We start from the raw sequence: 56,262 nt of genomic DNA, 5'->3' as shown, positions 1-56,262 counted from the left end.
TTGATATTAAAGGGAAAGGCGGACATGCCGCTTATCCTCACCTTGCCAATGACATGGTCGTTGCCGCCAGTCATTTGGTGACCCAGCTTCAGTCGATTGTGGCACGAAACATTGATCCTCTTGATTCAGCCGTCGTGACGGTTGGTAAAATTACCGGCGGGACAAAGCAAAATATCATTGCGGAAACCGCCCGTTTGGAGGGGACCATCCGTACTCTTTCCTCCGACTCCATGAAAAAGGTCAAAGGAAGGATCGAATCCCTTGTGAGGGGTCTCGAAATGTCTTTTGATTGCCAGGCCGAGATTGATTATGGCGCCAATTATTATCAGGTGTACAATCATGAAGAACTGACGAGAGAATTCATTGCCTTCCTCGAGCGAGAAAAAACAGCTGAATTTTACCATTGCAAAGAAGCCATGACAGGAGAAGACTTTGGCTATTTTCTAAAAGAAATTCCAGGGTTTATGTTTTGGCTAGGAGCAGACAGCGAGTTCGGTCTTCACCATTCCAGGATAGAGCCGAAAGAAGAAGCGATTCCTGTCGCTCTCCGTACGCTTGTTTCTTATATCGAATGGAAAGCAAAATGAAATTAGAAAACATATTAAATAAGGGGCTGCTCGTAATGAGCAGTCCTTTTTTCGTTGTCAGAGGAATAAGTCGCCTTCTCCTAGGAAAAATTAAAAATGCTAAGGAGGTGGAAACGATGGCAAGAATTGGTGTGGAGGAATCCTTAACTAATGTTTCCGATGCTTTAAAAGCTAAAGGTTTTGATGTGGTTATGCTTCGTCAGGAAAATGACGCAAACGGCTGTGATTGCTGTGTGATCTCTGGTCAGGATGAAAATGTGATGGGCATGCAAAATGCAGTTGTGCAGGGCTCTGTCATTAACGCAGACGGTATGAGTGCTGATGATGTTTGTCAGGCAGTACAAAGCAAGCTTCAGCAATAAAAAAACAGAGGGGAACAGCGATTAAGCTGTTCCTTCCTCATTTGTCTTTGTTTATCTGCTAGGTGTAGAGGGTAATCTTTATTATCTTTACTCTTATTTTTCAGCAGGAGGTGACGTTCCTTGGTCACATAAGTGATCTGGGATAACCACATGGCATTATTCAATATCTTCATTATTATCATCCTAATATTAATAACCGCATTCTTCGTGGCTACTGAATTTGCCATTGTAAAAGTCCGATCAACCCGAATAGATTTTCTGGCAGAACAGGGAAACGGAAATGCAAAAGCTGTTAAAAAAATTCTGGCCAATATCGATGGTTATCTTTCTTCTACACAACTGGGAATTACGATAACATCACTGGCACTGGGTGGAATGGGAGAACCGACAGTGGAAACGCTGCTTCATCCCGTTTTTCAGCATGTAGATCTGCCAGCGCAATTAATCAACACCATTTCTTTTATCATTGCATTTACAGTTATTACGTATTTTGAGGTTGTACTTGGCGAATTGGCTCCAAAGTCATTTGCAATCAGAAAGTCTGAGGCTATTGCCATGGCGGTTGCAAGACCCTTAATTGCCTTCAGCGTGATTATGTTTCCGTTTATCTTCCTTTTAAACCGTTCCGCTGCGATCCTTACCAGAATAATGGGACTGAAGCGCGGGGAAGAACACGAAATGGCCCACAATGAAGAGGAATTGCGCCACCTGCTATCCGAAAGCTTTGAGGGCGGGGAAATCAACCAATCCGAATACCGTTATGTAAACCGGATATTTGAGTTTGATGACAGACTGGCGAAGGAAATTATGGTTCCCCGTACCGAGATTGTCTGTTTATATAAAGAAAATACCTTTTGGGAAAACCTTGATATCATGAGAGGGGAAAAGTTTACGCGATATCCGGTTGCCGATGAGGATAAAGACCATATTATTGGTTTGGTGAACATAAAGGAATTCTTTAATGAACATGTAACCAATGAAGAAGAGGAGCTGGAACGATACATACGGCCCATCATCTCTGTCCATGAATCGTTTCCCATACAGAAGCTGCTCGTAAAAATGCAAAAAGACCGGGTGCATATGGCAGTATTAATGGATGAGTATGGAGGAACCTCGGGCATTGTTACCGTTGAGGACATTATTGAAGAAATCGTAGGTGAAATTCGGGATGAGTTTGATGAAGATGAAGAGCCGAGAATCAAAAAAGTAAATGATCAAGTGACCATTCTTGAAGGAAAGGTACTTATTTCCGAAGTGAATGAAATGTTCCATCTGGATCTTGATGATTCGGATCTTGATACAATCGGAGGCTGGTTTTTAAGCCAGGGAATTGATGTGGACCTTGATAAAGAAGTAGAACACGAAGGGTATACATTCAAAGTGATTGAAATGGACGGACATCAAATCAAAAAGTTAAAAGTGATAAAAAGAGAAAAAGAAGAGGCAACAACATGATATAACATGTTGTTGCCTTTTTTTATTACTCTTCTTTTTTTACCCACTCATCGTTATCATTTTTTTCGTACTTGTTTTTTACCGCACTCCATGCAACCTTGAAAGCCGTTTCTTCTTCTTTGTATTCTTCAGAGGCAGAATTGAAGGCTTCTTTGAAGATTTCCTGTGCGTGGTGCGGAAGGTTGTCTTTTACTGAATCTGGCAGTTCTTTAAGAGAATCATAAGGCAAGATACAAACCTCCTTTATATGGGATTCTATATCATGAATACCCTTTGATCCCTTTTAATAATCATTCGGTACCAGGCTCGCCGGCTTTATCTTCTTCCGGAGAAGGCAACTGAATACCTGCTTCATTAAACTTCTGATGAAGGCGGTCTTTGATTTTTTGCTCCATGCTCCATTGCTTGAGGTTTTCGGTTCTTGCAAGAATGCGCAATACAGTTAGGCCAGTTTCTTCCTCGATCACTGGAAGAACATTCGGCCCTTCAAGGATGGCGGGCTCCTCCTGCTGGAGTACAAGACTTTCTTCTTTAATAATTCTCAATGCTTTTTCAACCTGGGGTGTGGTGGGGATTTTAAAATCAACGAGAGCCCTCATATTGCCTCTGGAATGGTTGCTTACACTTGTGATTAACCGGTTCGGTATATAATGAAGCGTACCGTCAAAGCCTCTTACTTTGGTTGTTCTCAATTCTACATCCTCTACGATCCCGTTAAATACGCCGGTTGTGATGTAGTCACCAACATCAATTTGTTTTTCCAGGAGAATAAAGAACCCTGTAACAATATCACTGACAAGTCCCTGTGCTCCGAAGCCGATAGCAAGTCCAACGATCCCCGCGCCTGCAAGCAGCCCTCGGATATCAATGTTGAACAGACCAAAAACGGCGACAAAAGCCATAAAGATTAAGGCATATGTATAAATGCTGATAACCAGTGTCTCCAAAGTTCTTGCCCTGAAATTGGACATGCTTTTTCGATGCATCATTCGTTCAAAGGCTGTTCGGATGATTTTCTTTCCAATATTGCGGATGACTATATAAATAATATAGATTGCAATGAGTTTTAGCACTAAAATTCCGGCGCTGATCAAAATAGCTCCCCAGTCCACCTCAGTAAATTTTCTGTAATCTGGCATTAATACTTGCTCCTCCTTCTGTTGTTAACATGTTTAGTATGCATAACAGTATAACCGAGTAAACGGCGCAATCCAATTATTTCACTTCTTTTGATTAACTTGTTATGATATGGGGGAAAGTAAAAATGGTTGTCATTTATAAGGCCCTTATTTAAATTAATTATTATTTAACATTGACTAAAAAGTAAGGGTGCATTATAATAATAGTGAAGCAATAACTTAATTAGTTGGAGGGATTTTAACATGGCAGAACGCATGGTAGCAAAACAAGCTCCGCGCTTTGAAATGGACGCTGTAATGCCAAACAAAGAATTTGGCAAAGTAAGTCTTGAAGAAAACATGAAGAATGATAAATGGACAGTACTATTCTTCTATCCAATGGACTTCACATTCGTATGTCCTACTGAAATCACTTCTTTGAGCGATCGTTTTGACGAGTTCGAAGATTTGGATGCAGAAGTAATTGGTGTTTCAACAGACACTATTCATACGCACAAAGCGTGGATCAATACTCCACGTGATTCAAATGGTCTTGGTGATGTTAACTATGCACTTGCTGCAGACACAAATCATGTTGTAGCACGTGACTATGGCGTATTGATTGAAGAAGAAGGCGTTGCCCTTCGTGGACTGTTCATTATTTCTCCTGAAGGCGAATTAATGTATGCAGTAGTTAACCACAACAATATCGGCCGTGATGTGGACGAGACATTGCGTGTACTTCAAGCACTTCAAACTGGCGGACTTTGCCCGGCAAACTGGAAACCAGGACAAGAAACACTTAACGTGTAAGACCTGTTTCATAAGGAAATGGCCAAGATTTATCTTGGCCATTTTTTTTTGTTTATTCTCAATGCATTGAGAATGGTAGTTTTGTGAAGAGGGGACAATGTGATATGCTAAATAAAAAATAGTACATGTGATATGCTGGAGGAATTAATGTGGCAAAACGACAGGTGAAACGGCAATATGCGGTAATAGGGCTAGGCCGGTTTGGTGGAGGGGTTGTCCGGGCATTGGTTGAGCAGGGGATGGAAGTGCTCGGGATCGATATGGATGAAGACCGGGTAAATGAGTATTCTTCAATCGCTACTCATGCCGTGGTGGCGGACTCAACGGATGAAGGGGTACTCAAGAGTTTGGGAGTTCGAAACTTTGAGCATGTCATTGTAGCGATCGGGGAGAATCTTCAATCCAGTATCTTGACCACGCTCATTCTTAAAGACATGGGTATTGATAAAATTACGGTGAAGGCCCAGAATGATTATCATGAACGGGTATTATTAAAAATTGGTGCGGACCGCATTATTCATCCTGAACGTGATATGGGTATACGAATTGCCCATCAGGTGGTTTCAAAAAGTGTTCTTGACTATCTGGAATTATCGGATGAGTACAGTATCGTCGAAATGGTGGCCGGAAGCAAAATAGAAGGAAAATCCCTGTTAGAAATGGATATTCGGGCAAAGTACGGCTGCAATGTGGTCGCTATCAAAAGAGACCATGAAGTCATTGTTTCACCGCATGCCAACCAGCCTGTTCAGGAAGGCGATGTTTTGATTGTCATTGGTGCAGAAAAGGATATCAACCGGCTCGAAGATAATTTGATGGCATGATCAATCGATCAAAAAAAGCATGAGAGGAATTTTCCTCTCATGCTTTTATTCATTAGATTTCCATAATAATCGGTAGGATCATCGGACGCCTTCTCGTTTTTTCGTAAAGAAATGGTGAAAGGACATCGGTGATTTCATTTTTAATTTCAGACCATTGTCTTGTTCGTTTTTCTTCCATAAGACCATTCAGGTGCTGTTTCAAAAGGTTTTGTGCATCATTGATCAAATCGCCGGATTCTCTCATGTAGACGAACCCTCTGGAAATAATATCAGGACCAGCTTCAATTTTAAATTCTTTCATATTGAGGCTGACAACAACAACAACTAAACCTTCTTCGGAAAGAATCTTACGGTCTCTGAGAACAATGTTTCCGATATCTCCAATACCGCTTCCGTCTACATAAACAGATCCAGAAGGGATCTTTCCTGCGACGGATGCTTCATTGCTGGATAAGGCCAAAACCTCACCATTATCCATCGTAAAGCAATTCTCAGGCAGAACGTCACAAGACGTGGCATGATTAATGTGCGTCTTTAACATTCTGTATTCTCCGTGAATCGGAAGGAAATACTTCGGCTTCATTAATCGGAGCATCAGCTTCTGTTCCTGTTGGCCCCCATGACCGGAGGTATGGATATCATTGAGGGATCCATGAATCACCTCAGCGCCTGCACGGAACAGCTGGTTGATCGTCTTGTTTACGCTTAATGCATTTCCTGGGATTGGAGATGAAGAAAATACGACCGTATCCCCAGGGATAATTTGAATTTGACGGTGGGTCCCGTTAGCAATTCTGGAAAGTGCGGCCATCGGCTCTCCCTGGCTTCCTGTACACAGAATCGTGACTTGGTTATCTGGCAGCCTGTTAATTTGAGAAGACTCGATAAAGGTGCCTTTTGGAGCCTTTATAAATCCAAGTTCCTGCCCGATGGTAATGGCGGAATCCATGCTCCGGCCAAAGACAGCGATCTTTCTGTTATTTTGTACAGAAGCTTCCACTACCTGCTGCAGGCGGTAGATGTTAGAAGCAAACGTAGCGAAAATCACCCGGCCGTTCACTTTTCGGAAAATATCATTGATGCTGTCACCCACGCGGCGTTCGGACATTGTAAAGCCCGGAACTTCAGCATTGGTGCTGTCGGAAAGAAGGCACAAAACACCCTCTTTTCCGATCTCGGCCATTTTTGTTAAATCTGCCGGTTCGCCGACCGGGGTAAAATCAAACTTGAAGTCGCCGGTATGTACAATATTCCCGGGAGGTGTCTTCACAACAATTCCGAACGATTCCGGTATGCTGTGAGTGGTTCGGAAAAACGAAACGGATGTTTTTCTGAATTTAATTACCTGGTCCTCGGTAATTTCATATAATTTTGCCCGTCTTAGCAAACCATGTTCTTCAAGTTTATTTTTAATTAGTGCAATGGCAAGCTTTCCGCCATAAATCGGAATATTAACCTGACGAAGCAGGTAGGGAATTCCTCCGATGTGGTCTTCATGGCCGTGGGTAATAAATAGCCCTTTGATCTTGTCTTCATTTTTCACCAGGTACGTATAATCCGGGATCACATAGTCAATGCCAAGCAGCTCGTCCTCCGGAAATTTAATTCCTGCGTCGATGAGGATGATTTCGTCTTGAAATTGAATACCGTACGTATTCTTTCCTATCTCACCCATGCCGCCGAGGGCAAAGACTGCAGTTTGATGGTTTTTAACAAATTTCATAAATTATCTTTTCTCCACTTCAAAAGAGTCTGATTGTTGCTCATATTCTAGGAATTTCCCTTTAATCTCCTGAACAAACTCAATATTAAAATTTGAACTCGCAAGACTTTTTCGTACTTCCTCAATGGAGGTTGACTCCATAAATAGAGATTTAGTGTTCTCCCGAATAGGTACCTCATTTTTGTTTTCTTGATAATAAACTTTAAAAATCATTTTTTCGTCTCCTTACCGTGCTAGTATTAACAATATCTTCGTTCTATTATAAATGAAATAAGCATGTTTTTCATGTTTTTTTCATTATCGGCACGATGACAGGCGGAAATACAGGGAATTTTATCGATGATCGAAAGCAAAATGCGCGTTTTTTTTGGATTAAGGTAAGGATATTCATCAATGAGTTTTTTTAATCTGTTGATGATTCGTCGTTTCCTTTTCATGTGGTCATAACCGTCCTTTTTTTATAATTGGTTATAGTATGCCACCTGTTTTTTTCAGATTGCGAGGAAAATAGTGGAATAGACAAAAAAATCCCTGTCACATGGACAGGGATTTTCTTTATGCTCGGTTGAGGATTACAGTGGAAGGGGGTGTAAAAGGATTCTCTTTATTAATGCGGTCATAGAACATAATGCCGTCAAGATGGTCAATCTCATGTTGAAACACAATGGCGGGCATGCCTTTTAATTTTAAATCGACTTGTTCGCCTTTTATTGTAGTTCCCCTGACGGTAACTTTCGCGTAGCGCGGAACGTACCCGGGAACATCTCGGTCAACTGAAAGGCAGCCTTCGCCACCTTCGAGATAGGTGACTTTAACGGAGTGGCTGACAATTTTTGGATTGAAAAGAGCATAACTGTATGATTCACCTTGATCATCCTGGGTATGGACTGCGATGATCCGTTTGGGAATTCCGATCTGTGGGCATGCGAGACCTACTCCAGGCCGAAGGTTGTATTTTTGTGCCAGCTCGGGATTTTGACTGTTTTTTAAGAACTCAAGCATTTCTTTCGCAATTTGAATATCCTCTTGCTGAGGAGGAAGTTCAACGTTTGTTGCCCTCTCGCGAAGAATGGGGTTGCCTTCTCGGACAATATCTTTCATGGTTAGCATAGGTTTTCCTCCCGTTATGGTGATTTCTCTTATTCATATGACAATCGCTTTTTCTGTATTCTACCATATTTATGAGTCCGAAACGCTAGAAAAACGAGGTGAGATCGCTCATTTCCTGAAAAAAACCTGTTTTGAAACAGATGAATACAGGTAGTGATACAGCGCTTTGTGATAAAGGTGCAACAGCAATAGTCCAGGGAAAAATAATTCAATAACTTATTGATATTAAACAATTGACGGTCAATATACGAAGGTGTAAACTAATGATGTGTTTAAGATGATTGTATTACTCTATATTCAAAAAATAGTAATACAGTTTATGAAAGCCCTTATATAAAGGAAGGGTGTACAAGCTTAATGTTTACCCTGGGTTAAATAGGGAAACAGCAATAATGATTTGTGCATCGGGACCCTTCAAGGCTTTTTTATAAACCATGTCATGTATACGGTAAATTTTGGGCAATCTAATAGATGCGCCTATTACATACATGGCGGATAACATTGGTGTAAGGAAGGAAGAGGTGAAGGTTAATGAGTTTGATTGAACAGGTTGAAAAACAATTTGAAACCTTTCAAATCTTAACAGAAGACGGGAAAGTAGTTAATGAATCTGCTATGCCTGAACTTTCAGATGAAGAATTACAGGAATTAATGACACGTATGGTATATACGCGCATTTGGGACCAAAGAGCAATCTCCCTAAACCGTCAGGGACGGTTAGGATTTTATGCGCCGGTTGCAGGTCAAGAGGCTTCCATGCTTGGATCTCAATATGCGCTGGATAAAGAAGACTGGATTCTTCCAGGATATCGTGATATCCCGCAAATCGTGTTCCACGGACTGCCGTTATATCAAGCTTTTCTATATTCCCGTGGACATTTCGGAGGCGGTCAAATTCCGGAAGGCGTAAATGTTCTTATGCCGCAAATCATCATCGGTGCACAAATTGTTCAAGCAGCTGGTGTCGGTGTCGGACTTAAGAAAAAAGGCAAAAAGAATGTTGCTATTACTTACACAGGTGATGGCGGAGCTTCCCAGGGTGACTTCTATGAAGGTTTGAACTTTGCCGGAGCATATAATGCACAGACGATTTTTGTTGTGCAAAATAACCGTTTCGCGATCTCTGTTCCAGTAGAAAAGCAGTCCGCAGCAAAAACAATTGCTCAAAAAGCGGTTGCAGCAGGTATCGAAGGAATCCAAGTGGATGGAATGGACGTACTCGCTGTTTATTCTGCAGTCAAGCAGGCACGTGAACGCGCATTGAACGGAGACGGTCCAACATTAATCGAAACTCTTACTTACCGTTATGGTCCGCATACTATGGCTGGAGACGATCCTACACGGTACCGTACAGAAGACCTTGACAGTGAATGGACGAAGAAAGATCCTCTTGTTCGTTTCCGCACCTTCCTTGAAGGAAAAGGACTTTGGTCTGAAGAGCAAGAGAATAAAGTAATTGATCAGGCGAAGGATGATATTAAAGCTGCGATCAAAAAAGCCGATGCAGCTCCAAAACAGAAAGTAACTGATCTAATCGGCTTTATGTTCGAAGAGCTTCCTCACAATCTTAAAGAGCAACTTGAAGAATACAAAGCAAAGGAGTCGAAATAATATGGCTCAAATGACCATGATTCAAGCAATCACAGATGCAATGCGCACTGAATTGAAAAACAACGAAAATGTTGTTGTATTCGGTGAGGATGTTGGTCAAAACGGCGGAGTTTTCCGTGCGACAGAAGGCCTTCAATCCGAGTTTGGCGAAGATCGTGTATTCGATACTCCGCTTGCAGAGTCCGGAATCGGCGGTCTGGCGATCGGACTTGGACTAACTGGTTTCCGCCCAGTTATGGAAATTCAGTTTTTCGGTTTTGTTTTTGAGGTAATGGATTCCGTGGTGGCTCAGGCTGCACGTATGCGTTACCGTTCTGGAGGAGTGTACCACTCTCCAATCACGATCCGTTCACCATTTGGCGGCGGCGTAAAAACTCCTGAGCTTCATGCGGACAACCTAGAAGGTCTTGTGGCTCAGGCTCCTGGTATTAAGGTCGTTATTCCTTCTACACCATACGATGCTAAAGGGTTGTTAATTTCTGCAATCCGTGACAATGATCCGGTTGTATACCTTGAGCACATGAAATTGTACCGTTCCTTCCGTGGCGAAGTTCCGGAAGAAGAATATACAATTGAAATCGGAAAAGCTGATGTAAAACGTGAAGGAAAAGATGTTTCCATCATCACTTACGGTGCAATGGTTCACTCTTCTCTAAAGGCAGCAGAAGAGCTTGAAAAAGAAGGAATCTCCGCTGAAGTGGTTGACCTTCGTACAGTTAGCCCTCTTGACATTGATACAATCATTGCTTCAGTTGAGAAAACAGGACGTGCCATTGTTGTTCAAGAAGCACAGAAACAAGCAGGTGTAGGTGCGACTGTTGTTGCTGAAATCAATGACCGTGCCATCCTAAGCCTTGAAGCTCCTGTACTTCGTGTCGCTGCTCCTGATACGGTATTCCCGTTTGCAGCAGCAGAGGACGTTTGGCTTCCTGATTATAAGGATATCGTTGAAAAGGCGAAGACAGTTTATAACTTCTAATGCTAAACAACAGGTCTGAAAAAGAAATCTTTCTGATTTCTTTTTCCGCTTTTTATCCCAATAAAGCATGATTAATTTTTTACTATAGGAGGCGTTGTTAGTGGCATTTGAATTTAAGCTTCCCGATATCGGTGAAGGTATCCACGAAGGCGAAATTGTTAAATGGTTTGTAAAAGCAGGAGATGAAGTCAAGGAAGACGATATTCTTCTTGAAGTACAAAATGATAAAGCAGTAGTTGAAATTCCTTCTCCAGTAGATGGAAAAATTCTTGAAGTAAAAGTAGACGAAGGAACAGTATCTGTTGTTGGTGACGTGCTTGTAACCATCGAATCCGACAGTGCGCCTGAATCTGAAGAAACAGAAGAAGCACCAGAACAGCCTAAAGCAGACGAAGAGCAAAAACCTGCTGCTGCTGAGCCTGAGCAAAAAACTGAAGCGGCAAAAACAGAACCTTCTGCTGATGAGCTTGTGGATGAAAACAAGCGTGTAATCGCTATGCCTTCTGTTCGTAAATATGCACGTGAAAAAGGCGTAGATATCCGCAAAGTTTCCGGTTCTGGAGACAATGGCCGTGTTATGAAAGAAGACATCGAGAAATTCCTGAGCGGTGATACAACTAGTCAAGATCAGGAAGCTGTAACGGCTCCTGCTGAAGCGCCTGCTGCGAAAGAAGCACCAAAAGCAATTCCTGCGGGCCAAAACGAAACACGTGAAAAAATTAAAGGTGTACGTAAAATCATTGCCAAAGCGATGGTGAACTCCAAGCACACAGCTCCTCATGTGACATTAATGGATGAAATCGATGTAACTGAGCTTGTGGCACACCGTAAGAAGTTTAAGCAGGTTGCAGCTGATAAAGGAATCAAGCTTACTTACCTTCCATATGTTGTAAAAGCATTGGTTTCTGCTGCTCGGGAATTCCCGGCAATTAATGCATCCATTGATGATGCCAATGAAGAAATCGTTTGGAAGAACTATTACAACATTGGAATCGCTGCTGATACAGACAACGGTCTAATGGTTCCTGTCGTAAAAGATGCTGACCGTAAATCCATCTTTAAAATTTCTGCGGAAATCAACGAGCTTGCTGTTAAAGCGCGTGACGGAAAACTTTCTGCTGATGAGATGAAAGGCGGATCTGTAACGATCTCCAACATTGGTTCAGCAGGCGGACAATGGTTTACTCCGGTAATCAATCATCCGGAAGTTGCCATCCTTGGAATTGGCCGCATTGCAGAAAAAGCAGTGGTGAAAAACGGGGAAATTGTCGTAGCACCTGTTCTTGCGTTATCATTAAGCTTTGACCACCGTTTGATCGATGGTGTAACGGCTCAAAATGCAATGAATCATATTAAGCGTTTATTGAACGATCCACAACTACTAGTAATGGAGGCGTAGAGAAATGGTTGTAGGTGATTTTCCGATTGAATTAGACACACTCGTAATTGGTTCCGGCCCTGGGGGATATGTGGCTGGAATCCGTGCTGCACAGCTTGGCCAAAAGGTTGCTGTTGCAGAAAAAGGTGAAATGGGCGGCGTATGCTTGAACGTTGGATGTATTCCTTCAAAAGCTTTGATCAATGCTGGACACCGTGTAGAACATGCTAAGCATTCCGATGATATGGGAATTTCAGCAGAGAACGTAACTGTTGATTTTGGCAAGGTTCAAGAATGGAAATCCGGTATTGTGAAAAAGTTGACTTCTGGAGTTCAAGGTTTGCTTAAAGGGAATAAAGCGGAAATCATTCGCGGGGAAGCTTACTTCGTTAACGAAAACACAGTACGCATCATGGATGAAAAATCATCTCAAACATATACTTTCAAAAATTGCATCATTGCAACAGGTTCCCGTCCGATTGAAATTCCTGGATTTAAATGGAGTGACCGTGTTATTTCCTCAACAGGAGCACTTGCTCTTCAGGAAGTTCCTAAAAAGATGGTAGTAATCGGCGGTGGATACATTGGTATGGAGCTTGGAACTGCATTTGCAAACTTTGGCACTGAAATAACAGTGCTTGAAGGAAGCAAACAAATCCTTCCTGGCTTCGAAAAGCAAATGAGCCAAGTGGTTTCCAAACGTCTGAAGAAAAAAGGCAATGTAGAAGTGTTTACACAAGCTCTTGCCAAAGGCGTTGAAGAAACTAAAGATGGAGTTACAGTAACGGCTGAAATCAAAGGTGAAACAAAAACCTTTGAAGCAGATTATGTATTGGTTACTGTGGGACGCCGTCCAAACACTGAAGAACTCGGTCTTGAACAAGTGGGAATTGAAATGACTGAGCGTGGATTGATCAAGATTGATAAGCAATGCCAAACAAATGTTAAAGGCATTTATGCAATCGGTGATATCGTTGAAGGACCTGCTCTTGCTCATAAGGCTTCTTATGAAGGAAAGATTGCGGCTGAGGCGATCAGCGGCCATCCTTCTGAAATCGACTATCTTGCCATTCCAGCTGTAGTATTTACAGATCCTGAATTGGCTACTGTCGGTTATGATGAAAAGAGCGCAAAAGAAGCTGGATTTGAAGTGAAAGCTTCCAAGTTCCCATTTGCTGCAAATGGACGTGCTCTTTCCATGAACGAAACTGACGGTTTCATGAAACTGATCACTCGTGCTGAAGATGGTTTACTTCTTGGTGCTCAAATCGCAGGTGGTAACGCCTCTGATATGATCGCTGAACTTGGACTTGCGATTGAAGCTGGAATGACAGCTGAAGACATTGCAATGACCATCCATGCTCACCCAACATTCGGTGAGATTTCCATGGAGGCAGCGGAAGTTGCTCTTGGTTCTCCAATTCACATCGTTAAATAATAGTTATTATCGAAAAAACCTTCCTGCTGGGAAGGTTTTTTTGTTGCATTATTTACATGAAAAAAGCGGTTCTGGGGAACCAGGAGCCGCTATTTATCCTATTTTATGGGTTGACTGCCACCATGAAGCATAAAGTAGGAAAGGGGGATGCCTATGAGAACCTTTAGCTTATTGACGCTGCTTCATGTACTTTTATGGGCAGGTTATTTTACAGTCATTGAACTTTCTCAAAACGACAGGTCTTTTTTTGAAGTGATGTTGTTTTTCATGTTTTTGTACTTTTCCTATTTGGTATCTGTAAGGGTGTGTCAGTCAACATTTTCTGCTTTAAAAAGTACGTTATGTTCATCCGTTTTATTTCTTTTAACAAAGTTGACAATGCTGTCTTTACCTTTTTTACTCTGATTTTCATATGCTGGCGAGTTCTTCACGCAATGTTTTTACCATTGAGAACATCATTGCAATAAGGATAAAGGCAAAGGGGAAGGCAGTGATAATTGCAGCGGTCTGAAGTCCCTGTAGTTCTCCTGACCAGAGAAGAACAGCAGCTGTGGCTGCCTGAACGATTCCCCACACTAATTTGATTTTATTTGGCGGATAAAGGCTGCCGTTGAACGTCTGCTTGCCAAGAACAAATGTTGCTGAGTCCGCAGATGTAATAAAGAATGTGGCAATTAACAGAATTGCAACCACCGATAATGTTTCACACCTTTACTAAAGAAATTTTTTTTTTTAGTTTCAGGTCCATTCGTAGTATTGCCTTCATCCCCCAAGTTAATAGGATATCGAACATAAAAAAAGAAGTCTAACCAAAAGGTAGGACTCCGCCCATTAAAATTACACCTATGATGTTAACCCGTTTTATTTTCTTTTATAGTAGTACATAATCCTTCCATTAAATAAATGAAGCTCGGCATCCAGATGCTTAGCCAGGAACTTGCAGAATTCATTTGCTTTTCCTTTATCACCATGGGTAAATCCTTCAGGAAGGGTAACTTGAATATAGGGGATGGATCCTGCTTCATTATCTACCCCAACCATAATGTATTTAAACCGCATTTTATCATTGCTGTTTAAATAAAACCATTGGCCTTTTGCATGGCTCTTCTCTTCAATGGTGTAGGGAAAAGCTGATTCCCCGTATTGCCAACCCAGCTGGGAACCGGTTTTGCTGGTGATGTCCTTGTAATAATGGAAGAGATCCTTTACTTCATCGATTGAAATGGTTTGTTGCTTTGAAGCCGGCACTAACTTAATATAAGCATTTTCCTGCAAGGTGAATCCCCGCTTTCTTTAAAATCATCCATTATATAATACACCAACAAGTTTATCATTATTTAAAATATTTTGACAATAAATGTTTATGAGTGGAGTCAGAGGGGAAAAAGATATAAATTGTAAGATGTTATAAAACACATTTCAGCGAATATAGTTGTGATATATTGCAAGCATAGCAGCCCGTTTTACGAATGAATTTAAAGGAGGGGTTACTGTGGAAATTTTTGAAAAGCTATACGATGAACAAGAAAATGTGGGGGTCAGGTTCGTTGGTTTTACAACGGAGGATGTTCGTTATGATTTTGGAATTGTTCACACGAATATGTTTTTCGGAAAGCCGCTGGTTATCTGTATGCAGACAGGGCGATCTGCGCTTTTAGATGCCAATGACTTGCAAAATTATGAGTACTTGCAACGGGTATTCCAAATTCATTCTTTAAAAGAAGTGAAAGATTTGTCCTTATTTTTTGAAGAGTCGGTTCCCCACATACCTGCTTCTGAACAATATGATTAATTATCCTAATTAAATAAATGTGACACACTAATTAATGGTTGACAAAATCAATGTGACATAATATTATGGAGATAAGAATAAAAGCGCTTACATGAAAAGGAGATGTTTTAAGATGGGAGAAATCATTTGCCAAACATGTGACAACACTATTGAACATTTTGAAGATGAAAAAGTAACGAAGTTATATTCCAATAAATGCCCGAACTGCTCAAGCACAAACGAAAAAAAATAGGGAAGATAGAGGACCCGGCATACTAAAAGCCGGGTCCTTTGATATTGAAAAACGCCTGGAAGTTTATCCAGGCGTCTGTTCTTAACGGATTGCGATATGCTCTTTAATGACTTTGATCATTTTCAAATCCGGATCTTCAGGTCCTTGAACTGGAAGACCAGCTTCAATCGTTTCTTTAACATAATTCAGGTTCTCTTGAGTAATAATTTCTCCTGGAATGAAAATCGGAATACCAGGAGGATACACCATCAGAAACTCCGCAATGATTCTTCCGGCGGATTCTTCAAATGGAATACTTTCCGTATCGGCATAAAACGCATCGCGCGGTGACAAAGCAAGAACCGGAATATCCGGAACGTGTACCGGGAGTGGCTGAACCGGCTTGCCGCCAGGATTTTTTCCGAAGTGCTCAGCCATTTTTTTTAATGCATGAACAAGGACCATAATATTTTTTTCGTGGTCTGCGGTAGTAATCAAACAGAGGATATTATACAGATCGGAAAGCTCTACTTCGATGTTATTTTCCTCGCGGAGCCATACTTCTGCATCGTAACCTGTGATGCCAAGATCTTTTACTGAAATCAGCAGTTTTGTAGGATCAAGATCATAGGTTGCTTCTTTTCCCAGTATTTCCTCACCCACGCAGTACAGCAGGGGAATCTGGTTGATCTTCTCTCTTGCCTCATTGGCTAATTTAATGGTTTTTTCAATGATGCTGTATCCTTCAGTAGCAAGACGCTTGCGGGCTGTATCGAGTGATGCCAGCAGAATATAAGAAGTGGATGTGGTGGTTAGCATACTTAAAATGGTTTGCACGCGTTTTGCTGAAACAAGCCCTTCTTTTATATTCAGTATTGAACTACCGGTCAAGGATCCGCCCAATTTATGAACAGAGGTCGCGGCCATGTCTGCTCCAGCCTGCATGGCTGACAGAGGCATTTTATCATGGAAATGAATGAGTACGCCATGAGCTTCATCCACGAGAACTGGAACATGATAGCTATGGGCAATGTCCACAATCTCGCTTAGGTTGGCTGAAATGCCATAATACGTTGGATTAATGACAAGAACCGCTTTGGCATCCTGGTTTTGCTCGAGCGCCTTTTTCACGCTCTGAGGTGTAATGCCATGAGAGATCCCCAAATCCCGGTCAATTTCCGGATGAATGAAAACAGGGGTGGCTCCGGAAAAGACGATCGCCGTCATGATGGATTTATGCACATTGCGCGGGACAATAATTTTATCTCCCGGCGAAACAACGGACATAATCATGGTCATAATGGCGCCGCTTGTCCCCTGGACAGAAAAAAACGTGTGATCTGCTCCGAATGCCTGGGCGGCAAGATCCTGCGCCTTTTTAATCATCCCTTTGGGCTGATGAAGGTCATCAAGTGGTGCAATATTAATCAAATCAATCGATAATGCGTTTTCGCCGATAAAATCCCTGAACTCAGGATCCATTCCCTGGCCTTTCTTATGACCGGGAATATGGAATTGGTAAGGGTTACGTTTGGCATGTTCTTTCAAGCCGGTAAATAAAGGGGTTTCATGTTGTGACAATTCAGACACCTCATCTATAATGAACTTAATTCGTTTCTTTGTATATTTGTACATAGTAAAACAAAAGACAGTATATCAGATTCTAACAGTTTTGTATGCAAAGAAAACCAAAAAAGAAGGATAGGGGAGAAAAGAGGATGAATACGAGAATTACGAAAATGCTGGGCACACGATATCCAATTGTACAAGGAGGCTTGGCCTATCTTGCTTATTCAAGACTAGCTTCTGCGGTATCGAATGCCGGCGGCCTCGGTCAAATCACCGCCATGTCGCTTGAAACTCCGATTCATTTAAAAGAAGAAATCAGAAAAACAAAAGAAATGACGCCGTTTCCGTTCGGGGTGAATTTTGCCATCGGACAGCACGGCCGCCCCTACGAGCATATGGTGGAAGCGGCGGTTGAAGAAAGTGTCCCGGTTATCAGTATGACAGGTGGAAACCCTGCGGGAATTTTTCGGATGCTTGAAGGAATACCCGTCAAAAAACTCGTTCTGGTGGCGTCGGCCAGGCAGGCTATAAAAGCAGAACAGCTTGGTGCGGATGCAGTAATGGCAGTTGGCCAAGAAGGAGGAGGGCATATTGGCAGAGACGATATAGGAACGATGGTCCTCATACCGCAAATTGTCGATGCTGTGTCCATTCCGGTTATTGCATCAGGAGGAATCGGGGATGGCAGAGGATTGATGGCAGCGTTGGCTCTTGGAGCGGAAGGCATTGAAATGGGTACAAGGTTTATTGCCACAAAGGAATGTGAGCACGCCCATCCATCTTATAAAGAGGCACTTGTTAAAGGCCTAGAAACGGATACGGCCGTTATAAAACGAACACTCGGGGCTCCTGGAAGGGCTGTCGCCAACAGTTGGACCAATCTCATTCTCTCACGGGAGGAAGAGGGTGCGGCGTATGAAGACTTGAAAGGCCTGATTAGTGGAGAGCGGAATAAAAGTTATATCTATGAAGGAAAAGCAGATGAAGGATTTGGGTGGGCCGGCCAGGTGATGGGAAGAATTCATGATGTTCCTTCGGTCGGGGAACTGATGGACCGCATTATTGATGAGGCAATCGAAATACGCAGTAAATGGGCTAAGGTGGGATTGGAAAAATAAAAAACAATCTACCCAAACCTTTTTTTTAGCCAACAATATAATGGTGGTAAGAAGAGGAGAAACCTTCTCCCCTTCTTGCCTAATCAAACTTATTCGGAATATATCTTCTTTTTCAGCTCATACAGGGGCATAAGGGTTTGAAAAACAGAATCCGCTTTATGTATAAACGTATCTCCATCCATCTGTATGGCTTCCTCTTTTGGAATATGTATTCCACACAGAAGTTCAGCTTTTTTTACATTTGCCAAGGAATTGATAAAATCAGAAAGTTTGCCGTTTTTCACATCGAGGTGTGGAAGGGCATCTGGCTTCATGTGATCTTGCGACCAGACAAAGTTATCAGGGATATTCTTATTGATTGAATCCAGCTCTTCTTTTAATAACGCTGCAAATTCTTTTTTTACGGGAGATTCGTAAATGACAGCAAACCAGATGAAAATATGGGTTTCAAAAAGCCCGATCTGAAAATGAGGAAGCTTTTTATAGCCGCGGTTGCTGCTTGAGAATGCCACCCATGTATCATTGGGAGGATTGACGGTTCTGCGGGCATGTTTGGCCACATGATAAAACATTTCTTCTCCAGTGGATGATGAAAGTTCCGCAGCAAAATGTTTTCCCAACTCCTCCAATTTCGGTCTGACCTGTTCGATCAGTTTCTCCATTCTCGCCTCTAGGCCATCAATGGCAAATACAGAAAAATCTTTCTCGTTAAATCCATCAAATTGCATTGTCTTTCCTCCTGCTAAAAAACGTAATTGTCGTTCAGGTTAGTAGTTTACCACAGTTCGCAATATATGCTACTTTTATAATATTTTATGAAAAAAAGAGAATAAGGTTGCATTAAGCCAAAGTCAATCATATGATAGAAGACAATATCCAAAATCAGAATATTTAGTATTCTTACAAAAGAGAGAAAGGATGTGTAAAGTGTATGAAACAAGTCATTCAAACCCTAAAACGAACGGATGCAGAACGCAGAATCCCTGTATTAAAACTTGAAATCGACTATGAATTGTCCACCCTTTTCGATGCGCTGCAAAATAAAAACACAAAACAAATCAATGAGTCGAAGCGCAAGCTGGAGAAATTACGTCAAGAGCTAGTGAGACTAGAGGCATGATCACAACTGACACAGGGTAAAAAAAACGAACCTGATCTTATGCAGGGTCGTTTTTTTTGGTGTAAGGGGGGAACCTTCTTTTTTCAATAAGCGTTGTATGGTTATGTTGGGGGTAAATAGTGGTAACATATAGTAAAGGAAACACGAGACAAGGAGTGGATATAAAAATGGAAAGCGCAAAGCTCACGGAACTTTATGAGACGGCAAAAAGCTGGGTGTTTGAAGCTGGTGAAGTCATTAAACGTTCGTTTTCAGACGAATTGAACATTACATACAAATCACATGCTGCGGATCTTGTGACGGATATGGATAAGGGAATTGAACAGTTTTTTATTGATAAAATCAAAAATAAATACCCGGATCATGAAATTTTGGGTGAAGAGGGATATGGAGACAAGGTTAAAAACCTTGATGGCACAGTATGGATCATTGATCCGATTGATGGTACAACGAATTTTGTTCACCAGCAATTGAACTTTGCCATTTCGGTCGGCGTGTTTCATGACGGAGAAGAAAAGCTGGCTTTCATTTATGATGTGGTTCGCAATGAGCTGTTTCACTGCAAGGCTGGGGAAGGTCTGTATCTCAATGAAGAAAAATTGCCGAGGCTGGAAGATACCACACTCGATAAGTCGGTAATTGGCCTGAATGCAACATGGATTACACCGAACCCGAAAATTGACCATCAGCTTCTTTTGCCTCTGGTGAGAAAGTCACGAGGAACACGATCGTATGGCACAGCAGCCATCGAGCTTGCATATGTGGCATGCGGACGCCTGGATGCGTATGTGACATTGAGACTGTCGCCTTGGGATTTTGCTGCTGGCTATATTTTAATTAAAGAAGCTGGCGGGATTATCTCGGACGTGAATGGGAGTGCAGTCAATGTACTTGATAAAACAAGCATTTTCGCAGCAAAGCCTTCATTGCATCAGGAAATCCTTGGACTCATTTCACCAGGAACAAGCGCCAATGGACAGTAGACTGTTTGTAACAGAAGATCTTCCTTTTTTAAAGAAAATGATTCTCTCCTCTCCGCGCTGGCTGGAGGAGGAAGGGCTGACAGGTAACGAAAGTGAAGCTGAGCTTGAAACCTATATGAAAACGTACGATAAGACGGGTGGAGAATGGCTGATCTGGAGTATACACGGACAAAAAATAGGAGCAACGTATCTTGTATACGCTGCTCCTTCTAATGGAAAGCCATGGCTTGGTACCATACTTGTTGACCCGGAACAGAGAAATCAGGGTCAAGCCAGGGAAATTGTGGCTGATTGCTGCAGAAAAGTGGAAACCCTCAGTTCTGTTCTTTTTTCTGCCGCACCTGTCTTAAACCAGGATTGGATCCTATTTTTAAACAGGAACGGTTTTGAGCAAATAGGTCTGGAAAAAGATGAAAAAGGAAAAGAATATATAAAGTTCGCTAAAGCTGTTTCCCTGGCTTAAGCATTATTGTTTCTTTCTCTGAACTTCTTTTTCAAAGAAAAGCCAAAGCCCATTAGGAAGAAGACAGCGACAATGGCAATAATGGCGATGAGCCAGCTGTGTTGTCCTATGGCAACACCGATAAGCGCAATACTGAACGTCGTTAATACGGCGATCACTAAAAAAATGATATTTTCAGCTTTCATGATAAACCCTCCAATCTTCCGCATTATAAGTATAGTGTAACTAATTTTTCAAAAAAGAAAAAGATTGTTGTACTTTGTGGTATAATAGTAAAGTTGAAAACCAATAACCAAATTGAGAAAAAATATCCAGACTGGTACTGGGAATTTTATAAATAAAAAGATAGGATTTTTAAGGAGAGATTACTTTGGATTTAAGAACAGACATTAAGAACATCGCGATTATCGCGCACGTTGACCATGGGAAAACAACACTCGTGGACCAAATGCTTCATCAGTCAGGAACATTCCGTTCGAATGAACATGTAAATGAACGGGCTATGGACTCCAATGATATTGAGAAAGAACGCGGGATTACCATCCTGGCTAAAAATACAGCCATCAATTATGAAGGTACACGAATCAATATCATGGATACACCAGGACACGCCGATTTCGGTGGAGAAGTTGAACGTATTATGAAAATGGTGGATGGTGTGCTTTTAGTGGTTGATGCCTATGAAGGATGCATGCCGCAAACCCGCTTTGTTTTGAAAAAAGCGCTTGAGCAAAAACTTACTCCTATTGTTGTCGTGAATAAAATTGACCGTGAATTTGCACGTCCTGAAGAAGTGGTTGATGAAGTGATCGACTTGTTTATCGAGCTGGGTGCTGACGAAGACCAGCTGGAATTCCCGGTTGTGTATGCTTCAGCCATTAACGGTACCGCAAGCAATGACCCTGGTCAGCAGGATGAAAACATGAAAGCTCTCTTTGATTCCATCATTGAGAACATCCCTTCTCCAGTGGATAACAGTGCTGAACCGCTACAATTCCAAGTTGCACTGCTGGATTATAATGATTACCTTGGTCGTATTGGAATCGGCCGCGTATTTAGAGGAACCATGCATGTCGGCCAGTCGGTATCACTTATGAAGCTGGATGGATCGCTGAAAAAATTCCGTGTAACCAAAATATTTGGTTTCCTAGGGCTAAAGCGTGTTGAAATTCAGGAAGCCAAAGCGGGCGACCTTGTTGCTGTTTCGGGAATGGAAGAAATCAATGTCGGAGAAACCGTTTGTCCCGAAGGCCAGGAGGAGGCACTTCCGGTTCTTCGTATTGATGAGCCTACATTGAAAATGACGTTCTTGGTGAACAACTCCCCATTTGCTGGACGTGAAGGGAAATATGTAACAGCTCGAAAAATTGAAGAACGTCTTCGTTCCCAGTTGGAAACTGATGTATCTTTACGTGTGGATAACACAGATTCCCCGGATGCATGGATTGTCTCCGGACGTGGTGAATTGCACCTTTCTATCCTGATTGAAAATATGAGACGTGAAGGCTATGAACTTCAAGTTTCAAAGCCGGAAGTTATCGTACGAATGATTGATGGTGTTCAGTCTGAACCGGTAGAACGTGTACAAATTGATGTGCCTGAAGAATACACCGGAGCGGTTATGGAATCCCTGGGTGCACGAAAAGGCGAAATGTTAAATATGATCAATAACGGATCCGGTCAAGTAAGACTTGAATTTATGGTTCCAGCTCGTGGATTGATTGGTTATTCAACAGAGTTCCTTTCTCAAACCCGTGGATACGGAATCCTGAACCATACATTCGACAGCTACCAGCCGATTCACCAGGGACAGGTTGGAGGACGCCGACAGGGTGTTCTTGTATCAATGGAACATGGTAAAGCAAGCCAGTACGGCATTCTTAATGTGGAGGACCGCGGAACGATCTTCGTGGAACCGGGAACTGAGGTTTATGAAGGAATGATCGTCGGGGAACACACTCGTGAAAATGATATTACGGTTAACATTACAAAAGTGAAACAAATGACCAACATGCGTTCTGCCAACAAAGACCAAACCGTCAGTATGAAAAAACCGCGTGTTATGTCCCTTGAAGAATCACTGGAATACCTGAACGAAGATGAATACTGTGAGGTAACACCGGAGAGCATCCGTCTTCGTAAAAAAATCCTTGATAAAAATGAACGTGAACGAATGGCCAAGAAGAATAAACTAGCCAGTCAAAACTAATGATGTGCCGGGTGGGGTGTAAGTGATGAATGATAAAAAAGTCATGTCTGCGACGGGTGAAGATTCTTCACCCATCGCTCTTCTCTTAGGAATCAATGAACATCCAGTAGCAGGATTCTTTTTGTTATATTTGGTGATCACACTCTTGACGATTCTCGTCTATAAGCTTGGGTTTGCAAAAAAGCTTCCTCCATTAAAGTCAGCAATCATATATGTTCTGTTGGTTCTTGGATGTTTTCCGCTTACGTTTTTTGGAATCGGACTTCCGGTTGCCGAAGGGCTGTTATGTGCAGCAGCGGTGCTTATCATCTATAAAATCCGTCTGCATCAAAGCAAACGAAACAAAGCTGAAAACCTTTAAGGAGAAAAATAATGACCTTACAGGACGCGCTTTACAACTGGCTGAGTATTAAAAAAGTGTCAGAAGAACGACCTGAAGATCAAGCTGCAAAAGATACCCTTCAGTTTTTTGATGAGATTTTGCGTGAAGATCACCATGTGTCAAACCCTTCAGTTAATCTGCAGGAAGAGAATTATGAGGTGGGATACATGATTGAAACCACCCACTTCAAAACGTCATTCCCCCGTGACTACATTGATGCTTTATGGGAATCCATTGAGGCAGAACCCAAATATAATTAAATGAAAAAACGCCCTGATCATGGAAAACGATCCATGTCAGGGCGTTTTTACTTTGAGCTCTTTTTTCAAACCTGGCCTGTTGCTTGTAGGGAAAGGGGCGAACCTCCTGAAACGGAAATCAATCACTTCCAGGAGCAAGCAGCACACAGCCCGAAAGAAAGCCGGCCCACAGGCCGGCAGCAACTGATTTACCATTCATTTTCTTTGGCAGGTGTCCGGTACAAAAGAAAATTTCCGGTCGAGATTCTTTTATTGGTTTTATCAGTAATCCGTTCCTCACACTTTTCACACATAAAGGTATGGATCGGCCGATTTCTCAGCCGCTTTGCCAGTGAGGATTGATCTTCAATGGATTGAATCGTATCACACAATACACATTTTACGCGCATAATTAAATCACCTCTATTTTTTGGTGCTGTTATTATTATAGCAAATAATGGGCGCTAAGCACCAATAATTCTCTGAATGGTCCGAAAACAAGGGTTACCAAATGCTATCGTTTCTTTTTCCTGTAATTTCCCTTGATTTCTTCTAACTTTATCACTGTGTTCATACATTAGACTATAGTCCGTCCGGGCGGATCCAACCGGCCCCGGGTCATGCAATATGCATTACATTTCCTTTTATTTATTAACACTGCCCATTCTTAACAAATAATGTAAGGAGGCTGTGTAGGATTGGATAAAATATGTGTCCTTGATACTAACGTTCTTTTACAGGATCCCTATTCTATATTTTCATTTGGCAATCAGGAAGTGGTAATCCCGGCAATTGTACTTGAGGAAGTGGATTCGAAAAAAAGATACATGGATGAAATCGGAAGAAATGCACGTGAAGTATCAAGGCTGATCGACAAGCTAAGAATTAAGGGGAAGCTTCATGAAAATGTTCCGCTCGAGAATGGTGGTACTTTGCGCGTGGAACTAAATCATAAATCGTTCCAGAGGCTTCAGGAAACCTTCTCGGAACATACAAATGATAACAGAATTCTTGCTGTTACGCTGAATCTGGCAGTCGAAGAAAAAGGAAAGGAAAATGGGAAAGAGGTTATTCTGGTCAGTAAAGACGTTCTTGTAAGAGTAAAAGCTGACGCCCTCGGCATACAGGCAGAAGATTTTTTAAGTGATCGCGTGGTGGACAGGGATGAACAAACCTACCTGGGGTACAAAGAAATTTATGTAGCGAGCGAAGTGCTCGATAAATTCTATGAAAAGCATGAACTGGCTACGATCGAAATTGCCAATCATTCCTTCTATCCTCACCAGTTTCTGATTATGAAAGATCTGTACAGAAGCTCAGTTTCAGCACTGGCAAGAGTGGAGGATAACGGAAAGAAAATCAAGCCCCTTCTGTTTGACGGGGATTCGGTCTGGGGGATCAAGCCACGGAATGTCCAGCAAAAGATGGCGATCGAATTGCTGATGAGAAATGATGTGCACCTGGTGACGCTGATCGGTAAGGCGGGAACGGGAAAAACCCTTCTAACTCTGGCTGCGGGCTTGCTTCAAACTGAAGACCTGAAGAATTATATTAAACTTTTTATTGCAAGGCCCATCGTTCCGGTGGGGAAAGATATTGGATATCTGCCTGGGGAAAAGGATGAGAAGCTGAAGCCGTGGATGCAGCCCATCTACGATAATTTGGAGTATTTGTTTAATGCAAAAAAACAGGGTGAGCTTGAAAAAATATTGGCAGGAATCGGCTCCATTCATGTCGAGGCGTTAACCTATATACGGGGGAGAAGCCTTCCGGATCAATTTATCATCATCGATGAAGCGCAAAACCTGACCAAGCATGAGGTCAAGACCATTCTGACAAGGGTGGGAGAAGGAAGCAAAGTCATCCTATTGGGAGATCCAAAGCAAATCGATCATCCGTATTTGGATGAGTTTACGAACGGACTCACGTATGTGGTTGAAAAATTCAAAGACCAAAGCATCAGCGGTCATGTGAGGCTCGAGAAGGGTGAACGATCAAGCCTGGCGCAGCTGGCAGCGGATTTGCTTTAATCGGGATATTAAATAAACCTGATGCAGGTGCATCAGGTTTATTTAATAATGGTTTATTTAATAATGAATTTTCGAATGTTTTTTATTGGGTTATCCTTGTTTCTTCCGTCTCCATAATAAAAATGGACCGGACCGTCTTCTCTAAGCGGTTTTCCATTTAAAGAGAATCCCAATATAGCCTTCATTCCATCTTCCAACGACAGTTCCACATCGCCGTCTTCTGACTGCACTTCAAGGACAGACGCATTTGCATCAGGTACGGCATTTTTAATAAAATGGGACAGGGCAATAGCAAACGTACCGGTTGAAATCGTTTCTTTTAACGATTTATTGGGTTTGCTTTTCTTTTCCGGAGGAGCAGAGCCTTCTATCAATTCTCTGTCCCAATGGGAGGATACTGCTTTTAAATATTTTTCCTCTTCGGTTTCTAGATCTTCGTCGCGGTCAAAATAAGTGGTCAAATCAAATTTTCTCTCATCAAAAATAAAAACACCCGGATCGATGGCAAGTTTGTATTTTACGTTTCCCGTCATTTCCAGAACAAAATCCATAGTACCAAGCTCCTATATGTTGTATAGTTATGTTATATCTTCATTTATTCTAACATGAATAAGCATAATACGGTAATTTGTTGATTTTTTGCCTGTGTCGCGCTATATTAAAGAGTAGAAAGCCAGAGTAGAACGGAGGGATTATATTGTCACCTGAGATGGCAACAGGACATCGTGAAAAGGCATTTGAACTGTTACAGGCAGATGCAGCGAAGATTCTGAAATTAATCGAAGTGCAGATGGAAAACCTGACAATGCCGCAATGTCCCCTCTATGAGGAAGTGCTGGATACCCAGATGTTCGGACTCTCCCGGGAGATTGATTTTGCAGTAAGGCTGAACCTGGTGGATGAAGAAGATGGAAAAGGTTTGCTAGAATCACTTGAACGCCAGCTAACCGCTTTGCATGAAGCATCCATGCGGAAATAATAAATGACTCAAACCGTCGGCGACTGGTTTGAGTTTTTTTATTTTGTTGTCGTAATCTGTGTTAAACTATTTTTAACTTCATCATACAGTGGAAAAGCGGAGAGCAGGTACGAAAACTGTTAGGGAAAAGACTACATAAAGGATGTAAGAGCATGTTAAAGAAAATGTTTCGCCACTATGACTATTCGCTCGTCATTGCTATTTTAGTGTTGTGTGCAATCGGGCTTGTCATGGTGTACAGTGCAAGTATTATTGTGTCGATTAACCGCTTTGGCTATGAAAGCAACTTCTTTTTTATTCGGCAGCTTGTCTTTCTCATTGCTGGTCTGTTTTGCTTCTTGATCACAATGATCATTCCCTACCATCTATATAAGAAATTGATCATTCCTATTGTTTTTGGGTCAATCGCGCTATTGGCAGCTGTTCTTTTTATCGGACGTACAACCAACAATGCGCAGAGTTGGATTTATATCGGGAGTATCGGATTCCAGCCTTCGGAATTTGTGAAACTTGGACTGACGATCTATCTGGCAGCCATTTTTTCAAAGAAAAAGGACAAGCTCGAAAATTTTGCAGCCAGTGCTCCGCCTATCAGTATATTCGGTATTATTTTTATACTGATTATGAAGCAGCCTGACTTGGGGACCGGTATGATTATTGCCGCTACTACAGGAGTCATTATACTAAGCTCTGGAATGAAGCCCGTTCACAAGCTGCTGCTGATTGTGTCGGCGGTGGTAGTTATTGCTCTCGGATCACAGGTTTTGACAGATGAACAAAAATCCAGATTTACTGCAGCCTATGCCCCTTTTACAGATCCAGAAGGACAAGGATTTCAGCTTGTAAACTCGTATCTTGCCATCGGCCATGGCGGAATAACTGGTACTGGATTAGGGCAAAGCATACAGAAGTATGGGTTTTTGCCTGAACCGCAAACTGACTTTATTATTGCTGTCATTGCCGAAGAACTTGGCTTTTGGGGTGTGGCGATTGTAGTTGGGTTAATTGCTTTTGTTGTGATCAAAGGGTTTATTACTGGTTTACGCAGCAGGGATACTTATGGCAGCTTGCTGGCGTTTGGCATCTCGGGAATGGTAGGCATTCAGGCGACTGTAAACCTGGGGGCTGCAATCGGCCTTCTTCCGGTTACTGGTGTACCGCTGCCGTTTATTTCATATGGTGGTTCATCTCTAGTTTTGCTGTTAATTTCCATGGGGATTCTCGTCAATATATCCTGTCATGTGAATTATAAAAGAAAGCATCAAAACCCGGAACAAGCATCCGTAAAGGAAAATTTGCGAGCGGTCTGATTCCGGTAAAAAGAGGGAGAGATACCGATGTCACAAAAGCAGATCAGAAAAATACTCGTGGCCAACCGCGGTGAAATTGCCATTCGTATTTTCCGTGCCTGCACGGAATTGGGGATTCGGACTGTAGCGGTATATTCAAAGGAAGATTCTGGGTCATATCATCGCTACAAAGCAGATGAAGCCTACTTGGTCGGAGAAGGAAAAAAGCCAATTGATGCTTATCTTGATATAGAAGGCATTATCGGCATTGCCAAAAAGAACGGGATTGATGCGATCCATCCCGGGTACGGCTTCTTATCTGAGAATATTCATTTTGCAAAACGCTGCGCCGAGGAAAACATTGTTTTCATTGGGCCCAAAGAAGAGCATCTGATCATGTTTGGTGACAAGGTGAAAGCAAGAGAAGTGGCGGTCAGTGCCGGGCTGCCGGTTATACCGGGCAGCGATGGCCCGGTAGGCAGCCTGGAAGAAGTAAAAGCTTTTGCCCAAGCCCATGGATATCCTGTTATTATTAAAGCCTCGCTCGGAGGCGGCGGAAGAGGCATGAGAATTGTCCGAAGCGAAAATTCACTCGCCGAGGGCTATGAACGTGCGAAATCTGAAGCAAAAGCGGCATTTGGCGAGGATCAGGTATATGTTGAAAGGTTTATTGAAAAGCCAAAACATATCGAGGTTCAAATACTGGCGGATTCATCAGGCAATATCGTTCACCTCTTTGAAAGGGACTGTTCCGTACAGAGAAGACATCAAAAGGTGGTTGAAGTTGCGCCGAGTGTAGGTCTTGTTACCGGCTTGCGCGACGAGATCTGCCGGGCGGCTGTTCAGCTCATGTCGCATATCAGCTATTTGAATGCAGGAACGGTGGAGTTTTTGGTAACCGGCAGCGGTGAATTTTATTTTATTGAAGTGAATCCAAGAGTGCAGGTAGAACATACGGTTACCGAAATGATTACAGGTGTCGACATTGTTCAATCACAAATCTTGATTGCCCAAGGAAATGAACTGCATGGTGACGTGATTGGTGTTCCAAGGCAGGAAGAGATCGCCTGTCATGGCTATGCCATCCAGTGCAGGGTGACAACTGAAGATCCGTCCAATCAATTTATGCCCGATACAGGGAGAATCAATGTGTATCGGTCAGGGGGCGGATTTGGGGTCAGGCTTGATGCAGGAAACGGATTCCAGGGGGCTGTGATTACCCCACACTATGACTCATTGCTGGTTAAACTCTCAACATGGGCGCTTACCTTTGAACAGGCTGCAGCCAAAATGCTGAGGAATTTAAAGGAGTTCCGGATCAGGGGGATTAAAACCAACATTGAATTTCTTGAAAATGTGGTAAAACACGAGTCCTTCCTTTCAGGGGATTATGACACTTCTTTTATTGACACGTCGAGCGAGCTGTTTATTTTTCCAAAGAAAAAGGACCGCGGAACGAAGATGCTCAGTTACATAGGTTCTACGACCATTAATGGTTTTCCGGGCATTGAGAAAGTGAAAGTGAAAGCTTTTCAAAAGCCCAGTGTGCTATCTGTTTCCATATCAGACTCGTTCCCTGATGGGACAAAGCAAATCCTTGAACACAAAGGTGCCGAAGGGCTGGCTCAATGGATTCAGGAACAAAAGAACGTTCTACTTACCGATACGACATTTCGGGACAGCCATCAATCTCTCTTGGCTACAAGAGTAAGAACGCACGACCTTCTTCAAGCGGCAGAGCCGACGGCAAAACTGTGGCCCGCTATGTTTTCCATGGAGATGTGGGGGGGAGCAACGTTTGATGTTGCCTACCGTTTTTTAAATGAAGATCCATGGGAAAGGCTATTGAAGCTTCGTGAAAGAGTTCCCAATATTTTGTTTCAGATGCTTCTCAGGGCATCCAATGCAGTTGGTTATAAAAACTATCCCGATAATGTGATCGAAGAATTTGTTGAAAAATCAAGTGAAGCCGGTATTGATGTTTTCAGGATATTTGACAGCCTGAACTGGATCAAAGGCATGACAGTTGCCATCGATTCGGTGAGAAAAAGCGGAAAGGTTGCAGAGGCAGCCGTATGCTATACCGGAGATATTCTCGATCCCGGCCGTACCAAATATAATGCACAATATTATATTGATATGGCGAAGGAGCTGGAGGCATCTGGCGCCCATATTCTCGGGATAAAAGATATGGCAGGGCTGCTTAAGCCACAGGCTGCCTATGAACTTGTTTCACGATTAAAGGATAATGTGGGGATTCCTATTCACCTCCATACCCATGATACGAGCGGAAATGGTATTTTTACGTATTCCAAGGCTATAGATGCAGGCGTTGACATTGTGGATGTTGCGGTCAGTTCCATGGCAGGAGGCACTTCCCAGCCTTCAGCTAATTCATTATATTATGCGTTGTCCGGCCATGAACGCCAGCCGGAAGTTAACATCAATAACTTGCAGCGTTTGAGTTCCTATTGGGAGGATGTCCGCCATTACTATCAAGGGTTTGAAAGCGGCATGAACGCTCCGGATCCGGAAGTATATGAACATGAAATGCCGGGCGGACAATTCAGCAATTTGAAGCAGCAAGCCAAAGCAGTTGGACTGGAAGAGAAATGGGACCTTGTCAAGCAAATGTACCGTCGTGTAAACGATATGTTTGGTGATGTGGTTAAAGTGACACCTTCATCTAAAATTGTGGGTGACATGGCCTTGTTTATGGTTCAAAATCAATTGAGCGAGGATGATGTATATGAACAAGGAGAGAAGCTTGACTTTCCGGATTCTGTTGTGGAGTTCTTCCAAGGGTACATCGGACAGCCGTACCAAGGCTTTCCTAAAGAGCTTCAGCAGCTGATCTTAAAAGGAAGGGAGCACATCACCAAGCGCCCTGGAGAATTACTTGAAGCGGCCGACTTTTTGGATATTAAGGAAACCCTGTTCCATAAGCTTAACCGGCAGGTCACGAGCTTCGACGCAATATCCTATGCGCTTTATCCAAAGGTGTTTTTGGATCGGGAAAAAATGTTCGACCAATTCGGTGACCTTTCCGTCCTTGACACTCCGACCTTCTTCTATGGAATGAGTCTGGGTGAAGAACTTAATGTGGAGATTGAACAGGGTAAAACACTGATCGTCCGTCTTGTTTCTATTGGAGAGCCACAGCTTGACGGTACACGAGTTGTTTATTTTGAACTAAACGGCCAGCCCCGGGAAGTGGTAATTAAAGATGAAAGCATAAAGTCTTCAGTTGCAGCCAAGCAAAAAGTCGATCAGGCGAATCCGGCCCATATTGGTGCAGGAATGCCTGGGACTGTCGTAAAGGTACTGGTTGAAAAAGGGGAAAGGGTTAAAAAGGGAGATCACTTAATGATCACTGAAGCCATGAAGATGGAAACCACGGTACAAGCTCCATTTGACGGTGTTGTAAAAGAGATTTATGCAAGCAACAGTGAACCAATAAGTCCGGGAGATTTATTGATCGAGCTGGAAAAGTAGTTCAGACTCCCTAAAAGAAGCTGATGAAGAGAATGTTATCCTTCTTCTCATCAGCTTCTTTTTTGTTGGAGTGAGAGATCGACAAGAAAATTCACAAATTTGTTAAAATTTAAACATATGCCAATGGCTCCCAAATCATAGATATGGCAGGGAGCCTAAGGTGTCTGGGATGAAGTATACAAACCTTCTAAATTGTTTTATAATGATTTTGAAACCTGTCTATCATATCACATCATTATGTGATAAATTTCGACATTATGTGAAAAAAGATAGGCATTTTACATATTGATTTCCGTTTCATTACTATTTAGAATAAAATATGGCATTTTAAATGGATAATTTTGAAATGGATGGAAACTTACCTGTAAAGGAGGTGTATGCGGTGAGCAAAACGGAAACAACTCTTGGTGCAGCTGATAAAGTGGTGAAGCCGAACTCTTTAACCGAAGCAAATCCGGCAGGTACGTGGAGAGACTATCTAACTCTTGCGAAAATGGGAATTGTAATCTCCAACCTCATTACCGTCTTTGCAGGATCCTTCCTTGCAATCAAGTACAACCATCTCCTGTTTATGGATAAGCTTGCAGTTCTATCATTGGCTGTATTGGGTTCTGCACTTGTCATTGCCGGGGGCTGCTCTCTCAACAATTACATAGACCGTGATATCGACGGCCTGATGGAACGAACAAAGGAAAGACCGACAGTAACCGGGAAAATAGAAGCAAACCAGGCGTTGTGGATGGGAATTATATTATCTGCCCTGGGCGTTATCTTTCTTGCAATGACAACGCTAACAGCTGCTGTTTTTGGACTGATTGGACTTTTTGTATACGTGGCTGTATATACGATGTGGCTGAAGAGAACCCATTCTATCAACACGGTGATTGGAGGAATTTCCGGTGCAATGCCTCCGCTGATCGGGTGGGCGGCAGTGGACCCGGGTCTTGCTCATACGGCCTGGATCCTGTTCTTGATCATGTTCTTATGGCAGCCTCCTCATTTTCTTGCCCTCGCCATGAAGCGTTGCGAGGAATACAGAAATGCAGGCATTCCGATGCTTCCTGTAGTGTCGGGATTTAAAATGACAAAACGCCAGATGATCTGGTATGTATCCGCTTTAATTCCAGTCTCTCTCTATCTTTATCCATTTGGCAAAGTGTACACCATCTTAGCTGCCATCATGGGTTTATGCTGGCTGGCCCTTGGTTTATCCGGACTCAGGTCAACGAATGACATCAAATGGGCAAGACAGATGTTTGTCTACTCGCTCAACTATTTGACGATTCTCTTCGTGGCTATGATTCTCGTAAACATATGATACTGGATTTTAATGAGGAAGCCCTTGTTGGAAAAATCCAGATCTTGAAGACCTTTTACATAAAAGGGCTTACATTTTTCTAGCTATTTGCTGCTTAATGTAAATGAGACATTCGACGTTTATGCTAAGCAGGTAATAGATAATAACAGCTGAACTACAACGAGAAAGTGGGGTTTTATGAAGTGATGAGAAAATTGCTGCGTAAAGGGCGGCTGGTTCCTTTGTTTGCAATGTTGGCGCTTCTCTTGATGGGTTGCGGTGATCCAACGCTTTCTGCGCTTATGCCGCAGGGTGAAGTTGCCGACAAGCAATATTCATTAATGGTTCTCAGCTTGGCAATCATGATCTTTGTTTTGTTGGTCGTATTTGTAATTTATGTATTTGTCATTATTAAGTTCAGAAAACGCAAAGGTGATGACACGATCCCTGAGCAAGTGGAAGGGAATCATTTGCTTGAAATTCTATGGACAGCAATTCCAATTTTGCTGTTGATCATACTTGCAGTGCCAACCGTTATGCAAACCTTTGATCTATCAGCGAAGGATAAGCCGAAAAAGGGCGAATTGGCGCTAAAAGTAACGGGCCATCAGTATTGGTGGGAGTTTGAGTATCCGAAAGAGGAAATTATCACTTCCCAGGAACTTGTGCTTCCGGTTAATACAAAAGTCCATGTGGAATTATCTTCTGCTGATGTTATCCATTCATTCTGGATTCCTTCACTTGCCGGGAAAACGGACACCAATCCTGGTGACGGCAGCAAAAACTACATGTGGATCGAAACAGGAAGCAAGGAACAAGTTTACAAGGGTAAATGTGCCGAGCTTTGCGGAGCTTCACATGCTTTGATGGACTTTAAAGTAAAGGTCGTGTCCAAGGATAAGTATCAGGCCTGGGTAAGCTCTTTCAAAAAAGCAAGCGGAAAAGCAACAGGCAATGCTGCTGAAGGACAAAAGATCTTTGAAAAGAACTGCCTGTCCTGCCATGCTGTTGGAAAAGAAGGCGGAAACACCGGTCCTAACCTGACAGGGTTTGGTGACAAGCAGCGAGTAGCGGGTGTTCTCGAGCACGACAAAGATAATGTTAAAAAGTGGATTGAAGATCCTCAAAAAGTAAAACCAGGCAACAACATGCCGAACGTGCCCCTTAACGATGAAGAAGTTGATGCAGTTGCTGACTATCTTCTTAGTCTAAAACTTCAATAGACATTAGGAGCTGTTTGTAAAAAGGGAGGTAAAAAGGTGTCTACTCATGCAAGTCACAAAAAGAGAAGCGGGCTGATGGACTGGCTCACTACTGTCGATCACAAGAAAATAGGTATACTTTACCTAATTGCCGGGGGATTCTTCTTCATCATCGGTGGACTTGAAGCCATGTTCATGCGAATTCAGCTGTTTAAACCGGAGAATGATTTTGTAGCAGCTGAAACTTTTAACCAATTGCTTACCATGCATGGAACCACAATGATTTTCTTTGCGGCCATGCCACTTATATTTGCCTTTATGAACGCTGTTGTTCCGTTACAAATCGGAGCAAGGGACGTAGCGTTCCCGTTTGTTAATGCGCTCGGTTTCTGGCTGTTCTTTTTTGGGGGAGTTCTCCTCAACCTGAGCTGGCTGTTAGGCGGCGCGCCTGATGCCGGATGGACAGCGTATGCGCCTCTTTCTACCACGTCCGAAGGGTCCGGTGTGGATTTCTACGTGCTTGGTTTGCAGATTTCCGGAGCGGGTACGTTAGTAGGGGGGATTAACTTCCTCGTTACCATTATCAACATGCGCGCACCAGGGATGACCTTCATGCGTATGCCGTTGTTCACCTGGACAGCATTTGTAACTTCTGGTTTGATTTTGTTCGCGTTTCCTCCACTAACCATTGGATTGTTCATGCTTATGTTTGAAAGGGTTTTTGATGCCAACTTCTTTAACCCTGACAATGGCGGTAACATTCTGATCTGGGAGCATATTTTCTGGATTTTCGGCCACCCCGAGGTTTATATCCTGATTCTTCCGTCCTTTGGAGCGATCAGTGAAGTGGTGGCAACCTTTTCAAGAAAGCGCCTTTTTGGATACAGCGCAATGGTATTTGCGACGGTGCTCATCGGTTTCCTAGGTTTCATGGTATGGGTTCACCATATGTTTACTGTAGGTCTTGGACCGGTAGCCAACTCCATTTTCGCCGTAGCAACGATGGCGATTGCTGTACCGACGGGTGTTAAAATCTTCAACTGGCTCTTCACCATGTGGGGAGGAAAAATCGTTTTCTCGACTGCTATGTTATGGGCGGTTGGATTTATTCCTACCTTTGTTATGGGTGGAGTAACAGGAGTTATGCTTGCGATTCCTTCTGCAGACTACCAGTTCCATGACAGCTACTTTGTTGTTGCCCACTTTCACTATGTTATTGTCGGTGGGGTAATTCTGGGTCTGTTTGCCGGATTGTATTACTGGTATCCAAGAATGTTCAACCGTGTTCTTAATGAAACCTTGGGAAAAATTCACTTCTGGACGTTTTTTATCGGCTTTCACCTAACTTTCTTCCCTCAGCATTTCTTGGGATTAATGGGTATGCCGCGCCGGGTATTTACATATCTTTCCGGACAGGATCTTGACCAGTTAAACTTTATCAGTACGATTGGTGCATTCCTGATGGCAATTGGAACCATTGTTTTGTTTGTCAATGTTATCATCTCAACTTCTAAAAAGTATGCACCATCTTCTGATCCATGGCATGGCCGCACATTGGAGTGGGCGATCCCGTATCCAACACCTGAATACAACTTTGCCCAAACTCCTCTTGTGCGTGGTCTGGATGCATTCTGGATTGAAAAAGCAGCAGGTAATAAAGGTATGACACCGGCAGAACCAGTGGGAGACATTCATATGCCGAACCCATCAATTCTTCCGCTAATCATGTCCATCGGATTATTTGTAGCTGCATTCGGTTTAATTTATGACACAATGACAGTCGTAGTAATTGGGATGGCAATAACCTTTATCAGCATGTTCTTTCGTTCTGTTATTGATGATCATGGCTTCCATATTCATAAAGAAGAAGTGGAAGAAGATCTTAAGGGGGTTAAGCTATAATGGATGCTGGACAACGTTTAACGGATGCTAATTTTCCGGAACATCCCGAAAAAGCCACCCTTGAAGGAAAAAACAAGTTTCTGGGATTCTGGCTGTTCCTCGGTGGTGAAACCGTATTATTTGCCACATTGTTTGGTACGTACCTGGGTCTGCGCCATATGAATATGGATGGGCCATCCACGGAGGAGCTGTTCAAGCTCCCTACCGTGTTCCTGGCAACCATGCTTCTTTTAACGAGTTCATTAACCAGTGTGTATGCTGTGCTTGCCTTAAAGCAAAATCGCGTGCGCACGCTGCAAAAATGGTTTATTATCACGCTCATCCTGGGACTTGGTTTCCTTGGACTTGAAGTATATGAATTTATGGAATATGTGCATGAAGGGCATACTTTTACGAGCAGTGCTTTTGGTTCTGCCTTTTACACGCTGGTCGGGTTCCATGGAGGACACGTGGCGTTCGGATGTCTCTGGATCATCACATTGCTTATCCGGAACTGGAACCGTGGAATTACCCTTGTTAATGCACCAAAGTATTATTTGTTCGCCTTATACTGGCACTTTGTTGATGTCGTGTGGGTGTTCATCTTTACGGTAGTGTATCTTATGGGGAAGGTGGGTTAACCTATGGCTGATCATAACAACACTGAAACCAATATTCACCGCAATGAAGCACTGCAGCGGAAGCTTGCATTCAAGGAAGAAAGAAAACATCACAACGTTTCATTCATTATGATGATTCTTTTGACACTGGTTGCTTTTTACGCCATCTGGAGTGATAAGGTAGCGGATTCGTTCGCTGTACTGTTTATTCTGGTGCTCGCTGTTGTTCAAGTTTTCTTCCAATTGTATATCTGGATGCATTTGAGCCATAAAGGCCACGATTTTCCTCTTTGGGGAATGATCAGCGGTATATTATTCGCTGCCATTACCGTGGTTGGCATTGCAGGATTGATCTGGACGTCTTAAAACGAAAAATGGCTGCTGAATCGGCAGCCATTTTTCATAACTATCGAATATCCCTGCTTTCCGTGGGAAAGGAGTTGCTATAATGAACCATCATATGATGGCACCTGAAAAACTGAGCGATTTCAGTTTTTACAGTCTATTCCGGCCGGATATTTTTTTGATTATCCTCGTCATTGGCATTTTGTATTACCGGTTTTACGGGGTCCAAAGCAGCGAGATAAAAGCCACCCTGCTTCAAAAAATATTTTTCACTGTAGGACTTGTTTTTCTTTATATTTCCAAAGGAAGTCCGCTGAATGTGATTGGCCACCATTATTTATTTAGTGTGCACATGCTGGAAATGGCCATCAGCTATCTTGTTGTACCCCCATTCCTTATCCTGGGAATGCCTCATGATTTTTATTTGAAATGGATGAAGAGGGACAAAGGTCTGATCAGACTTATACATTTCCTGACCCAACCGCTTATTGCCATTCTGGTTTTTATCGCGTTGTTTTCTATTTATCATATGCCGGTGATCTTTGATGCCATCATGGCAAACGGCCTATTAATGTTTTTCAGCCACTCACTATTGTTCATCACCGCATTTACGATGTGGTGGCCGGTACTTTGTCCGGTCGAAGAACTAACCACTCTGTCCGAACTGAAAAAAGTGGGGTATGTGTTTGCCAGCGGCGTTCTGTTGACACCTGCCTGTGCTCTCATTATGTTTTCAAGCCATGTGCTGTATGACACTTACGCACATGCGCCTCTGCTTTTTTCATTCCTGCCGCCGCTTGAAGACCAAAATTCTGGCGGAATCTTAATGAAGGTATTGCAGGAAGCGGTATACGGTACCGTGCTTGGCCATATTTTTTACAAATGGGTGAAAAAAGAGCGGGCCAAAGACAAGGAAGACTTGGTTAAGATCAAGTTGACTGCTGCAGCCAAGAATTCCTGAAGGGTAACCGGGCAACCGGTTATCTTTTTTTGGAAAAATAGATGATTAAACGTCTTGATGTCGAAGTAGTTGGTAATGAGAACAGGAGGGGAAGCATTGATCAGGAATCTTCAACGCGACGAATTACTGGAATCGATTGAGCTTTCACAATATGCATTCAGGTATTCCTTAACCCCTGAGGAGGTTGAAAAACGTCTGTCAAATACTGACCCGATGACGATTTATGGTGCTTTTGATCAAGAACAGAGATTGCTGGCAAAATATCATCTGCTGCCATTTGACGCCTATTTTTCTGGTAAAGCAGTAAAAATGGGTGGGTTGGCAGGGGTGGCCACCTGGCCGGAAAATAGAAGAACGGGACTGGTCAGAAAGCTGCTGATGCATGCTTTACAGACAATGAACCAATCTGGAATCTACCTTTCCATGCTTCATCCGTTCTCGGTCTCTTTCTACCGGGGCTTTGGGTGGGAACTCACCTGTGATTACAAAACGTACAACATACATAAAAAGCAGTTCCCTCCTTTTGAAAGAGTAGAAGGCAAGGTAGTGCGGCATGGTTCTGAGGATTGGGTGACGCTAAAACCCATCTATGAGAAATTTGCAGCTCGATATAATGGCACGCTGAAACGCACCGAAGTCTGGTGGAAGAACAACATATTAAACAAAAAACAGATAGCGGTTTATAAAAACAGCAGAAGTCAGGCGCTCGGCTATATTGTTTATTCAATTAAAGAAGATGAAATGGAAATTAAAGAATTTGTCTTCCTGGACAAAGAAGGGTTTACCGGGTTGTGGAACTTTATAGGTAACCATGATTCGATGATTGAGAATGTGAACATTGTGGTTCCTCCTGACGATGAAATGGGGTATTTCTTGGGGGACCCGAAGATTCATCAAGAACAGCGCAGCTATTTTATGGGGCGAATTGTGAACGTTCTCGAAGCATTGAAGGATTATCCTTTTACGTGCAAGAGCAATGTAACCTTGTTTCTTCATGTAAACGACCCGGTTGCCGAGTGGAATGCAGGATCGTATTCCATTTCTTTTCAGAAAGGAGAAAAATCGATTAACTTTTTCCCGGCGAAAACAGGAAATTCTTCCTGCACGGTGACACCTCAAAGAGGCATATCCCTAAACATACAGGAGCTGAGCGCTATTCTGTTCAATTATAAAACACCGGATCAGTTGCACCGCTTTGGGAGAATTTCAGGAAAAGACGAAGACATCAAGCTGCTGCAATCCATTCTGCCGGCAGGGACCCCTTTTATATACGACTTTTTTTAAGGAGATTATTCCAATGACAATAAGAGACAGTGCAGTCCATGCTGCAAAGAAATTTATTGAGCAATATTTTCCTGTTGCTGAGGTTGTATTTTTAGCCGGAAGCATTGTGAGAGGTGAAGCAACTGAAAGCTCGGACTTGGACATTATCGTGTTTGACGGATCCCTGGACCATTCTTATCGAAAGTCATTTGTCGAATTCGGCTGGCCTATTGAAGTGTTTGTCCACGGCTTTCATACGTATAAAGACTTCTTTAAGGAAAACAGGGACCGTGCACGCCCCTCGCTTCCTCAAATGTGTGCAGAAGGTATCATCCTTAAGGATAACGGTCGGGCGGCATCCATTAAAAATGAAGCACTTGCCCTCTTGAAGAGAGGTCCGCTGCCTTGGAAATCAAAGGAAGTGGATTCGGCACGGTATGAAATCACCAACTTGCTGGATGATCTAGAAGGTTCAATCAACCCGGCAGAAGATTTATTTACAGTATCCCGGCTCGCTGCCAAAATTCATGAGTTTGTTCTCCGCGTCAACGGCTGCTGGATTGGGGAAGGGAAATGGATTGTCAGGGCGCTCAAGGAATTTAATGAAGAGTTTGCGGAGTGCTTTGTCTCTATCTTTGACGAATATTACAAGACCCGCCAAAAGCACCGGGTGATCGGATTTGCCGACAATGTTCTGAAGCCGTATGGCGGCCGGCTGTTTGAAGGCTACTCGATCGGAAAAAGCAGACCAAAAGAGTAACCCCTCCCAGCCGGGAAGGGTTACTCTTTTTCTGTTTGCATCCTTCGGTTGTACTTTGCTGCAAGAAAGCTTACTCTTCAGTAACCGAGTTGCTGACAAGAAAGCTTACTTAATCTCTTCAGCAACCGAGTTGCTGGCAAGAAAGCTTACTTAATCTCTTCAGCAACCGAGTTGCTGGCAAGAAAGCTTACTTAATCTCTTCAGCAACCAGGTTAATGGTTTTTTTACAGTGGTCTACGATGTTCTTTGGGAACTCCTCGTCATATTCCACACCGTGCGGGTAATAGTGTTTTCCAAGGTAGGGGTCGCCAAGTTCAATTTTTGCATAGGGACGTTCAATCTCACCTTCGGCCACGATGCAAGGGAAGCGCAAGTAGTAAACGTCTCCATTTGTCATGTCTTCAAATTTATAATCGTATGTAATTCTTTCATAATCCCATTGTCCAGCCCGGACGATTCCGTGGTTGTTCATGATATGCTCCAGGATTGAAAATTGGACAACTTGCCCTTTTAGGCCGCTTTCTTCAAATACCATTACACTACCTCCCAATGTTCATGTAAACCTTCACTTTTCTATGATAGTATGAAAATCTTGAAGATGCAATCGTTGTCAAAATATTTCCCCTTTATCCATCCTTGTATAATTTTTCATCAGCAGATCACACTAAATGTGAAAAATTGAATGGGAGGATATCCTTTTGAAAACTTTAAGAGATATAATGACCACTAATGTGGATACTTGTTCGCCACAAGACAACATTTATGAAACTGCGGTTAAAATGAAGCAGGACGATGTAGGAGTAATTCCAGTATGTGAAGGGAAAAAGCTTCTTGGCGTCATTACCGACCGCGATATTGTTATTCGCGCAGTAGCTGAAAAGAAACAGGGATCAACGAAGGTCAGCGATGTAATGAGCAGCCGCCTCATAACCGGATCTCCCGATATGAGCGTGGAAGAAGCGTCCGAGTTGATGTCACGTGATCAAATTCGCCGTCTTCCGATCGTTGAAAACAGCGATTTGGTCGGAATTGTATCTCTGGGGGACATCGCGGTGCATAAACAAACCGATTCCAAAGCCGGTGTTGCTCTGAGTGAAATTTCCGAGCAGAGAGACCAGCTTCAATAACCCATGAACTTGAAAAAACACCCTGGAAAATGGGTGTTTTTTCGCTTTAATGGACAAAATCCCTTAAAGTACAGTACAGTTAGGAAAGGTATGTATTTTGAAGGGAGTACAGCTTTTGAAGAAAACAGCAATTCTGACGCTTTTGGGTTTGCTTGCAATTTTTTTCTTTTTGGATACCCGTGAACAGCATCCCAATCATTCACCTGAGGAAACCAAACAGAAGATCCCAAAGGAAAGTATCCAAACATTACGAGTTGAAAAATCCACTGTCGCCAACTTTATGGGCAAGAGCAAGGATTACTTAAACGACCGTCTTGGCCCGGCCGACAGAGTAGAACCTTCAGGCTATGGCTATGACTGGTATGTTTACTCCAACACAGATGGCTATCTGCAGGCCGGTGTTAAAAACAATAAAGTGGTCACGGTTTTTGCCGCAGGTAAAGGAGTTCCGGTAAAACCTTTCAAAATCGGCCAGTCTGTCACTTCCATCCTTAAAAAGTTACAAGTTAAAAGTGAGATAACCGTAAAGCAGGGTGATGATTTTTATCGTTTTGAACTGTCGGAAGAAGAAATGAACACCCGCCCGCTCATTCCGTTAAATGATATTTTTGCCCAGCTTTATTTTGATAAATTTTCTCAGAAGTTGTTCAGTATCCGATATATGGATAAAGAAACGCTACTGGCACAAAGACCGTACTCTGTTGTTTACAGAGGCAGCTTGAAGCCACAGCCTGAGTTTAAGGGAAGCATGAAGCGCAAAATCGAAAAAGGGCAGGAAAAGCAAATTCTTGATCTTACCAATGTGATCAGGAAAGACCATGGGCTTACCCCTTTGAAATGGGATGCCAAAACAGCTAAAGTCGCCTATCTTCACAGCAGGGAAATGGCGAGGCTTGATTATTTTTCCCATACATCCCCAAAGGCAGGAGACTTGTCTGACAGGCTGAAAGATGGTGGTGTAAGTTACAACGAGGCCGGGGAAAACATCGCAGCCCAGTATACGGATGGACTTGCAGCAGTAGGTGGCTGGCTCAACAGCCAGGGGCATCGTGAAGCAATGTTAAATGAGAACTATACAGAACTCGGTGTAGGTGTTTATGACAGCTATTACACGCAAAATTTTATAAAACCATAAAGTAAGGAAAAGCCATTTGGCTTTTCCTTACTTTTTTATGATGAAGAATGTGCCAGTTGATAAGGATATGAGCTGTTCTTGATCGCCGTATACCTTCGCTTCTGTAACGATCACATTTTTGCCATGGTGAAGCACCTGGGCAATACAGCGCAGGAATTTTCCTGTTCCGGGGGATGTGTAATTGATTTTCATTTCCGAGGTGACGGCTGCTGAATTTTCGGGCAGTGAAAGGTTGGCAGCTGTTCCCATCGCCGTGTCCATTAACGTAGCGGTTAAGCCGCCATGAACAATTCCCATTGTATTATCTAAAAAAGGAGTAACAGGTATAGTGATTTCCACTGTGCTTTCGTTCAGCTTTCTAAGCTGCATATCCATCAGGCTGGAAATATACGTTGAATATGTATTTTCTCTTTTCCTTTTCAGGCCTTTCATAATCCCGGTAAGCACCATTTTTTCTTCCTCTGATGCTTCATTCCAATAGGCTTCCATTTCGTTCTTCAAATCCATTTTCTAAACCTCTCTCTCTGCCTTGCAGCGAAATGTTGCTCTTTTATATTGACATAAATGGAATCGCTTCACAATGAGGGACTCTGCAAAAAAATAGGCGCACCTTTTTATAGGCGGAACTGTATCATGTAATAGGTGAATTGGAATCGTTGAAGGACAGCCGGGGGTGAGAAGATGAAAAAAGACGTTGAGGCATTTCGAATATTTGTTCAGAAGCATCCTAAGCTGATTAGAGAAGTCCGTTCAAATACGCGTTCGTGGAGGGATGTGTACGAAGATTGGGTCGTCCTTGGAGAACACCATGACATCTGGAACGAATATAAACCTAAACAAAAAAGCCAGGAAGAGTATAGTCATTTTAGAGGACTGAAGGAACGAAAGCAGAAGCAGGAGCCTGACGCTTCAGAAACAAAAAAAGAAATCACCGTCGGGGACCTTTTTAGCATGTTCCGGGATATCAATGTAAGTGAGATCGGCCAGCATTTAGCGCAGTTCAGCGGTGCAATCGAAGGGATTCACCAGTTATTAAAACAATTTCAAGGTTCCAAAACGTATGATAGTCCGTCATCCACATCCAAAGACAATTATTTTTCATCGTATAAAGACTAATGGGGAGTGTGACCAATGAGGAGAGAGATCATTGATTATCTGCACAGCCGGCCGGACTTGAAGTTTTTTATGAGGGAGCAGCCCAAATGGTACAGGGATCTTTCAAGGAATCCCATGCTTTTGGAAGACATGGTAAAGGAAGCGGATGTTTTCTTTGGAAGGACCTTTGGCCAGCGCGTCGATAAGTTTCACAATCAGGTAAAAACTGTCGGACTTTTGATGGATTTTTTAAGCATGATGGGAAAAGGAGAAGACCTATAAAGGAATAGGCTTCTCCTCAAACATAAAAGCATGCTTACTGTCAGGCTTCTGCCTTTACCAGGTATTCATATATTTTTTTCTCGGGAGAAACTTCAAGGTGGTTAAATGCATGGTTCCCAAAAAGGACATTGAATTCGAGGATATAGTACTTGCCATTGGCGGCTACAATATCGAATCCCGCATGATTGACATTTAGCGCTTTGGCTGTCTGCCGGACAAGCTCCAGTGCCTCTTCCGGAATCTGGTCAAAAGAAATAGTCCCCCCCTGGCTGACATTGTTGTGAAAGCCGTTGCTTCCGATACGCCAATAGCTGCCAATGATTTCATCTCCTACGACACACACACGAAGATCACGGTCGATCGGCAAATATTCCTGAACATACAGTACATCGTTCGCTTCTGCATAATTGTAGAAGTCCTCTTCATTGTTAACAAGAAAAACGCCTTTGCCCATGGAGTTTCTGATTTCTTTGGCAACAAATGGGAAAGAGAAGGTTTCCAGGACTTTTTGTCTGCTATCTTTTGAATTGCCAAGTATCTCAGTATAAGGTACATTCTCTGGACACACTGTCCACAGAGCCCTCGTCATTTCCATTTTGCTGTAGCCCAGCTGGATGCTTTCAATGCTTGGGAAAATTCTTTTTTTCATTCCATAGACCAGGGAGTTGACTTGCCAGTTTTCAGGAAATAAAAGAACATCCGCTTGTTTTATCTTTTCTAGTTCTTTGAACATATGATCGGGTTTTACATATTGGACGTTGGGAATGCCAATCGTCCGGAATGGGTTAAACGTTACAAGTTTCATTCTTGTCCTCACTCTCAATATCATACAAACGAGAGTATTATACGTTTTTTTTGAGATCAGAGTCAATCCTGAATGTCATTTTTCTTTTAACTCGTTTCATATTCAGTTATAATGATAGAAATATTTATAGTTGAGTAAACCCATCAAGGAGTGAGAGGATGCTGGGAACAGTATTAGACGTAAGTCTTTTGGATGAATCTTATTTTCTCGGGAAAATGATAGCCGAATCAGAGGCCGCTATTCAATACCGGGGAACTAAATATAAACTGGAACAAGATACAGAAGCACAAAACCTGATCAAAGAATTCAACAAGGTGAAAGAATTGTATGAAGAAGTTCAGCGGTTTGGAAAATATCATCCAGACTATAAAACGGTTTCCACGAATGTGAGAGTGTTAAAACGGGAGCTTGACTTTAATGAGACCATCTCCAGTTTTAAAAAAGCTGAAAAGGAGCTGGAAAATCTGTTAAACGAATGCAGCTCGCTCATTGCGGGCAGTGTATCTGAACAAATTAAAGTTCCCACCGGGAATCCCTTTTTTGATTCACGAAGCTGTTCTGGCGGATGCGGAAGCGGAGGCGCATGCAGCTGCGGATAAGAGCTCAAACAGAGCTCTTATTTCATGTGGCGGATTGGTAGCGTATACAATCTTCGCAGAGGTTGCCGCAGCAAAACATTTTTTCCTGAGGAACAAGAAAGCGAAAACGGTAAACATATAGTAAAGCCTCTTTTCGTACGTAAATGATTTCCGCATTGAGCCGCATTCCTTTCATGGCACGGATGGCTTCCTGTTTGATCGTTTGTTCAATCATCTCTTTTGATACAGTGCCACTGGTCAGGATATAAAGGAATGGGAGGCCAGCAACCAGCTTTTTTTCAATGGAAACGATAAAATCTGCCTGGCGAAATGCGGTAAGAAAACGTGTCCATATGTCATCCAGGTTCATTTTTGCTTTCTCCTTTCCAATCTGGGATTAAATTGCAGGACGCTCTTAATCATGCTAGACTGAATGAAAAGATGGTGTTAAAGGAGTACATTATGATAGGTAATCGAATGGGTCTTGCGGTCTATTTGCATTCTCTGAAATTTTCCAAGCAGCTGAGGCGCTATGGAAATGTCCATTACATTTCAAAACGAATGAAATATGCCGTCATTTATTGTGATGCTGCAAAAATTGAAGAAGTAGCCAACAAACTGGAATCCCTCCATTTCGTTAAAGAAGTAAAGAGATCCCATAAGCATGAAATTAAAACAGAATATGAAAGCAAAATCCCGGATAAAGCCAAGGAATACGATTATAAAATGGGATTATAAAAAGTGATGACCCACGTGTTTTGGAAGGGGTCATCTTTTTTTACATGGGAGATTCTTAAATTAACGGGGGAATCAAGTAATTCAATCGCAAGATGCCCGTAAGGTAATGGTAATAAAGCTCCTTTTCCTGAAATTCGCCGGAAGACTTAACATCAAAGGTGATAATGTCCTTTTCTACGGCTCTGGCCAGATCTTCAAAAAGCTCATAGCGTTTGGATGGAACAGGAACGCCTTCACGGCAGAGGTAAAGCGGCTGGAAGTTACCTTCTGGGGCAGGATGAAGAACAACGAGTAGGGATGCTTGAGATCGTCCGTTTATATCAGTTTTAAGGCAGAGTAATTGGCTGATTCTATTTTGGTTGGAACGTGCAATTTCCAACAGTTCGTAAATATCGGAATATCCTTCACCAAGTTCAATAAATCGCTGGATCATAAGTAAATAAAGCCTCCTTCATGTTAAAACTGTATCACAGAAGGTACAGGCTGAAAAGGGTATGAAAAACGGGACATATAAAGATAAAAAAAACCCCGCAGACGATCTGCGGGGTGCCTTTAGGATTAGTAAACAATCACTATCGTTAAGGCGATGGGAGAGGAGAAACCGGAGGAAGAACTTATGGGGAAGTAAGTCTTCTCCGCGGTTGGCAACAACATCTTAGGGATGTTGTTATCTTTAGTATGACCGGGCAGGCATTTTCTATACGGGTTGCAGTGTTTATTCTGAAAAATTTGTGATAGGATAATGAAGAACTACAGACAAGTAATTATGAACGGTAAGGTGTGGGAAAATGAGAGTCATTTCAGGTGAATGCAAAGGGCGGCCTTTGAAGGCAGTACCGGGGCAAGGAACGCGGCCTACAACTGATAAAATCAAAGAATCCCTTTTTAATATTATTGGCCCTTATTTTGAGGGCGGTCTCGGACTGGATTTGTATGGTGGAAGCGGCGGTCTCGGAATTGAAGCGCTAAGCAGGGGAATGGACAAGATTATATTTGTCGACCGTGATGCCAAAGCAACAGAAGTTATGAAAAGTAATTTGAAAGCATGCGGTTATGAAGAACAAAGCGAGGTTTATAAAATAGAGTCACATCGTGCATTGAAGGCCCTGAAAAAAAGGGAGTTCGCCTTTGATCTGGTCTTGCTCGATCCGCCCTATGCGAGACAGCGTATCGCTGAGGATATCAAAAAACTCGATGAATACGGTTTATTGAATCGTGATGTGCAGGTGGTGGCTGAGCATGATCCTTCTGTCCGCTTGCCACAAGCGATCGGAAATTTAAAGAAAGTCAGAGAAGAAAACTACGGCAGTACGACGATATCGTTATACCGGCTGCAAGGTCAGTGAATATAGAGAAGTTATGCCTAAAAAGAGAGCATGAGGTGGTTGCATTGAATAAAAAAGCGGTGTGTTCGGGAAGTTTTGATCCTGTTACCCTCGGACATTTGGACATTATCAAACGGGGAGCCAACGTATTTGATGAAGTAATCGTCGTGGTTGCTAACAATCAGGGCAAAAAACCGTTGTTTTCTGTGGAAGAGAGAATTTCTCTGCTGCAAGAAGTAACGAGAGACCTTCCTAACGTGAGGGTGGATTCGTTCAGCGGACTTTTGATTGATTATGTCAAAAGTATAGGGGCCAATGTTATTTTGCGGGGACTCCGGGCGGTTTCGGATTTTGAATATGAAATGCAGATTGCTTCGATCAACAAAAAACTAAATGAAGAAATTGAAACTTTTTTTATGATGACAAACAATCAATATTCCTTTTTAAGCTCCAGTATCGTAAAAGAAGCGGCAAAATATCATGCCTCTGTAGCCGACCTTGTTCCACCTGCTGTCCAAGATGCATTGAAAGAAAAGTTTGGCACCCCCCGTTAATGAAAACGGGGGTGTTTTTTCTCTTTTGAGTGTTTGAGGCCCCACAGGAATATGGAGAGGATAAGAGCAGTAAGTGTGAGCAAGGAACCTATTTGCAAGAAATAATGGTAATAATGAGACCAGGGATACTGCTTTAGATGTCCATCCGCCCAGACTGCGATGGCGGATTTTGAATGTGGGGAGAGAAACACCGGAAACAGAATGGCGGAAAGAGCCGCAGCAAAAACACCATGGAGCAGTCTGGCCAGAAAGAAAGGCCGAAATGAGATATCGGTCTCCGATAGTATACTTGCCACCTGAGCCTGAACTGAAAATCCGCTGAATGCCAGGATAAAACTGACGACGATACATTGCTGCATCAATAAGGACGGACTTTGACTCGCCAGCTTGCTTCCCATTGTAATTTCAAATAATCCTGAGATGAATGGATAACTGAGAGAGCCCGAAATAGAAAAGACAGAAAGACCTTTCTCAAGGATATTGGAAAAAAGCGGGGTGATCGACAGGAGGCTCAGTACCCGGTTGATCACTGAAAATAATATAACAAATCCACCGATCATCAAGAGGGTAGAAATGGATGACTGAACCGCATCTCCCAAAAGCTTGCCGATTGGACGGCCGTCAGAAAGCCTGGCTTCGTGCATTTTTTGTAAGGCGCGAAGTGGCTGAACCCTGTGCAATGGGGTGGAAGTATTCTTTTCTTTTAAACGTCGCCTGCCATGAAATCTCATGGCAAGCCCGACAAGTATATTTCCCACATAGTGGCTCAAAGCAAGAACAATTCCAAGGGAAGGATTATTGAAAAAACCAACTGCAACCGCGCCAAAAATAAAGAGGGGATTTGAACAGTTCGTAAACGAGACGAGACGCTCTGCTTCAATGGTTGTAATTTGCTTTTCCTGCCATAATCTTGCGGTCAGTTTGGCACCTGCCGGGAAGCCGGATGAAAGTCCCATCGCCCATACAAACCCTCCGGATCCCGGCACTCTGAATAAAGGACGCATAAGAGGTTCGAACAGCACACCAAAAAAATGAACCACTCCAAATCCGATCAGGATTTCAGATAGAATAAAAAAGGGTAAAAGAGAAGGGAAAACTACATCCCACCACAATTTTAGTCCGTCAAGTGAGGCGCCGAAAGCCTCTTTGGGAAATATCATGACTGCACCTGCAAGGATAATCGCCGCGACCGAAAGAGCGATCGATTTAAAAAAATTCCATTTCACTTTGATCCCCCCGATCATAAAGAACAATCTCTGACCATACATCCCCTTGTCCATCCATATATTTATACGTATAGCTTAGGTTTTTAGACCATATCTTAAAAAGGACAACAGTTAGGAGGTAACCCCAATGCACAGGCCAATTGTCGGTTTGGCACTAGGTTCAGGAGGAGCACGGGGCTTTGCACATATCGGTGTGATCAAAGCGCTCCGTGAGGCGGGAATTCCCATTGACATGATCGCGGGAAGCAGCATGGGTGCACTTGTGGGAGCGATGGTGGGAATGGGCCATAATAATGAAAATCTCATAAAAATGGCAACTTTGTTTAAAAGAAAGTATTATATGGATTATACAGTTCCAAAAATGGGTTTTGTTTCTGGCAAAAAAATAAAGGAATTGATCCGGCTCCTTACACAAAATAAAAGGATAGAAGATACCATTATTCCGATTTCCATAGTAGCTACGGACCTGATCAAGGGCGAAAAAATCGTCTTTCGAAATGGACCGATTGCTGAAGCAGTCCGGGCCAGCATCTCTATACCGGGTATCTTTGTTCCCGAAAAGATAGATGGAAGGCTGCTGGTCGACGGGGGAGTCATTGAAAGGGTACCTGCTGCAGTCGTCAGGGAAATGGGTGCGGATATCGTGGTTGCTGTGGACATTTCCCATTTTAAAGCTCAGCCTGAGATGGCTTCCATTTTGGACGTGATTGTTCAAAGCATTGATATTATGCAAAGAGAGATTGTGCGGTATCATGAAATCTCTGCTGATATTATGGTGCGGCCCATGGTTGAACAATTCAGTTCCACCGCTTTTAAAAATGTGAACGAAATCATATCAATCGGGGAAGAGGCAGGAAAAAGCAAAATTGAGAGCATTAAGCATAAAATTGAGACCTGGAAGGAGAACAATCATGAAAGATACACAGAATCCCCGGAAGATGGGATGGGTCAATAGACTTTCACTGATCGGCATTATCGTAATTGCCCTAGTGATTGGCTTGTACCCATTGCCCTACTACGTAACATCACCTGGCAGTGCCAATGAACTGGCACCGATTATCCATGTCAAAGGCGGGGATAAAGAACAAGGAAGCTTTATGCTGACGACTGTCCGAATTGGCAAAGCCAATATTCCGCAGTATTTGTATGCAAAAGTAAGTGATTACAGGGAACTGCTTCCCGCTGATAATGTAAGAGCAGAAGACGAAACTGACGAAGAATACAATCAGCGCCAGCTGCAAATGATGCAGGACTCCCAGCACGCTGCTACCGTTGTTGCCTACAGGAAGGCCGGTAAGAAAGTGGATATCATCAGCAAAGGTGTCTACGTTACCGGCATCATTTCCGGCATGCCTGCCGAAGGGAAACTGAAGGTCGGAGACGAAATTGTGGAGCTCGAAGGAAAGCCGGTTAAAACAACAGAGGAGCTTTTGAAATGGTTGGCCGATAAGAAAGCGGGAGACAAAGTAAAACTGAAGGTGCTAAGAGGCAAGAAAACGCTGAACCGGACGGTGGCGCTTGAAAAATTCCCGAAAAAGCTGAGCCAGAATAACGAAAAACGGGCGGGAATTGGTATTACATATCCTGTGACAGACGTAGAAATCAAGGTAGACCCACCAATCAACATAAAAACGAGCGAAATTGGAGGACCATCAGCCGGACTTATGTTCTCTCTTGAAATTTTGAACCAGTTAACTGAGGGAGACATGACAAAGGGCCATAAAATTGCGGGTACCGGTACCATCAACATCAATGAGGAGGTTGGTCCAATTGGCGGCATCCAGCAAAAAATTGTTGCTGCTGACAAAGCGGGAGCTGAAATCTTCTTCGCACCGGTAAGCGACAATAATTATAAAGATGCCTTAAAGGCTGCCAAGGATATTAACACCTCCATGAAAATTGTTCCGGTTAAGAAAATGGATGATGCTCTGGATTATTTAAAAAAATTAAAAACTAAAAAATAAGGGTCAAATGAATAGACCCTTATCTTTTTGAAAGCGTAAAGGAGGGGTACTGTATTCCTCCTTTATTTTTTTTGTAAGAACGGTTTGCGGATAACCGCCGAAGTAAACCGCCGATACACGCTTTTCCAGGTCGATCAACGGGTGCTGCATTTTGGAAAGAGTCGTAAGAACGGGAAGATCCGCCTGCTTTTTAACGGCATTTAAATAGCATTGTCCTACATCGCTCATCCCCAGTATCCGGAGGTAAGGGGGACCTTCCTTTAAAGCCGCCTCTGCATCGGTTCTTGAGATATGATTCAGGATGTGAAGACACATGCGCTGCAGCCTTGTCCATGTGTATCGTTTGGTTTTTAAAGCAGTCATGAAAGAATGAAAAGAATCAGCGTGCCGGATGGTCTCCTTCAGCCGGTATTCCAAACCTTCTTCAACCTCATAAAGTTTTCGCAGTTCTTCAGCAGATGTAGCCAGCAGCTTGTAACGCAAGAGGGGAAACAGGGAATCCCATGTCGTGAACTGTCCATTTTCCTTCAGGTAGTGTGAAAGGATCAAGGATGTATCGGAAGGAACAGCTTGTTCAATGGAAGAAACGCAAGGCTTCTTGGAGCTATTCAAGGTTTTTCGAATGGCAGTTGCACTGGCAATCTGATGGGCGTCCATGCGTTCTTCATGGAAAGATGCACCAATGCGTTTGATGGTATGTGCCTCCATTGGTACATGGCTGTTAACGATCGCTTTTACATATTCCATTCCCAATATATTGTTTGGTTGTGATAAATCCAGGGCAGCGGAATCCCATGATAGGGAATCGGCGGCAAGAGAGGAAGCTTTAGGAAAGGAGTATCCTTGTTTGCTGTATGAATGGAACGCTTCATCATATAAATCCTTTTGCTTCTCCAATTGGGAGATCGTATGGTAAAATAAATCAATATTTCCGGACTCGCTTCCAAAACAAAGAGTCTTTGCTCTTAAGGCCTGAAGCAGTCTGACGCCCGCTTGTGCGAAAACCGGAGCAGGCGACACCGCGTACAAATAGGGAAGTTCTATAATAAGATCCGCGCCGCCCATAAGGGCTGTCTTTGCTCTTTCCCATTTAGACATAATGGCAGGTTCTCCACGCTGAAGAAAGTTGCCGCTCATGACTGCGATTATACAATCGCTTTCTGTTTGTTTTTTTGATAGTTGTAAATGATAAGAATGACCGTTATGAAATGGATTGTACTCAACGATGATGCCGCAGGCTTTCATGATCTGCCTCCTTGTTGATTGCTGTAATGGTACTTTTATTTTAACTTTAAATGCCTAAGCTTGAAAGAATATGCTGTAAAGATATTATGTTGACATTTCTCTTTATGGCCGATATAATTATTACTGTTGCCTTGAGGTGAAACGATATGAAATGGTCACTACAGGAATTAAAAAACTTTTATCGAAAACCGCTTGAATTTGATGAGTATGTTGATGCAAGTGAGCTTAAGTCGCTTGATAAAGAAATACGCGATATACCACCTGTTCATGTTAGCGGACATGCTGATGTAACACAGCAAAGAGCTACCTTTTACCTGAACATTCAGGGAGAAATGACGCTTCCTTGTGCGAATACATTAGCGGATGTCCATTTTCCATTTTCGATAAAAACAACCGAACTCTTTCTTCTTGATCCTTCCTATACGGTACCGGTGGATGAGGAGAACCTTCATACTGTAGAAGGTCACTTTCTCGATCTGATGCCATATATACAAGAGCAAATTCTGCTTGAAAAGCCGATCAAGGTGGTTGCCGGGGCTGATGCGCCGGATAAAAAAGCACCGCCTGAGGGAGAAGGATGGCAGGTCGTTACCGAGGAAGACCGCAAGAACCGGATTGACCCGAGACTTGCCGATCTTGCGAAGTTTTTTGACAAAGACAAATCGTAAAAAAATGGTGATCTGAATGATTCGGACCCATACCTATTTTAAGGAGGTGGATAACATGGCAGTACCTTTTCGCAGAACGTCCCAAACCCGCCAAGCCAAGCGCCGTACACACTACAAGCTTGAAATGCCTGGTATGGTAAAATGTCCACAATGTGGAGAATACAAACTATCTCACCGAGTATGCCGTGAATGCGGTTCTTACAAAGGAAAAGAAGTAATCAGCAAATAATGAAGAACGGGAAGCCCTATGAGGTTTCCTGTTTTTTTTTATTTTTTTTACGCAGTGGTGAACTCTTTGCTTGTTTAAAGGAGTTTTTCAGTTGAAAAACGAACTATATGGATGAAGCGAAGGGGGAATTTTTATGGTAAAAGTCTTGTATGAAATCAAGCAAAACATAGGCTGGATTACAATCAACCGGCCCCACGTGAGAAATGCCGTGGATTTTGAAGTCATCCAGCTATTGGAGAATTACATAGACCAAGCACGCCATAATGGCGATATTAAAATCCTGGTCATCAGGGGAGCAGGTCATGATGTATTCTGCGCGGGCGGTGATTTGAAAGCATTTTCCGGTCTAAAAACCTCAGATGAGGCATATAGCATGTTATCCAAGATGGGAAAGGTTTTAAAAAAGCTATTTTACTTTCCAAAGCCCACTGTGGCACTTTTGAATGGAACAGCAGTTGGAGGAGGGTGTGAGATTGCCGCGGCCTGTGATCTGCGAATTGCCTCGGCAAATGCCAAGGTGGGCTTCATTCAAGGAACACTGGGGATTACAACAGGATGGGGCGGAGGCACTTATCTGATGGAAAGAATCCCAAAACTGCAAGCTCTTGATTTGTTGTGGTCAGCCGGAAAAATCACGGCCAAACAAGCAGCAGAAAAAGGATTTTTGCAGCATTTAATCAAAAATGGAAGCCTGGTTGAAGAATGCTGCAGCTATTTGAACAGATATACAGAACACGCAGTTGAAGTACTTGAGGCCTATAAAAAAGTATATCTGGACAGCCTGAAAGGAAGAAACGTCGACAAAAGGGTGGAGGATGAAATAAAAGCGTGTGCCCAACTGTGGGAATCGGATGTTCATCACCATGCGGTTTCAGCCTTCTTTAATAACAATATTTAAGCGGATATTACGGTCAAATTGCTAAGTATAGTATCCTGGCGAATGGGAAAACGTACGATGGAGACGTTCATCTTACTAGAACTAAAGTCTATCTTATCTAGTAATAGCATATCTATGTAAAAACGACATAAACAATGGAGGGATTAGGTTGACTGTAGTTCGCCAGGATGCTTGGAACCAGGAAGAGGATGTATTGCTAGCAGAAGTTGTTCTTCGCCATATCAGAGAAGGGAGCACACAGCTTGCAGCGTTTGAAGAAGTGGGAGAAAAGCTTTCAAGAACATCTGCTGCCTGTGGGTTCCGATGGAACTCACTGATTCGCAAACGGTATGAATCTGCAATTGCCATTGCCAAAAGGCAAAGAAAAGAAAGAAGCAAAGGCAAAAGTACGTCCGAGGAAAGCAATGACCCGATGGTAGATCAGGCTGCAAAACAGGAAGATTATAGGGTTTCGAAAGAAAAGGTTTTGTCGTTGGATGATGTTATTGTCTTCCTGAAAAATTTCAAATCTTCCGAAGAAAGGCGTTCCGATCAAGAAATGATTAAACTCCGGAACCAGGTGGAAGAGCTAAAGTCCCAAAATGCCCAATACCAGACCCACCTTCAAAAACTGAATCATGAATACAAACTGGTATGTGAGGACTATAAGGCGCTCATTGAAATTATGGACCGGGCCAGAAAAATTGTCGGGACAGAGGAAGAATCCGGTTCTCTCATGTTTCAGGTGGAAGGACTTCAGAAACTGGAAAAATAAAAAAGATGGCGAACCCGCCATCTTTTTGCTGTCATGAGATCGGTTTTAACGTGTTTGTTCTGTAACACCCTTTGGAAAATAGACATATGGATTTTCCCCACGGTCTCGTTCTTCATTATACGTTACCGCTTCGAAGCCCATCTTCTCCCAAAAACCGCTTGATTGCTGTCTGCCATTCGTTTTGACAGGAAGGTTAAATGACTGCGCAAATTGAACGAGCGCTCTTCCATAGCCTTTGCCGTGGAATTGAGGCAGTACTTCAAGCTTCCACAACTCGAAATAATCCTGCGGAGGGCTAAAATAACGGTCGTAAGCAGCCTCAATTCGATATAAACTCATTCGGGCAACCAATTTGTCGCCAAAATAAATTCCGTAAAATGGAGACTCACTGTCATTTTCAATAATGTTGTCCTGAAGGTCTTCGAGCATCGACAATTCCTGTATGCCATATTCCTTGAACTGCTTGAACTCTTCAAGAGTTTTATAGTTGACTACCAAGCGTTTTACGGCGTACTTTTCTTTGGTGTTCATTTTCAGTTCCCCCTCTAATGACTCTGTTGAAGATCTCACTTTTAGTATATACTAATTATGCTAAAAATTCTTTAAAAAAGAAATATTCGTTTTGTTGGCGTTTCCGCAAAAGGAATTTTGGTTGGTTTTGTCGAAATAGCTTATTTAGGCAGCGAAGGGAGGATATATAGTGAAAAAAATACTAATTGCAAACAGGGGAGAAATAGCGGCCAGGATTGTACGCACCTGTCAAGAGATGGGGATAGAATCCATAGTGGTATATTCGGATGCTGACAAAGATTTGCCTTATGTACAGCAGGCCACACGCTCCTATCATCTTGGGGAGCCTCCGGTTGTAAAATCCTATTTGAATCAGGACAAAATCATTGAAATTGCCCAAAAGGAAAATGTGGACGCTATCCATCCGGGCTACGGCTTCCTTTCTGAAAATGGAACATTTGTTAAACAAATAGAAGAGCTCGGAATCACGTTTATCGGTCCGTCATGGCAAGTAGTAGAAGCTATGGGAGATAAGGTAGAGGCAAGACGAACGATGGAAAAAGCGGGGGTTCCGGTAGTGCCGGGAACGATCGATCCAATTAATGATGCAGAAGAAGCACTGACCATTGCCAGTCAAATAGGCTACCCAGTGATGCTGAAGGCAAGCGCAGGTGGCGGCGGAATTGGAATGGTAAAGTGTGACAATGAAGAAACATTAAAAAAACAATTTGTATCCAGCCAGCAAAGGGCCAAGATGTATTTTGGCAATGACCGCATGTTTATTGAAAAATACATCAGTCCGGCACGGCATATTGAAGTTCAGGTGTTTGGTGATCAACAGGGCAATGTCATCCATTTGTTCGAGAGAGATTGTTCCATTCAAAGGCGTCATCAAAAAGTTATTGAAGAATCGCCATCCCCGTATTTAACAGAGGAATTGCGCGTGAAGATGGGAAGAGCCGCAGTAAGGGCAGCTCAGTCGGTATCTTACACCAATGCCGGGACTGTCGAATTCATTGTCGACGAGAACGCAAATTTCTTTTTTCTGGAGATGAATACCCGGCTGCAGGTGGAGCATCCGGTTACCGAAATGACAACAGGCCTTGACCTGGTGAGGTGGCAGATCGAAGTCGCTGAAGGAAAACCACTGGCACTCCTGCAGAATGAAGTGCAGCAGCAAGGCCACAGTATCGAATTCCGTCTGTATGCTGAAGATCCGGCAAAGTTCCTGCCATCACCAGGAAAGATTAAGGATCTGCGCCTTCCGGAAGGAGAAGGAATCCGGATCGACGCTGGATATGAAAAAGGAAATACGGTTTCACCTTTCTACGATCCAATGATTGCGAAAATTATTGTAAGCGATTCCAACAGGGCCGATTGTCTCAAAAAAGCCTCTGAATTCTTTGATTCATTTTATTTGGAAGGTATCAAAACCAACGCCCCGCTGTTCAAAAAAATACTGGAAGATACCGATTTTCAACAAGGAAACTATACAACGGGTTTTTTAATGGAAAAGCCCAAGC

64 protein-coding genes and 1 pseudogene (2 of these 65 running past the window's edge) are annotated in these 56,262 nt (G+C 42.8%); 45 read left to right on the top strand and 20 right to left on the bottom strand.

Going from position 1 to position 56,262, the window contains the following annotated elements:
• The 3 genes from DMO16_RS06870 to DMO16_RS06860 form a co-directional block, all read left to right on the top strand.
• Positions 1–587, top strand: partial view of an N-acetyldiaminopimelate deacetylase gene (locus DMO16_RS06870; protein WP_061969118.1) — the 3' portion only. 538 nt of this gene lie to the left of the window's left edge; only the last 587 of its 1,125 coding nucleotides appear in the window; the start codon falls outside the window, past its left edge; the stop codon is at positions 585–587.
• Between the two features lie 116 nt (positions 588–703).
• On the top strand, positions 704–949 hold the full coding sequence (locus tag DMO16_RS06865) for a YkuS family protein (protein WP_061969120.1): 246 nt from the start codon (positions 704–706) through the stop codon (positions 947–949).
• 150 nt (positions 950–1,099) lie between these two features.
• Positions 1,100–2,404 carry a hemolysin family protein gene (locus DMO16_RS06860; RefSeq protein WP_061971556.1) on the top strand — a complete coding sequence of 435 codons (1,305 nt, stop codon included), beginning with the start codon at positions 1,100–1,102 and terminating at the stop codon, positions 2,402–2,404.
• A 25-nt stretch (positions 2,405–2,429) separates the two neighbouring features.
• On the opposite strand, the gene DMO16_RS06855 is transcribed toward DMO16_RS06860, so the two are convergent.
• Positions 2,430–2,633, bottom strand: coding sequence for a ChaB family protein (locus tag DMO16_RS06855; RefSeq protein ID WP_129476193.1), 204 nt, complete (start codon positions 2,631–2,633; stop codon positions 2,430–2,432).
• Positions 2,634–2,694: 61 nt separating this feature from the next.
• The gene (locus DMO16_RS06850) at positions 2,695–3,543 is read right to left on the bottom strand and encodes a mechanosensitive ion channel family protein (RefSeq protein WP_129476190.1); all 849 of its coding nucleotides are present in this window, start codon (positions 3,541–3,543) and stop codon (positions 2,695–2,697) included.
• Between the two features lie 243 nt (positions 3,544–3,786).
• Here DMO16_RS06850 and DMO16_RS06845 point away from each other — a divergent pair, with 243 nt between their 5' ends.
• Both DMO16_RS06845 and DMO16_RS06840 read left to right on the top strand, forming a co-directional pair.
• Positions 3,787–4,335 (top strand): peroxiredoxin, encoded by a 549-nt coding sequence (locus DMO16_RS06845; RefSeq protein WP_129476188.1) that lies wholly within the window; start codon positions 3,787–3,789, stop codon positions 4,333–4,335.
• 164 nt (positions 4,336–4,499) lie between these two features.
• Entirely contained in the window at positions 4,500–5,159 is a 660-nt protein-coding gene (locus tag DMO16_RS06840) for a potassium channel family protein (protein WP_061971558.1), read from the top strand.
• Positions 5,160–5,211: 52 nt separating this feature from the next.
• On the opposite strand, the gene rnjA is transcribed toward DMO16_RS06840, so the two are convergent.
• From rnjA to def, 3 genes are all read right to left on the bottom strand, one after another.
• Entirely contained in the window at positions 5,212–6,882 is a 1,671-nt protein-coding gene (gene rnjA, locus DMO16_RS06835) for a ribonuclease J1 (RefSeq protein ID WP_129476185.1), read from the bottom strand.
• A 3-nt stretch (positions 6,883–6,885) separates the two neighbouring features.
• The gene (locus tag DMO16_RS06830) at positions 6,886–7,095 is read right to left on the bottom strand and encodes a DNA-dependent RNA polymerase subunit epsilon (protein ID WP_129476182.1); all 210 of its coding nucleotides are present in this window, start codon (positions 7,093–7,095) and stop codon (positions 6,886–6,888) included.
• Positions 7,096–7,437: 342 nt separating this feature from the next.
• Positions 7,438–7,992: a peptide deformylase gene (gene def, locus DMO16_RS06825; RefSeq protein WP_129476179.1), complete on the bottom strand. Its 555-nt coding sequence runs from the start codon at positions 7,990–7,992 to the stop codon at positions 7,438–7,440.
• Between the two features lie 531 nt (positions 7,993–8,523).
• Between def and pdhA the strand changes: the two genes are divergently transcribed.
• From pdhA to lpdA, 4 genes are all read left to right on the top strand, one after another.
• The gene (gene pdhA, locus DMO16_RS06820) at positions 8,524–9,603 is read left to right on the top strand and encodes a pyruvate dehydrogenase (acetyl-transferring) E1 component subunit alpha (RefSeq protein WP_061969136.1); all 1,080 of its coding nucleotides are present in this window, start codon (positions 8,524–8,526) and stop codon (positions 9,601–9,603) included.
• Between the two features lies 1 nt (position 9,604).
• Positions 9,605–10,582, top strand: coding sequence for an alpha-ketoacid dehydrogenase subunit beta (locus DMO16_RS06815; protein ID WP_061969138.1), 978 nt, complete (start codon positions 9,605–9,607; stop codon positions 10,580–10,582).
• A 100-nt stretch (positions 10,583–10,682) separates the two neighbouring features.
• Positions 10,683–11,981: a dihydrolipoamide acetyltransferase family protein gene (locus DMO16_RS06810; RefSeq protein WP_061969140.1), complete on the top strand. Its 1,299-nt coding sequence runs from the start codon at positions 10,683–10,685 to the stop codon at positions 11,979–11,981.
• Positions 11,982–11,985: 4 nt separating this feature from the next.
• Entirely contained in the window at positions 11,986–13,398 is a 1,413-nt protein-coding gene (lpdA, locus tag DMO16_RS06805) for a dihydrolipoyl dehydrogenase (protein WP_129476176.1), read from the top strand.
• A gap of 408 nt (positions 13,399–13,806) precedes the next feature.
• Here the strand turns inward: lpdA and DMO16_RS06800 are convergent.
• Together DMO16_RS06800 and DMO16_RS06795 are read right to left on the bottom strand one after the other, a co-directional pair.
• Positions 13,807–14,097 (bottom strand): annotated as a pseudogene (locus DMO16_RS06800) (BCCT family transporter); the annotation flags it as partial.
• A 162-nt stretch (positions 14,098–14,259) separates the two neighbouring features.
• The gene (locus DMO16_RS06795) at positions 14,260–14,673 is read right to left on the bottom strand and encodes a DUF1885 family protein (protein ID WP_129476171.1); all 414 of its coding nucleotides are present in this window, start codon (positions 14,671–14,673) and stop codon (positions 14,260–14,262) included.
• A 217-nt stretch (positions 14,674–14,890) separates the two neighbouring features.
• On the opposite strand from DMO16_RS06795, the gene DMO16_RS06790 reads away from it, so the two are divergent.
• A complete protein-coding gene (locus DMO16_RS06790) occupies positions 14,891–15,190 on the top strand; it encodes a DUF3055 domain-containing protein (protein ID WP_061969151.1) in 300 nt (99 codons plus the stop codon).
• A 91-nt stretch (positions 15,191–15,281) separates the two neighbouring features.
• Complete coding sequence (locus DMO16_RS06785; protein WP_425590020.1) at positions 15,282–15,422, top strand: GapA-binding peptide SR1P; 141 nt, start codon at positions 15,282–15,284, stop codon at positions 15,420–15,422.
• 81 nt (positions 15,423–15,503) lie between these two features.
• Here the strand turns inward: DMO16_RS06785 and DMO16_RS06780 are convergent, their stop codons facing one another.
• A complete protein-coding gene (locus DMO16_RS06780; protein ID WP_061969153.1) occupies positions 15,504–16,982 on the bottom strand; it encodes an aminotransferase class I/II-fold pyridoxal phosphate-dependent enzyme in 1,479 nt (492 codons plus the stop codon).
• A gap of 137 nt (positions 16,983–17,119) precedes the next feature.
• On the opposite strand from DMO16_RS06780, the gene DMO16_RS06775 reads away from it, so the two are divergent.
• Positions 17,120–18,088 carry an NAD(P)H-dependent flavin oxidoreductase gene (locus DMO16_RS06775; RefSeq protein WP_129476167.1) on the top strand — a complete coding sequence of 323 codons (969 nt, stop codon included), beginning with the start codon at positions 17,120–17,122 and terminating at the stop codon, positions 18,086–18,088.
• 89 nt (positions 18,089–18,177) lie between these two features.
• Here DMO16_RS06775 and DMO16_RS06770 read toward each other — a convergent pair whose 3' ends face one another.
• Positions 18,178–18,816, bottom strand: a complete 639-nt coding sequence (locus tag DMO16_RS06770) for a YktB family protein (RefSeq protein ID WP_061969157.1) — start codon at positions 18,814–18,816, stop codon at positions 18,178–18,180.
• 203 nt (positions 18,817–19,019) lie between these two features.
• On the opposite strand from DMO16_RS06770, the gene DMO16_RS06765 reads away from it, so the two are divergent.
• The 3 genes from DMO16_RS06765 (at position 19,020) to DMO16_RS06755 (ending at position 20,654) form a co-directional block, all read left to right on the top strand.
• Positions 19,020–19,208 carry a hypothetical protein gene (locus tag DMO16_RS06765; RefSeq protein WP_061969159.1) on the top strand — a complete coding sequence of 63 codons (189 nt, stop codon included), beginning with the start codon at positions 19,020–19,022 and terminating at the stop codon, positions 19,206–19,208.
• A gap of 167 nt (positions 19,209–19,375) precedes the next feature.
• A complete protein-coding gene (locus DMO16_RS06760; protein WP_129476164.1) occupies positions 19,376–20,191 on the top strand; it encodes an inositol monophosphatase family protein in 816 nt (271 codons plus the stop codon).
• Positions 20,181–20,654, top strand: coding sequence for a GNAT family N-acetyltransferase (locus tag DMO16_RS06755; protein WP_129476161.1), 474 nt, complete (start codon positions 20,181–20,183; stop codon positions 20,652–20,654). Before DMO16_RS06760 ends, DMO16_RS06755 begins: the two co-directional genes overlap by 11 nt.
• On the opposite strand, the gene DMO16_RS06750 is transcribed toward DMO16_RS06755, so the two are convergent.
• On the bottom strand, positions 20,651–20,839 hold the full coding sequence (locus DMO16_RS06750; RefSeq protein ID WP_061969164.1) for a DUF5325 family protein: 189 nt from the start codon (positions 20,837–20,839) through the stop codon (positions 20,651–20,653). The genes DMO16_RS06755 and DMO16_RS06750 overlap by 4 nt on opposite strands.
• A 185-nt stretch (positions 20,840–21,024) precedes the next feature.
• Here DMO16_RS06750 and typA point away from each other — a divergent pair, with 185 nt between their 5' ends.
• Genes typA through DMO16_RS06735 form a run of 3 tightly spaced genes read left to right on the top strand, consistent with a single transcriptional unit; the run spans position 21,025 to position 23,505 of the window.
• On the top strand, positions 21,025–22,863 hold the full coding sequence (gene typA, locus DMO16_RS06745) for a translational GTPase TypA (protein WP_129476158.1): 1,839 nt from the start codon (positions 21,025–21,027) through the stop codon (positions 22,861–22,863).
• A gap of 43 nt (positions 22,864–22,906) precedes the next feature.
• Positions 22,907–23,224, top strand: a complete 318-nt coding sequence (locus tag DMO16_RS06740; protein ID WP_061971561.1) for a YlaH-like family protein — start codon at positions 22,907–22,909, stop codon at positions 23,222–23,224.
• Between the two features lie 11 nt (positions 23,225–23,235).
• A complete protein-coding gene (locus DMO16_RS06735; RefSeq protein WP_061969168.1) occupies positions 23,236–23,505 on the top strand; it encodes a hypothetical protein in 270 nt (89 codons plus the stop codon).
• Between the two features lie 188 nt (positions 23,506–23,693).
• Here the strand turns inward: DMO16_RS06735 and DMO16_RS06730 are convergent, their stop codons facing one another.
• Complete coding sequence (locus DMO16_RS06730; protein ID WP_061969171.1) at positions 23,694–23,894, bottom strand: YlaI family protein; 201 nt, start codon at positions 23,892–23,894, stop codon at positions 23,694–23,696.
• A gap of 288 nt (positions 23,895–24,182) precedes the next feature.
• On the opposite strand from DMO16_RS06730, the gene DMO16_RS06725 reads away from it, so the two are divergent.
• Complete coding sequence (locus DMO16_RS06725; protein ID WP_129476155.1) at positions 24,183–25,514, top strand: PhoH family protein; 1,332 nt, start codon at positions 24,183–24,185, stop codon at positions 25,512–25,514.
• Positions 25,515–25,567: 53 nt separating this feature from the next.
• Here the strand turns inward: DMO16_RS06725 and DMO16_RS06720 are convergent, their stop codons facing one another.
• Positions 25,568–26,065, bottom strand: coding sequence for a peptidyl-prolyl cis-trans isomerase (locus tag DMO16_RS06720; RefSeq protein WP_129476152.1), 498 nt, complete (start codon positions 26,063–26,065; stop codon positions 25,568–25,570).
• A gap of 146 nt (positions 26,066–26,211) precedes the next feature.
• Here DMO16_RS06720 and DMO16_RS06715 point away from each other — a divergent pair, with 146 nt between their 5' ends.
• The 11 genes from DMO16_RS06715 to DMO16_RS06665 all read left to right on the top strand — a co-directional run bounded on the left by DMO16_RS06715 (position 26,212) and on the right by DMO16_RS06665 (position 39,606).
• On the top strand, positions 26,212–26,493 hold the full coding sequence (locus DMO16_RS06715) for a YlaN family protein (RefSeq protein WP_061969177.1): 282 nt from the start codon (positions 26,212–26,214) through the stop codon (positions 26,491–26,493).
• Positions 26,494–26,645: 152 nt separating this feature from the next.
• Complete coding sequence (gene ftsW, locus DMO16_RS06710) at positions 26,646–27,803, top strand: putative lipid II flippase FtsW (RefSeq protein ID WP_129476149.1); 1,158 nt, start codon at positions 26,646–26,648, stop codon at positions 27,801–27,803.
• A gap of 27 nt (positions 27,804–27,830) precedes the next feature.
• The gene (gene pyc, locus DMO16_RS06705) at positions 27,831–31,277 is read left to right on the top strand and encodes a pyruvate carboxylase (protein ID WP_129476147.1); all 3,447 of its coding nucleotides are present in this window, start codon (positions 27,831–27,833) and stop codon (positions 31,275–31,277) included.
• Between the two features lie 382 nt (positions 31,278–31,659).
• The gene (gene cyoE / locus DMO16_RS06700) at positions 31,660–32,595 is read left to right on the top strand and encodes a heme o synthase (RefSeq protein WP_277873755.1); all 936 of its coding nucleotides are present in this window, start codon (positions 31,660–31,662) and stop codon (positions 32,593–32,595) included.
• 185 nt (positions 32,596–32,780) lie between these two features.
• Positions 32,781–33,797 carry a cytochrome c oxidase subunit II gene (gene coxB, locus DMO16_RS06695; protein ID WP_061969185.1) on the top strand — a complete coding sequence of 339 codons (1,017 nt, stop codon included), beginning with the start codon at positions 32,781–32,783 and terminating at the stop codon, positions 33,795–33,797.
• Positions 33,798–33,833: 36 nt separating this feature from the next.
• Complete coding sequence (gene ctaD / locus DMO16_RS06690; RefSeq protein WP_061969186.1) at positions 33,834–35,678, top strand: cytochrome c oxidase subunit I; 1,845 nt, start codon at positions 33,834–33,836, stop codon at positions 35,676–35,678.
• Positions 35,678–36,298 (top strand): cytochrome c oxidase subunit 3, encoded by a 621-nt coding sequence (locus tag DMO16_RS06685; RefSeq protein WP_061969188.1) that lies wholly within the window; start codon positions 35,678–35,680, stop codon positions 36,296–36,298. Before ctaD ends, DMO16_RS06685 begins: the two co-directional genes overlap by 1 nt.
• Positions 36,299–36,301: 3 nt before the next feature.
• Positions 36,302–36,643 carry a cytochrome C oxidase subunit IV family protein gene (locus DMO16_RS06680; RefSeq protein ID WP_061969190.1) on the top strand — a complete coding sequence of 114 codons (342 nt, stop codon included), beginning with the start codon at positions 36,302–36,304 and terminating at the stop codon, positions 36,641–36,643.
• Positions 36,644–36,725: 82 nt separating this feature from the next.
• Complete coding sequence (locus DMO16_RS06675; RefSeq protein WP_129476141.1) at positions 36,726–37,583, top strand: cytochrome c oxidase assembly protein; 858 nt, start codon at positions 36,726–36,728, stop codon at positions 37,581–37,583.
• A 96-nt stretch (positions 37,584–37,679) separates the two neighbouring features.
• Positions 37,680–38,867: a GNAT family N-acetyltransferase gene (locus DMO16_RS06670; RefSeq protein WP_164988870.1), complete on the top strand. Its 1,188-nt coding sequence runs from the start codon at positions 37,680–37,682 to the stop codon at positions 38,865–38,867.
• 13 nt (positions 38,868–38,880) lie between these two features.
• Entirely contained in the window at positions 38,881–39,606 is a 726-nt protein-coding gene (locus DMO16_RS06665; RefSeq protein ID WP_129476135.1) for a nucleotidyltransferase domain-containing protein, read from the top strand.
• Between the two features lie 187 nt (positions 39,607–39,793).
• Here the strand turns inward: DMO16_RS06665 and DMO16_RS06660 are convergent, their stop codons facing one another.
• On the bottom strand, positions 39,794–40,141 hold the full coding sequence (locus DMO16_RS06660) for a YugN family protein (protein WP_129476133.1): 348 nt from the start codon (positions 40,139–40,141) through the stop codon (positions 39,794–39,796).
• A 163-nt stretch (positions 40,142–40,304) separates the two neighbouring features.
• Here DMO16_RS06660 and DMO16_RS06655 point away from each other — a divergent pair, with 163 nt between their 5' ends.
• Both DMO16_RS06655 and DMO16_RS06650 read left to right on the top strand, forming a co-directional pair.
• Positions 40,305–40,733, top strand: a complete 429-nt coding sequence (locus DMO16_RS06655; protein ID WP_061969200.1) for a CBS domain-containing protein — start codon at positions 40,305–40,307, stop codon at positions 40,731–40,733.
• Positions 40,734–40,848: 115 nt separating this feature from the next.
• Positions 40,849–41,868: a CAP domain-containing protein gene (locus tag DMO16_RS06650; protein WP_129476130.1), complete on the top strand. Its 1,020-nt coding sequence runs from the start codon at positions 40,849–40,851 to the stop codon at positions 41,866–41,868.
• A gap of 27 nt (positions 41,869–41,895) precedes the next feature.
• Here DMO16_RS06650 and DMO16_RS06645 read toward each other — a convergent pair whose 3' ends face one another.
• A complete protein-coding gene (locus DMO16_RS06645; RefSeq protein WP_129476126.1) occupies positions 41,896–42,375 on the bottom strand; it encodes a PaaI family thioesterase in 480 nt (159 codons plus the stop codon).
• A gap of 174 nt (positions 42,376–42,549) precedes the next feature.
• On the opposite strand from DMO16_RS06645, the gene ylbD reads away from it, so the two are divergent.
• Together ylbD and DMO16_RS06635 are read left to right on the top strand one after the other, a co-directional pair.
• Positions 42,550–42,984 (top strand): spore coat protein YlbD, encoded by a 435-nt coding sequence (gene ylbD / locus DMO16_RS06640; protein ID WP_129476123.1) that lies wholly within the window; start codon positions 42,550–42,552, stop codon positions 42,982–42,984.
• Between the two features lie 15 nt (positions 42,985–42,999).
• The gene (locus DMO16_RS06635; protein WP_061969208.1) at positions 43,000–43,245 is read left to right on the top strand and encodes a YlbE-like family protein; all 246 of its coding nucleotides are present in this window, start codon (positions 43,000–43,002) and stop codon (positions 43,243–43,245) included.
• A gap of 40 nt (positions 43,246–43,285) precedes the next feature.
• Here DMO16_RS06635 and DMO16_RS06630 read toward each other — a convergent pair whose 3' ends face one another.
• Complete coding sequence (locus DMO16_RS06630; protein ID WP_061969210.1) at positions 43,286–44,050, bottom strand: ATP-grasp domain-containing protein; 765 nt, start codon at positions 44,048–44,050, stop codon at positions 43,286–43,288.
• Positions 44,051–44,208: 158 nt separating this feature from the next.
• On the opposite strand from DMO16_RS06630, the gene DMO16_RS06625 reads away from it, so the two are divergent.
• Positions 44,209–44,649: a YlbF family regulator gene (locus tag DMO16_RS06625; RefSeq protein WP_061969212.1), complete on the top strand. Its 441-nt coding sequence runs from the start codon at positions 44,209–44,211 to the stop codon at positions 44,647–44,649.
• A 22-nt stretch (positions 44,650–44,671) separates the two neighbouring features.
• On the opposite strand, the gene DMO16_RS06620 is transcribed toward DMO16_RS06625, so the two are convergent.
• Positions 44,672–44,998, bottom strand: coding sequence for a hypothetical protein (locus DMO16_RS06620; protein WP_129476120.1), 327 nt, complete (start codon positions 44,996–44,998; stop codon positions 44,672–44,674).
• Between the two features lie 92 nt (positions 44,999–45,090).
• On the opposite strand from DMO16_RS06620, the gene DMO16_RS06615 reads away from it, so the two are divergent.
• Complete coding sequence (locus DMO16_RS06615; protein WP_061969216.1) at positions 45,091–45,366, top strand: YlbG family protein; 276 nt, start codon at positions 45,091–45,093, stop codon at positions 45,364–45,366.
• Positions 45,367–45,421: 55 nt separating this feature from the next.
• Here the strand turns inward: DMO16_RS06615 and DMO16_RS06610 are convergent, their stop codons facing one another.
• Positions 45,422–45,799 carry a DUF7147 family protein gene (locus tag DMO16_RS06610; protein ID WP_061969218.1) on the bottom strand — a complete coding sequence of 126 codons (378 nt, stop codon included), beginning with the start codon at positions 45,797–45,799 and terminating at the stop codon, positions 45,422–45,424.
• A gap of 355 nt (positions 45,800–46,154) precedes the next feature.
• On the opposite strand from DMO16_RS06610, the gene rsmD reads away from it, so the two are divergent.
• Both rsmD and coaD read left to right on the top strand, forming a co-directional pair.
• Entirely contained in the window at positions 46,155–46,712 is a 558-nt protein-coding gene (gene rsmD, locus DMO16_RS06605; RefSeq protein WP_129476118.1) for a 16S rRNA (guanine(966)-N(2))-methyltransferase RsmD, read from the top strand.
• A gap of 44 nt (positions 46,713–46,756) precedes the next feature.
• Positions 46,757–47,245, top strand: coding sequence for a pantetheine-phosphate adenylyltransferase (gene coaD, locus DMO16_RS06600; protein WP_061969221.1), 489 nt, complete (start codon positions 46,757–46,759; stop codon positions 47,243–47,245).
• On the opposite strand, the gene ylbJ is transcribed toward coaD, so the two are convergent.
• Positions 47,242–48,477 carry a sporulation integral membrane protein YlbJ gene (gene ylbJ / locus DMO16_RS06595; protein ID WP_240482282.1) on the bottom strand — a complete coding sequence of 412 codons (1,236 nt, stop codon included), beginning with the start codon at positions 48,475–48,477 and terminating at the stop codon, positions 47,242–47,244. The two genes, coaD and ylbJ, sit on opposite strands and share 4 nt — an antisense overlap.
• 121 nt (positions 48,478–48,598) lie before the next feature.
• Between ylbJ and DMO16_RS06590 the strand changes: the two genes are divergently transcribed.
• Entirely contained in the window at positions 48,599–49,426 is an 828-nt protein-coding gene (locus tag DMO16_RS06590; RefSeq protein ID WP_061969223.1) for a patatin-like phospholipase family protein, read from the top strand.
• A complete protein-coding gene (locus DMO16_RS06585; protein WP_129476115.1) occupies positions 49,383–50,435 on the top strand; it encodes a SepM family pheromone-processing serine protease in 1,053 nt (350 codons plus the stop codon). The genes DMO16_RS06590 and DMO16_RS06585 overlap by 44 nt, the downstream gene beginning before the upstream one ends.
• Before the next feature lie 3 nt (positions 50,436–50,438).
• Here DMO16_RS06585 and DMO16_RS06580 read toward each other — a convergent pair whose 3' ends face one another.
• A complete protein-coding gene (locus DMO16_RS06580; protein WP_129476113.1) occupies positions 50,439–51,680 on the bottom strand; it encodes a nucleotidyltransferase in 1,242 nt (413 codons plus the stop codon).
• Positions 51,681–51,826: 146 nt separating this feature from the next.
• Here DMO16_RS06580 and DMO16_RS06575 point away from each other — a divergent pair, with 146 nt between their 5' ends.
• The 4 genes from DMO16_RS06575 (at position 51,827) to DMO16_RS06560 (ending at position 54,229) form a co-directional block, all read left to right on the top strand.
• Complete coding sequence (locus DMO16_RS06575; RefSeq protein WP_129476110.1) at positions 51,827–52,348, top strand: YceD family protein; 522 nt, start codon at positions 51,827–51,829, stop codon at positions 52,346–52,348.
• Between the two features lie 55 nt (positions 52,349–52,403).
• Positions 52,404–52,577 carry a 50S ribosomal protein L32 gene (gene rpmF / locus DMO16_RS06570; RefSeq protein WP_007202619.1) on the top strand — a complete coding sequence of 58 codons (174 nt, stop codon included), beginning with the start codon at positions 52,404–52,406 and terminating at the stop codon, positions 52,575–52,577.
• A gap of 133 nt (positions 52,578–52,710) precedes the next feature.
• A complete protein-coding gene (locus DMO16_RS06565; RefSeq protein WP_129476107.1) occupies positions 52,711–53,475 on the top strand; it encodes an enoyl-CoA hydratase/isomerase family protein in 765 nt (254 codons plus the stop codon).
• 148 nt (positions 53,476–53,623) lie between these two features.
• Positions 53,624–54,229, top strand: coding sequence for an RsfA family transcriptional regulator (locus DMO16_RS06560; protein ID WP_129476104.1), 606 nt, complete (start codon positions 53,624–53,626; stop codon positions 54,227–54,229).
• A 45-nt stretch (positions 54,230–54,274) separates the two neighbouring features.
• On the opposite strand, the gene DMO16_RS06555 is transcribed toward DMO16_RS06560, so the two are convergent.
• Complete coding sequence (locus tag DMO16_RS06555) at positions 54,275–54,760, bottom strand: N-acetyltransferase (protein ID WP_129476101.1); 486 nt, start codon at positions 54,758–54,760, stop codon at positions 54,275–54,277.
• 169 nt (positions 54,761–54,929) lie between these two features.
• Between DMO16_RS06555 and DMO16_RS06550 the strand changes: the two genes are divergently transcribed.
• On the top strand, positions 54,930–56,262 hold the 5' portion of the coding sequence (locus DMO16_RS06550; RefSeq protein ID WP_129476098.1) for an acetyl-CoA carboxylase biotin carboxylase subunit. It continues 20 nt past the right edge of the window; only the first 1,333 of its 1,353 coding nucleotides appear in the window; its start codon is at positions 54,930–54,932; its stop codon lies beyond the right edge, outside the window.

It is taken from the genome of Fictibacillus sp. S7 (assembly GCF_004127935.1).
Taxonomy (GTDB): Bacteria; Bacillota; Bacilli; order Bacillales; family Fictibacillaceae; genus Fictibacillus_C; species Fictibacillus_C enclensis.
Note: the sequence above shows the minus strand (reverse complement) of the source record. Positions and strands in the feature narration are given on the sequence as shown.

Coding starts and splice junctions, on each gene's coding strand:
- DMO16_RS06865 (WP_061969120.1), top strand. CDS start 704: ATGGCAAGAATTGGTGTGGAGGAATCCTTAACTAATGTTTCCGATGCT.
- DMO16_RS06860 (WP_061971556.1), top strand. CDS start 1,100: ATGGCATTATTCAATATCTTCATTATTATCATCCTAATATTAATAACC.
- DMO16_RS06850 (WP_129476190.1), bottom strand. CDS start 3,543: ATGCCAGATTACAGAAAATTTACTGAGGTGGACTGGGGAGCTATTTTG.
- DMO16_RS06845 (WP_129476188.1), top strand. CDS start 3,787: ATGGCAGAACGCATGGTAGCAAAACAAGCTCCGCGCTTTGAAATGGAC.
- rnjA (WP_129476185.1), bottom strand. CDS start 6,882: ATGAAATTTGTTAAAAACCATCAAACTGCAGTCTTTGCCCTCGGCGGC.
- DMO16_RS06830 (WP_129476182.1), bottom strand. CDS start 7,095: ATGATTTTTAAAGTTTATTATCAAGAAAACAAAAATGAGGTACCTATT.
- def (WP_129476179.1), bottom strand. CDS start 7,992: ATGCTAACCATGAAAGATATTGTCCGAGAAGGCAACCCCATTCTTCGC.
- pdhA (WP_061969136.1), top strand. CDS start 8,524: ATGAGTTTGATTGAACAGGTTGAAAAACAATTTGAAACCTTTCAAATC.
- DMO16_RS06815 (WP_061969138.1), top strand. CDS start 9,605: ATGGCTCAAATGACCATGATTCAAGCAATCACAGATGCAATGCGCACT.
- lpdA (WP_129476176.1), top strand. CDS start 11,986: ATGGTTGTAGGTGATTTTCCGATTGAATTAGACACACTCGTAATTGGT.
- DMO16_RS06785 (WP_425590020.1), top strand. CDS start 15,282: ATGAAAAGGAGATGTTTTAAGATGGGAGAAATCATTTGCCAAACATGT.
- DMO16_RS06775 (WP_129476167.1), top strand. CDS start 17,120: ATGAATACGAGAATTACGAAAATGCTGGGCACACGATATCCAATTGTA.
- DMO16_RS06770 (WP_061969157.1), bottom strand. CDS start 18,816: ATGCAATTTGATGGATTTAACGAGAAAGATTTTTCTGTATTTGCCATT.
- DMO16_RS06765 (WP_061969159.1), top strand. CDS start 19,020: ATGAAACAAGTCATTCAAACCCTAAAACGAACGGATGCAGAACGCAGA.
- DMO16_RS06760 (WP_129476164.1), top strand. CDS start 19,376: ATGGAAAGCGCAAAGCTCACGGAACTTTATGAGACGGCAAAAAGCTGG.
- DMO16_RS06755 (WP_129476161.1), top strand. CDS start 20,181: ATGGACAGTAGACTGTTTGTAACAGAAGATCTTCCTTTTTTAAAGAAA.
- DMO16_RS06750 (WP_061969164.1), bottom strand. CDS start 20,839: ATGAAAGCTGAAAATATCATTTTTTTAGTGATCGCCGTATTAACGACG.
- DMO16_RS06740 (WP_061971561.1), top strand. CDS start 22,907: ATGTCTGCGACGGGTGAAGATTCTTCACCCATCGCTCTTCTCTTAGGA.
- DMO16_RS06735 (WP_061969168.1), top strand. CDS start 23,236: ATGACCTTACAGGACGCGCTTTACAACTGGCTGAGTATTAAAAAAGTG.
- DMO16_RS06730 (WP_061969171.1), bottom strand. CDS start 23,894: ATGCGCGTAAAATGTGTATTGTGTGATACGATTCAATCCATTGAAGAT.
- DMO16_RS06720 (WP_129476152.1), bottom strand. CDS start 26,065: ATGGATTTTGTTCTGGAAATGACGGGAAACGTAAAATACAAACTTGCC.
- ftsW (WP_129476149.1), top strand. CDS start 26,646: ATGTTAAAGAAAATGTTTCGCCACTATGACTATTCGCTCGTCATTGCT.
- pyc (WP_129476147.1), top strand. CDS start 27,831: ATGTCACAAAAGCAGATCAGAAAAATACTCGTGGCCAACCGCGGTGAA.
- coxB (WP_061969185.1), top strand. CDS start 32,781: ATGAGAAAATTGCTGCGTAAAGGGCGGCTGGTTCCTTTGTTTGCAATG.
- DMO16_RS06685 (WP_061969188.1), top strand. CDS start 35,678: ATGGATGCTGGACAACGTTTAACGGATGCTAATTTTCCGGAACATCCC.
- DMO16_RS06680 (WP_061969190.1), top strand. CDS start 36,302: ATGGCTGATCATAACAACACTGAAACCAATATTCACCGCAATGAAGCA.
- DMO16_RS06675 (WP_129476141.1), top strand. CDS start 36,726: ATGAACCATCATATGATGGCACCTGAAAAACTGAGCGATTTCAGTTTT.
- DMO16_RS06665 (WP_129476135.1), top strand. CDS start 38,881: ATGACAATAAGAGACAGTGCAGTCCATGCTGCAAAGAAATTTATTGAG.
- DMO16_RS06660 (WP_129476133.1), bottom strand. CDS start 40,141: ATGGTATTTGAAGAAAGCGGCCTAAAAGGGCAAGTTGTCCAATTTTCA.
- DMO16_RS06645 (WP_129476126.1), bottom strand. CDS start 42,375: ATGGATTTGAAGAACGAAATGGAAGCCTATTGGAATGAAGCATCAGAG.
- ylbD (WP_129476123.1), top strand. CDS start 42,550: ATGAAAAAAGACGTTGAGGCATTTCGAATATTTGTTCAGAAGCATCCT.
- DMO16_RS06635 (WP_061969208.1), top strand. CDS start 43,000: ATGAGGAGAGAGATCATTGATTATCTGCACAGCCGGCCGGACTTGAAG.
- DMO16_RS06630 (WP_061969210.1), bottom strand. CDS start 44,050: ATGAAACTTGTAACGTTTAACCCATTCCGGACGATTGGCATTCCCAAC.
- DMO16_RS06625 (WP_061969212.1), top strand. CDS start 44,209: ATGCTGGGAACAGTATTAGACGTAAGTCTTTTGGATGAATCTTATTTT.
- DMO16_RS06620 (WP_129476120.1), bottom strand. CDS start 44,998: ATGAACCTGGATGACATATGGACACGTTTTCTTACCGCATTTCGCCAG.
- DMO16_RS06615 (WP_061969216.1), top strand. CDS start 45,091: ATGATAGGTAATCGAATGGGTCTTGCGGTCTATTTGCATTCTCTGAAA.
- DMO16_RS06610 (WP_061969218.1), bottom strand. CDS start 45,799: ATGATCCAGCGATTTATTGAACTTGGTGAAGGATATTCCGATATTTAC.
- rsmD (WP_129476118.1), top strand. CDS start 46,155: ATGAGAGTCATTTCAGGTGAATGCAAAGGGCGGCCTTTGAAGGCAGTA.
- DMO16_RS06590 (WP_061969223.1), top strand. CDS start 48,599: ATGCACAGGCCAATTGTCGGTTTGGCACTAGGTTCAGGAGGAGCACGG.
- DMO16_RS06585 (WP_129476115.1), top strand. CDS start 49,383: ATGAAAGATACACAGAATCCCCGGAAGATGGGATGGGTCAATAGACTT.
- DMO16_RS06580 (WP_129476113.1), bottom strand. CDS start 51,680: ATGAAAGCCTGCGGCATCATCGTTGAGTACAATCCATTTCATAACGGT.
- DMO16_RS06575 (WP_129476110.1), top strand. CDS start 51,827: ATGAAATGGTCACTACAGGAATTAAAAAACTTTTATCGAAAACCGCTT.
- rpmF (WP_007202619.1), top strand. CDS start 52,404: ATGGCAGTACCTTTTCGCAGAACGTCCCAAACCCGCCAAGCCAAGCGC.
- DMO16_RS06565 (WP_129476107.1), top strand. CDS start 52,711: ATGGTAAAAGTCTTGTATGAAATCAAGCAAAACATAGGCTGGATTACA.
- DMO16_RS06555 (WP_129476101.1), bottom strand. CDS start 54,760: ATGAACACCAAAGAAAAGTACGCCGTAAAACGCTTGGTAGTCAACTAT.